The organism is Pannonibacter anstelovis, assembly GCF_036881715.1.
Taxonomy (GTDB): domain Bacteria; phylum Pseudomonadota; class Alphaproteobacteria; order Rhizobiales; family Stappiaceae; genus Pannonibacter; species Pannonibacter anstelovis.
The window spans coordinates 112265-163046 of record NZ_JBAKBF010000008.1 but is presented as its reverse complement, the minus strand read 5'-3'; the positions used below and the strand labels follow the sequence as shown (position 1 = coordinate 163046).

At 62.4% G+C, this 50782-nt stretch carries 46 protein-coding genes and 1 tRNA gene (1 of these 47 only partly in view); 19 read left to right on the top strand and 28 right to left on the bottom strand.

What is annotated here, in order from left to right:
• Positions 1 to 139: 139 nt before the first annotated feature.
• Positions 140 to 214: transfer RNA gene (locus V6L75_RS13915), tRNA-Gly, on the top strand.
• 174 nt (positions 215 to 388) lie between these two features.
• Positions 389 to 1192, top strand: coding sequence for a MipA/OmpV family protein (locus V6L75_RS13910; RefSeq protein ID WP_334252093.1), 804 nt, complete (start codon positions 389 to 391; stop codon positions 1190 to 1192).
• Between the two features lie 72 nt (positions 1193 to 1264).
• On the opposite strand, the gene V6L75_RS13905 is transcribed toward V6L75_RS13910, so the two are convergent.
• The 4 genes from V6L75_RS13905 to V6L75_RS13890 form a co-directional block, all read right to left on the bottom strand.
• Positions 1265 to 2104 (bottom strand): pentapeptide repeat-containing protein, encoded by an 840-nt coding sequence (locus tag V6L75_RS13905; protein ID WP_334252092.1) that lies wholly within the window; start codon positions 2102 to 2104, stop codon positions 1265 to 1267.
• A 352-nt stretch (positions 2105 to 2456) separates the two neighbouring features.
• Complete coding sequence (locus V6L75_RS13900) at positions 2457 to 3512, bottom strand: patatin-like phospholipase family protein (protein ID WP_334252091.1); 1056 nt, start codon at positions 3510 to 3512, stop codon at positions 2457 to 2459.
• Positions 3512 to 4294, bottom strand: a complete 783-nt coding sequence (locus V6L75_RS13895; RefSeq protein ID WP_334252090.1) for a 3-hydroxybutyrate dehydrogenase — start codon at positions 4292 to 4294, stop codon at positions 3512 to 3514. The genes V6L75_RS13900 and V6L75_RS13895 overlap by 1 nt, the downstream gene beginning before the upstream one ends.
• A 155-nt stretch (positions 4295 to 4449) precedes the next feature.
• On the bottom strand, positions 4450 to 5220 hold the full coding sequence (locus V6L75_RS13890; RefSeq protein ID WP_334252089.1) for a hypothetical protein: 771 nt from the start codon (positions 5218 to 5220) through the stop codon (positions 4450 to 4452).
• Positions 5221 to 5457: 237 nt separating this feature from the next.
• On the opposite strand from V6L75_RS13890, the gene ispG reads away from it, so the two are divergent.
• Genes ispG through V6L75_RS13875 form a run of 3 tightly spaced genes read left to right on the top strand, consistent with a single transcriptional unit; the run spans position 5458 to position 8399 of the window.
• Positions 5458 to 6726 (top strand): flavodoxin-dependent (E)-4-hydroxy-3-methylbut-2-enyl-diphosphate synthase, encoded by a 1269-nt coding sequence (gene ispG / locus V6L75_RS13885; RefSeq protein ID WP_334252088.1) that lies wholly within the window; start codon positions 5458 to 5460, stop codon positions 6724 to 6726.
• Between the two features lie 42 nt (positions 6727 to 6768).
• Positions 6769 to 7653, top strand: a complete 885-nt coding sequence (gene pdxY, locus V6L75_RS13880; protein ID WP_334252087.1) for a pyridoxal kinase — start codon at positions 6769 to 6771, stop codon at positions 7651 to 7653.
• Positions 7650 to 8399, top strand: coding sequence for a DUF429 domain-containing protein (locus V6L75_RS13875; protein WP_334252086.1), 750 nt, complete (start codon positions 7650 to 7652; stop codon positions 8397 to 8399). Before pdxY ends, V6L75_RS13875 begins: the two co-directional genes overlap by 4 nt.
• A gap of 12 nt (positions 8400 to 8411) precedes the next feature.
• On the opposite strand, the gene V6L75_RS13870 is transcribed toward V6L75_RS13875, so the two are convergent.
• The 3 genes from V6L75_RS13870 to V6L75_RS13860 all read right to left on the bottom strand — a co-directional run bounded on the left by V6L75_RS13870 (position 8412) and on the right by V6L75_RS13860 (position 12035).
• Positions 8412 to 9770 carry a L,D-transpeptidase family protein gene (locus V6L75_RS13870; protein ID WP_334252085.1) on the bottom strand — a complete coding sequence of 453 codons (1359 nt, stop codon included), beginning with the start codon at positions 9768 to 9770 and terminating at the stop codon, positions 8412 to 8414.
• A gap of 235 nt (positions 9771 to 10005) precedes the next feature.
• Positions 10006 to 10959: an acetyl-CoA carboxylase carboxyltransferase subunit alpha gene (locus V6L75_RS13865; protein WP_334252084.1), complete on the bottom strand. Its 954-nt coding sequence runs from the start codon at positions 10957 to 10959 to the stop codon at positions 10006 to 10008.
• A gap of 209 nt (positions 10960 to 11168) precedes the next feature.
• Positions 11169 to 12035, bottom strand: a complete 867-nt coding sequence (locus V6L75_RS13860; RefSeq protein WP_334252083.1) for a DUF3108 domain-containing protein — start codon at positions 12033 to 12035, stop codon at positions 11169 to 11171.
• A 377-nt stretch (positions 12036 to 12412) separates the two neighbouring features.
• On the opposite strand from V6L75_RS13860, the gene rpmB reads away from it, so the two are divergent.
• Positions 12413 to 12706 (top strand): 50S ribosomal protein L28, encoded by a 294-nt coding sequence (rpmB, locus tag V6L75_RS13855; protein ID WP_334252082.1) that lies wholly within the window; start codon positions 12413 to 12415, stop codon positions 12704 to 12706.
• Positions 12707 to 12722: 16 nt separating this feature from the next.
• Positions 12723 to 13400, top strand: a complete 678-nt coding sequence (locus tag V6L75_RS13850) for a queuosine precursor transporter (RefSeq protein ID WP_334252081.1) — start codon at positions 12723 to 12725, stop codon at positions 13398 to 13400.
• Positions 13401 to 13409: 9 nt separating this feature from the next.
• Here V6L75_RS13850 and V6L75_RS13845 read toward each other — a convergent pair whose 3' ends face one another.
• The 4 genes from V6L75_RS13845 to V6L75_RS13830 form a co-directional block, all read right to left on the bottom strand.
• On the bottom strand, positions 13410 to 14450 hold the full coding sequence (locus V6L75_RS13845; RefSeq protein ID WP_334252080.1) for an esterase-like activity of phytase family protein: 1041 nt from the start codon (positions 14448 to 14450) through the stop codon (positions 13410 to 13412).
• Positions 14447 to 16348: a cobaltochelatase subunit CobT gene (gene cobT, locus V6L75_RS13840; RefSeq protein ID WP_334252079.1), complete on the bottom strand. Its 1902-nt coding sequence runs from the start codon at positions 16346 to 16348 to the stop codon at positions 14447 to 14449. The genes V6L75_RS13845 and cobT overlap by 4 nt, the downstream gene beginning before the upstream one ends.
• Positions 16349 to 16352: 4 nt before the next feature.
• Positions 16353 to 17339 carry a cobaltochelatase subunit CobS gene (cobS, locus tag V6L75_RS13835; RefSeq protein WP_019965378.1) on the bottom strand — a complete coding sequence of 329 codons (987 nt, stop codon included), beginning with the start codon at positions 17337 to 17339 and terminating at the stop codon, positions 16353 to 16355.
• A gap of 66 nt (positions 17340 to 17405) precedes the next feature.
• On the bottom strand, positions 17406 to 17996 hold the full coding sequence (locus V6L75_RS13830; protein WP_334252078.1) for a J domain-containing protein: 591 nt from the start codon (positions 17994 to 17996) through the stop codon (positions 17406 to 17408).
• A 144-nt stretch (positions 17997 to 18140) separates the two neighbouring features.
• Between V6L75_RS13830 and V6L75_RS13825 the strand changes: the two genes are divergently transcribed.
• On the top strand, positions 18141 to 18446 hold the full coding sequence (locus V6L75_RS13825; RefSeq protein ID WP_334252077.1) for a BolA family protein: 306 nt from the start codon (positions 18141 to 18143) through the stop codon (positions 18444 to 18446).
• A gap of 3 nt (positions 18447 to 18449) precedes the next feature.
• Here V6L75_RS13825 and V6L75_RS13820 read toward each other — a convergent pair whose 3' ends face one another.
• The 3 genes from V6L75_RS13820 to V6L75_RS13810 are packed head-to-tail and all read right to left on the bottom strand — an operon-like array spanning position 18450 to position 21533.
• Positions 18450 to 19784: an HlyC/CorC family transporter gene (locus tag V6L75_RS13820; RefSeq protein WP_334252076.1), complete on the bottom strand. Its 1335-nt coding sequence runs from the start codon at positions 19782 to 19784 to the stop codon at positions 18450 to 18452.
• Positions 19781 to 20917 carry a 3-dehydroquinate synthase gene (aroB, locus tag V6L75_RS13815; protein WP_334252075.1) on the bottom strand — a complete coding sequence of 379 codons (1137 nt, stop codon included), beginning with the start codon at positions 20915 to 20917 and terminating at the stop codon, positions 19781 to 19783. The genes V6L75_RS13820 and aroB overlap by 4 nt, the downstream gene beginning before the upstream one ends.
• A complete protein-coding gene (locus tag V6L75_RS13810; protein WP_334252074.1) occupies positions 20910 to 21533 on the bottom strand; it encodes a shikimate kinase in 624 nt (207 codons plus the stop codon). Before V6L75_RS13810 ends, aroB begins: the two co-directional genes overlap by 8 nt.
• Before the next feature lie 105 nt (positions 21534 to 21638).
• Between V6L75_RS13810 and V6L75_RS13805 the strand changes: the two genes are divergently transcribed.
• Together V6L75_RS13805 and V6L75_RS13800 are read left to right on the top strand one after the other, a co-directional pair.
• Positions 21639 to 21821 carry a hypothetical protein gene (locus V6L75_RS13805; RefSeq protein ID WP_334252073.1) on the top strand — a complete coding sequence of 61 codons (183 nt, stop codon included), beginning with the start codon at positions 21639 to 21641 and terminating at the stop codon, positions 21819 to 21821.
• Positions 21822 to 21847: 26 nt separating this feature from the next.
• The gene (locus V6L75_RS13800) at positions 21848 to 22789 is read left to right on the top strand and encodes a site-specific tyrosine recombinase XerD (RefSeq protein WP_334252072.1); all 942 of its coding nucleotides are present in this window, start codon (positions 21848 to 21850) and stop codon (positions 22787 to 22789) included.
• Between the two features lie 12 nt (positions 22790 to 22801).
• Here V6L75_RS13800 and V6L75_RS13795 read toward each other — a convergent pair whose 3' ends face one another.
• Entirely contained in the window at positions 22802 to 23854 is a 1053-nt protein-coding gene (locus V6L75_RS13795; protein ID WP_334252071.1) for a MaoC family dehydratase, read from the bottom strand.
• A 194-nt stretch (positions 23855 to 24048) separates the two neighbouring features.
• On the opposite strand from V6L75_RS13795, the gene V6L75_RS13790 reads away from it, so the two are divergent.
• Positions 24049 to 24729: a carbonic anhydrase gene (locus tag V6L75_RS13790; protein ID WP_334252070.1), complete on the top strand. Its 681-nt coding sequence runs from the start codon at positions 24049 to 24051 to the stop codon at positions 24727 to 24729.
• Positions 24730 to 24808: 79 nt separating this feature from the next.
• On the opposite strand, the gene V6L75_RS13785 is transcribed toward V6L75_RS13790, so the two are convergent.
• Positions 24809 to 25354 (bottom strand): CAP domain-containing protein, encoded by a 546-nt coding sequence (locus V6L75_RS13785; protein WP_334252069.1) that lies wholly within the window; start codon positions 25352 to 25354, stop codon positions 24809 to 24811.
• A gap of 285 nt (positions 25355 to 25639) precedes the next feature.
• Between V6L75_RS13785 and V6L75_RS13780 the strand changes: the two genes are divergently transcribed.
• Positions 25640 to 26440, top strand: coding sequence for a response regulator (locus tag V6L75_RS13780; protein WP_334252068.1), 801 nt, complete (start codon positions 25640 to 25642; stop codon positions 26438 to 26440).
• 42 nt (positions 26441 to 26482) lie between these two features.
• Here the strand turns inward: V6L75_RS13780 and ccrA are convergent, their stop codons facing one another.
• Positions 26483 to 27802: a crotonyl-CoA carboxylase/reductase gene (gene ccrA, locus V6L75_RS13775; protein ID WP_019965390.1), complete on the bottom strand. Its 1320-nt coding sequence runs from the start codon at positions 27800 to 27802 to the stop codon at positions 26483 to 26485.
• 293 nt (positions 27803 to 28095) lie between these two features.
• Complete coding sequence (locus V6L75_RS13770; protein WP_334252067.1) at positions 28096 to 30048, bottom strand: methyl-accepting chemotaxis protein; 1953 nt, start codon at positions 30046 to 30048, stop codon at positions 28096 to 28098.
• A gap of 373 nt (positions 30049 to 30421) precedes the next feature.
• Here V6L75_RS13770 and V6L75_RS13765 point away from each other — a divergent pair, with 373 nt between their 5' ends.
• Complete coding sequence (locus V6L75_RS13765) at positions 30422 to 32428, top strand: protein meaA (RefSeq protein ID WP_334252066.1); 2007 nt, start codon at positions 30422 to 30424, stop codon at positions 32426 to 32428.
• 5 nt (positions 32429 to 32433) lie between these two features.
• On the opposite strand, the gene V6L75_RS13760 is transcribed toward V6L75_RS13765, so the two are convergent.
• From V6L75_RS13760 to V6L75_RS13750, 3 genes are all read right to left on the bottom strand, one after another.
• Complete coding sequence (locus V6L75_RS13760) at positions 32434 to 33327, bottom strand: DMT family transporter (protein WP_334252065.1); 894 nt, start codon at positions 33325 to 33327, stop codon at positions 32434 to 32436.
• 11 nt (positions 33328 to 33338) lie between these two features.
• The gene (locus tag V6L75_RS13755) at positions 33339 to 34052 is read right to left on the bottom strand and encodes a TenA family protein (RefSeq protein WP_334252064.1); all 714 of its coding nucleotides are present in this window, start codon (positions 34050 to 34052) and stop codon (positions 33339 to 33341) included.
• Positions 34053 to 34188: 136 nt separating this feature from the next.
• Entirely contained in the window at positions 34189 to 35223 is a 1035-nt protein-coding gene (locus tag V6L75_RS13750; protein ID WP_334252063.1) for an aspartate-semialdehyde dehydrogenase, read from the bottom strand.
• 637 nt (positions 35224 to 35860) lie between these two features.
• Between V6L75_RS13750 and V6L75_RS13745 the strand changes: the two genes are divergently transcribed.
• On the top strand, positions 35861 to 37840 hold the full coding sequence (locus V6L75_RS13745; RefSeq protein ID WP_334252062.1) for a methyl-accepting chemotaxis protein: 1980 nt from the start codon (positions 35861 to 35863) through the stop codon (positions 37838 to 37840).
• A 56-nt stretch (positions 37841 to 37896) separates the two neighbouring features.
• Here V6L75_RS13745 and V6L75_RS13740 read toward each other — a convergent pair whose 3' ends face one another.
• Complete coding sequence (locus tag V6L75_RS13740; RefSeq protein WP_334252061.1) at positions 37897 to 39096, bottom strand: multidrug effflux MFS transporter; 1200 nt, start codon at positions 39094 to 39096, stop codon at positions 37897 to 37899.
• A gap of 285 nt (positions 39097 to 39381) precedes the next feature.
• Here V6L75_RS13740 and V6L75_RS13735 point away from each other — a divergent pair, with 285 nt between their 5' ends.
• Positions 39382 to 41595 (top strand): esterase-like activity of phytase family protein, encoded by a 2214-nt coding sequence (locus V6L75_RS13735; RefSeq protein WP_334252060.1) that lies wholly within the window; start codon positions 39382 to 39384, stop codon positions 41593 to 41595.
• A 92-nt stretch (positions 41596 to 41687) separates the two neighbouring features.
• Here V6L75_RS13735 and V6L75_RS13730 read toward each other — a convergent pair whose 3' ends face one another.
• Complete coding sequence (locus V6L75_RS13730) at positions 41688 to 42662, bottom strand: NADPH:quinone oxidoreductase family protein (protein WP_334252059.1); 975 nt, start codon at positions 42660 to 42662, stop codon at positions 41688 to 41690.
• A gap of 195 nt (positions 42663 to 42857) precedes the next feature.
• On the opposite strand from V6L75_RS13730, the gene V6L75_RS13725 reads away from it, so the two are divergent.
• Positions 42858 to 43409 (top strand): RNA methyltransferase, encoded by a 552-nt coding sequence (locus V6L75_RS13725; protein WP_334252161.1) that lies wholly within the window; start codon positions 42858 to 42860, stop codon positions 43407 to 43409.
• Positions 43410 to 43507: 98 nt separating this feature from the next.
• Here V6L75_RS13725 and V6L75_RS13720 read toward each other — a convergent pair whose 3' ends face one another.
• Positions 43508 to 44116, bottom strand: coding sequence for a sigma-70 family RNA polymerase sigma factor (locus V6L75_RS13720; RefSeq protein ID WP_334252058.1), 609 nt, complete (start codon positions 44114 to 44116; stop codon positions 43508 to 43510).
• Positions 44117 to 44342: 226 nt separating this feature from the next.
• Between V6L75_RS13720 and V6L75_RS13715 the strand changes: the two genes are divergently transcribed.
• Together V6L75_RS13715 and rlmN are read left to right on the top strand one after the other, a co-directional pair.
• Complete coding sequence (locus tag V6L75_RS13715; RefSeq protein WP_425498783.1) at positions 44343 to 44852, top strand: invasion associated locus B family protein; 510 nt, start codon at positions 44343 to 44345, stop codon at positions 44850 to 44852.
• 282 nt (positions 44853 to 45134) lie between these two features.
• Positions 45135 to 46373 (top strand): dual-specificity RNA methyltransferase RlmN, encoded by a 1239-nt coding sequence (gene rlmN / locus V6L75_RS13710; RefSeq protein ID WP_334252056.1) that lies wholly within the window; start codon positions 45135 to 45137, stop codon positions 46371 to 46373.
• A 52-nt stretch (positions 46374 to 46425) separates the two neighbouring features.
• Here the strand turns inward: rlmN and V6L75_RS13705 are convergent, their stop codons facing one another.
• From V6L75_RS13705 to V6L75_RS13690, 4 genes are all read right to left on the bottom strand, one after another.
• Entirely contained in the window at positions 46426 to 46803 is a 378-nt protein-coding gene (locus V6L75_RS13705) for a VOC family protein (protein WP_334252055.1), read from the bottom strand.
• A gap of 68 nt (positions 46804 to 46871) precedes the next feature.
• The gene (locus V6L75_RS13700) at positions 46872 to 47576 is read right to left on the bottom strand and encodes a helix-turn-helix transcriptional regulator (protein WP_334252054.1); all 705 of its coding nucleotides are present in this window, start codon (positions 47574 to 47576) and stop codon (positions 46872 to 46874) included.
• 198 nt (positions 47577 to 47774) lie between these two features.
• Complete coding sequence (locus V6L75_RS13695) at positions 47775 to 49970, bottom strand: xanthine dehydrogenase family protein molybdopterin-binding subunit (RefSeq protein WP_334252053.1); 2196 nt, start codon at positions 49968 to 49970, stop codon at positions 47775 to 47777.
• 4 nt (positions 49971 to 49974) lie between these two features.
• Positions 49975 to 50436, bottom strand: coding sequence for a (2Fe-2S)-binding protein (locus V6L75_RS13690; protein WP_334252052.1), 462 nt, complete (start codon positions 50434 to 50436; stop codon positions 49975 to 49977).
• A 124-nt stretch (positions 50437 to 50560) separates the two neighbouring features.
• Between V6L75_RS13690 and V6L75_RS13685 the strand changes: the two genes are divergently transcribed.
• Positions 50561 to 50782, top strand: partial view of a TetR/AcrR family transcriptional regulator gene (locus tag V6L75_RS13685; protein ID WP_334252051.1) — the 5' portion only. The gene runs 405 nt beyond the window's last position; only the first 222 of its 627 coding nucleotides appear in the window; the start codon lies at positions 50561 to 50563; its stop codon lies beyond the right edge, outside the window.

Below are 50782 nucleotides of genomic sequence, written 5' to 3'. Positions count from 1 at the left end.
CGGGCGTAGCTCAGGGGTAGAGCACAACCTTGCCAAGGTTGGGGTCGTGGGTTCGAATCCCATCGCCCGCTCCAGTTTCCGGTCACCGGCATTCTGGTCAAGCGTCTTCGAGGATACCCATCCGGTTTGCCGGATTTATGCGGGCGTAGCTCAGGGGTAGAGCACAACCTTGCCAAGGTTGGGGTCGTGGGTTCGAATCCCATCGCCCGCTCCAGTTTCGAAAAGGCTGCCGCGAGGCGGCCTTTTTTATTATCCGCGCAGAGGTCCGCAGGACCGCGCGGTGCGCATTGGCAACAGCTCGTTAAAATTACCTTTTTGGTAATCTCTTTATCGCAATTTGCCCTATAATCCGTCCCAATCAGTAATTCGTTCAGGACAGACCCCGCTCATGATGCGCAAGCTCGCTCTTCTCGCCCTGACTTCCGCCCTGGCCGGCGCCGCTCTTCCAGCTGCAGCCCAGGACTATTCCTACGGTTCTTCCGGCGGCACCTCCGGCCATCAGTATGTGCTGGATCTTGGCGTCGGCGCCCTGGTCAAGCCGCGTTACGACGGTGCGGACAGCTATCTGGTGTCGCCGGTGCCGCTGATTTACGTCAGCCGTTTCTATCTGCCTATTCTGGGGCAGGTGGCAGACGGACAGGCGCGCACGGGTATTTATTTCTATCCGTCCTTCAACTTCATCGGACAGCGCCGCCCGTCCGACACGTCCAGGCTGAGCGGCACCCGCAAGGTCGACTGGGCACTGGAAGCAGGCCTGGGTGCCGGTTTCCAGGGTGAAGGGTTCCGGGTGTTCGGCGAGCTCCGTCAGGGCTTCAACGGCCACAAGGGGCAGACCGGCCAGATCGGCGCTGACCTGATCATGAAGCCGATGCCGCGGCTCGAGCTCAGTGCAGGCCCCCGCCTTGGCTTCGCATCGTCCGACTATATGGACACCTATTTCAGCGTATCGCAGTCAGAGGCCCGCGCCAGTGGCCTGAACGAGTTCCGCGCCAGCGGCGGGTTCAAGAGCATCGGCGTGTCCTCCCGCGCCAGCTACGATCTGACCGATCAGGTGAAGCTGCATGTGGAAGGCGGTTATGACCGGCTGATCGGCGATGCGGCCCGCAGCCCGATTGTCCGCAACCGCGGCAGCCGCAACCAGTACACCATCGGCACCGGCGTCACCTACCGGTTCTCGTTCGACGCATTCTGAGCAGGCCCATGTGCCGGCAGAAATGAAAAAGGGCCGTCCTGTGGGCGGCCCTTTTGTTTGTTTTCCGGCGGTTCACGAACAGGGTTTGAGCGGGGGCATTCCGTCAGGCAACTCGGTGCGGGCGTCTCCGCACAGGTTGATCATGCGCTTGGGGTCAAGCCCGCGCACATTCTGCAGCTTTGCACCCGGAAGCCTTGTGTTGCGCAGCAGGGCGCCCGTCAGATTGGCGTTCGAGAGATCTGCACCGGTCAGGTCGCCGCTGGTGATGCGGGTGCCGCTCAGATCTGCATTGCGGAAACTGGCATCCACCGCGATGATCCGGTCAAGATCGGCATAGGGCAGGCGGGCATTGTCCAGCATGGCGCCGCTGAGATCAGCGCGCTCGAGGTCTGCGCCATCCATCTTGCTGCCGGTGAAGTTGGCGCCGATCGCTATGCTGCGGGTCAGTGTGGCGCTGCGCAGATCCGTGTTGTCCAGCTTGGCGCTGGTCAGCACCGCGTCATTCAGATCCGCGTCCCGCATGTCTGAGCCGGACAGCCTTGCCTTGATCAGGGATGCCTTCTCCAGATCCACGCCGCGCATGGAACTGCGGGTCATGTCGGCCCCATCGAGATTGGCGCGCTCCAGCTCCGCCCGGCGCAGGTCAGCGCCAGCGAGCCTGGCTCCGGTGAGAATGGCCTCCTTCAGATCCGCTTCGCGCAGGTTGACGCCGGTGAAATCCGGCATGTCCAGCTTCAATGCGCGCAGGCTTTCCAGCTTGAGGTCGCAGCCGGGGCAGCCATTTTGTGCGGTAATCTGATCGAACTGCGGGGCTGCTGCCTGTGCAAAGGCGCTGTCAGAGCCCTGAGGCAGCAGGGCGAGGGCCGGCAGGATGAGCGCTCCTGCAAGTTTCGATGTCAATCGCAGTGCCATGTCCAACCTCCTGCACCCCCGGGCCTCTTTTAGCCCTCACCGGGCCGGGCGCAAAGCACAGAGTTGCACACCAAGACATCTTGTCCCGGTCTGCATTTCAAACATGGAGGGGGAGAGTGCTGCGGGCCGGAAGGAAGTAGCGGGTCGCAGTGCCACTTCCTTCCGTCCGCAATCGCTGACGACGCACAACCTGACAATCAGCTTCCCGACATTAGGATTGGAGTGGTTTCCAAAAGGTTTTCTTTGTCGATAAAACTGATCTTCGTGCGTTTTATTTGGTTTAATGATGTTTATCTTTGTTATTGATTTTATTATGCATGGCAAAATGCAAATTCCAGTTAATTTCTATTAATCACTGGAACTCCGAGCGCAGATCGACAGTCGAGCGTTCGCCTACGGCATCGTAATTGCGCTCCACCCAGTCTGCTGCAGTCTTGCGGCCGATGGAGAACAGCTCCTCGATAAACGCCCATTCCGCATTGGACTTGGAGGAGGCCTGCAGCGGCTTCAGGGCTTCTCCGTCGATGCGGTGGAAATTGACCTTCTTGTAGTCCTCTTCATTCAGCTTGCCTTCGTTCAGAAGGCGCAGCACGAATTCAATGGACCGCATTTCGCGCAAGAGCGTGGAATTGAAGGTGATCTCGTTCATCCGGTTCTGGATTTCGCGGGCCGTCTTCGGGGTTTCCTTGCGCTCGATCGGGTTGATCTGCACCAGCAGCAGGTCCTGCGTGCCGGTCTCGTAGAACAGCGGATAGAGCGGCGGGTTGCCCATGTAGCCGCCGTCCCAGTAGGGCACGCCGTCAATCTCCACCGCCTGGAACACCTGAGGCAGGCAGGCCGAGGCCATCACGGCATCGGCCGTCAGCTCGTCACCGCTGAAAACCTTGATCTTGCCGGTGTGCACATTGGTGGCTGACACGAACACCCGCACACGCCCGCAGGCGCGGACGGAGTCAAAGTCGATGATCTCCTTCAGCACCTCGTGCAGCGGATTGATGTTGAGCGGATTGAACTCGTAGGGCGAGGCAAAGCGGGAGATGAGATCCATGGCAATGTAGCTCGGCGAGAAGTCGAGGCTCCACTGGCCAAGGGCCATGTCCAGCGGCGAGCGGCGGATCGGGCTCAGGTAGGCGTGCTGGCTGACCTTCTTCCAGAATGTCCGCAAACGCTCCCGCGCGCCTTCAGCTCCGCCTTCGTGCAGGCCGCAGGCCAATGCCACTGCATTCATGGCACCGGCCGACGTGCCGCTGATACCGTCGATCTCGAAGCGGTCATCTTCCAGAAGGTAGTCCAGTACGCCCCAGGTGAAGGCGCCATGGGCGCCGCCCCCCTGAAGCGCCAGATTGATGACCTTGCGCCCCGGCGCTGACTTGCGCGGCGGGGCTTTCCGCTTTCTGCTCCCTGTCATTACTGGGCTGTCCAGCCGCCATCGACGGGCAGCAGGGTGCCTGTGATGGACTTTGCCGCATCCGAGCACAGGAAGACGGCAACTGCCGCGACCTCTTCCACGGTGACGAATTCCTTGGTCGGTTGGGCCTTGAGCAGCACCTCGCGCTTAACCTCGTCCTCGGTCATGTTGCGTGCCTTCATGGTGTCGGGGATCTGGGCCTCGACCAGTGGCGTCCAGACATAGCCCGGGCAGATGGCGTTGACGGTGACACCCTTTTCCGCCGCTTCCAGCGCAACGGTCTTGGTCAGGCCTGCGATGCCGTGCTTGGCAGACACATAGGCAGACTTGAAGGGGGAAGCGACCAGCGCATGGGCGGAGGCGGTGTTGATGATGCGTCCCCAGCCACGAGCCTTCATGCCCGGCAGGGCCGCGCGGATGGTGTGGAAGGCGGAAGACAGGTTGATGGCAATGATCGCGTTCCATTTGTCGACGGGGAATTCGTCGATGGGTGATACGTGCTGGATACCGGCATTGTTGATCAGGATATCGACGCTGCCGAGTTCCTTCTCTGCCGTTGCGATCATGGCGGCGATTTCGTCGCCCTTGGTCATGTCGGCGGGCGAGTAGATGCAGCGGACGCCGAAGTCCTTTTCGATGCCGGAGCGCTCGGCCTCGATCTTGTCCTTGTCGCCAAAGCCGTTGATCATCACATTGGCGCCTTCGGCTGCCAGCGCACGTGCATAGGCGAGGCCGATGCCGGAGGTTGATCCGGTGATGACGGCGTTTCTGTTCTTCAGCATGTCTTTCAGGCTCCCTGACCGAATTCCGGCGGCAGCTTCACATGAAGCTGCCTTGCACTGCAACAACGCAGTTGCGCTGATGCGGTTGCGTGACAAATCGGTAATGAAAGCCTGAGCTTTTGCAGGACGCTGCCCTGCCTGAGCCGGCCAGCCTGTCAGTGCTGGGCGAACATCGGATTGCCGGGGTTTTCAGCCCATAGCCGCTCGGCCACGTCCTTGTAGGCCACGGTCACGACAGCAAGGCCGATGGTGGTGGTGATGATCTGCAGCAGCGTGCCGAAGACGGCCAGAACGACGAAGCCGAGAATGACCGAGCCGCCCATGAGGATCTGATATCCTCCGGCGATTGCAAGGCCCATCACCAGAATGGCCGGGATGCTGAGCAGGAACGTGGCCACGAACATAGGTCCCGCATAGCCCTTGCTGATGCGGAAGGCGTCTGCGACCGGCAGGCGGTGGCCAACGGCAGAGGCCGGTACAATGAAGCTGATGCGGTACATCAGTGCAATGGTCAGCACTGTGAGCCCGGCGATCACCGCGATCATGATGATGTGCGGCACCACCCCGTTCAGCACCGTGGCTGCGAGAATGATGCAAATGACCGGTCCCATCAGGATCAGGGCAGTCTGCACCATGCGCCACAGCACCCGTTGTTCGTAGATGCCAAAACGCAGGTGGATCAGCTGAGGCTGTTCCTGCAGCAGGCCGAACCGGTGCCAGCCGCTCGCAATGGACGCACCACTGATCAGCGATAGCACGAAACCGGCCAGCGCAAGGATGATGTTCAGGCCTGCAATATCTTCGGTTGCATCGGTCAGGAAATTGATGACCAGCATGATCACCATCCATGCGCCGGCGAGACGAAAGGCGGTGTTGATGTTCTGGCGGATCAGGGTTGCTGACTGATGCAGGATGTCCGAATACATGTGGGCTCCAGGCTGGCATTGTCACTTGCAGGAAATGCCAAGTGCAATCATCAGGTCTATAGGCTGGCCCGGCAGGGCAGCGCAAGTGCTCCGGATCACAGTTTGCTGCGCCGGTGCGCTGCATCGCGCCTTGCGTGCGGTTCTTGATTGCCCTTATGTGAGAGCCAATTTAATCAGGCCATGACAAGCGCCCGGCCGCAGAGCGGGCGGAGGGTGAATACGAGGTTGGCTGATCCGATGAGCGAGTATGTCCCGATGCGCCTGCCCCGGCGCCGGTCGGTTGCCGTGCAGGTGGGTTCTGTGATGGTGGGCGGCGATGCGCCTGTCGTCGTGCAATCCATGACAAATACGGATACGGCGGATGCCGATGCCACCGTGGCGCAGGTCGCTGCGCTGGCACGGGCCGGATCCGAGCTCGTGCGCATAACGGTCGACAGGGACGAGTCCGCTGCGGCCGTACCGCGCATCCGCGAGCGGCTGGACCGTATCGGTGTCAATGTGCCGCTGATCGGCGATTTCCATTACATCGGCCACAAGCTGCTGGCCGACCACCCGGCCTGTGCCGAAGCACTGGCCAAATACCGCATCAATCCGGGCAACGTGGGCTTCAAGGCAAAGCGCGACACCCAGTTCTCGCAGATCATCGACATCGCCCAGAAATATGACAAGCCGGTGCGCATCGGCGTCAACTGGGGCTCGCTCGATCAGGAGCTTCTGACGAAGCTGATGGACGAGAATGCGGCAAGCCCAAATCCGATTGCCGCTTCCGCTGTCATGCGTGAAGCGATCATTCAGTCCGGGCTTCTTTCGGCCGAGCGGGCCGAAAGTCTGGGCATGGCGCGAAACAAGATCATCCTGTCCGCCAAGGTCAGCAACGTGCAGGATCTTATCGCCGTTTATGCGGACCTGGCCGCACGCTGCGACTATGCGCTGCATTTGGGTCTCACAGAAGCTGGGATGGGTACCAAAGGCATCGTTGCCTCGGCGGCCTCCATGGGCATTCTGCTGCAGCAGGGCATTGGCGACACGATCCGTGTGTCGCTGACGCCGGAGCCTGGCGGTGACCGGAGCAAGGAAGTCCAGGTTGCGCAGGAGCTGCTGCAGGTGATGGGCTTCCGCGCCTTCGTGCCGGTGGTGGCAGCTTGCCCCGGCTGCGGGCGCACCACCTCCACCGTCTTCCAGGAGCTGGCGAGCGACATTCAGGAGCATATCCGCGTGTCGATGCCGGTCTGGCGCGAGCAGTATCCGGGGGTGGAGAACCTCAACGTCGCGGTGATGGGCTGCATCGTCAACGGTCCGGGTGAATCGAAGTTCGCCGACATCGGCATCTCGCTGCCGGGTACGGGCGAATCGCCCTCGGCGCCGGTCTTCATTGATGGCGAGAAGGTCATGACCCTGCGCGGGCCCTCCATCGCGGAAGACTTCAAGGCCATGGTTCTCGGCTATATCGAGCAGAAATACGGCTCGGGCAAGCCGCTGGAGTTGCCCTCCGCGGCGCAGGAGTGAGTTCGCCCTCCCGGCCGCAGTGCTGAAACAGGAGTTGCCGGAATGCTGAATGCGGTGAAGGACGGCGGCGCAAAGCCGGCCATTCTGGTGATCACGTCGCAGGTGGTGCGCGGCAGTGTTGGCGGGCGTGGCGCGGTCTTCGCGCTGGAGCGTCTGGGCTTTCCGGTCTGGTATCTGCCGACCATCCTTCTGCCCTGGCAGCCGCTCGTCGGGCGCGGTCAGCGCATCGTTGCGCCGATGACGGATTTCGACGCCATCACGGCGGATCTGGCCGCGTCCCCCTTCCTGCCGGAAATCGGGGCGGTCATCACCGGCTATCTCGGCTCGCCCGAACAGGCCTCTGCCGTCGCCCGTCTCGTCAAGGCGCTGCGCAAGGTGCGTCCCGAAGTGACCTATCTGTGTGATCCGGTGATCGGCGATCTCGAAGGGCTTTATGTGCCTGAGGCGACCGCTGCAGCTATCCGCGACGATCTCGTGCCGCTGGCTGATATCTCGACGCCCAACCGCTTTGAACTGGCATGGCTGACCGGACGGCCCACTGACACCGAGCTGCAGGCCCTGTCTGCTGCGCGCCATCTTGGGCCCGAGCGGGTGGTTGTCACGTCTGCCCCGGCGTTGCGGCGCAATTCCATCTCCAACCTGCTCGTAGGCAAGCGCGGCGCCGTTGCGGCGGAGCATGCGGCCATCGACAATCCGCCCCATGGTACCGGGGATTTCTTCTCCGCCCTGTTCATGGCGCGTCTGCTGGAGGGCATGGATGAAGACGAGGCGCTGGTGCGTGCTGCCGCTTCCGTGTTCGAGCTGGTCGCCCGTACGGTGAAGCAGGAGGCCAACGAGCTGCTTTATGCCGCCGAGCAGCAGGCTCTGTGCCGCCCCATGGCGCTTGTCAGCACCCGCCGGGTGATGGAGAGCGCCGGCGCGCGATGAGCGGGCAGGACGCTCCTTTGCAGGGCAGGCTGGTTGCCGGGGTGGATGGCTGCCCTGCAGGGTGGATTGCGGTGCTTCTTGAGGAGGGCCTGACTGCGCCGCCCCAGGTTCTGGTGACGTCCCGCTTTGCAGATCTTCTGGCGCGAGAGCCACGGCTTGAGGTTCTTGCGGTGGATATGCCCATTGGCCTGCCGGACCGGATTGGCCCGGAAGGCCGGGGGCCTGAAAAGCATGTGCGCCCGCTGCTGGGCATGCGCCAGTCTTCCGTCTTTTCCGTTCCTTCCCGTGCGGCGGTCTATTGCGAGGACTACCGGGAAGCCTGCCGCATCGCGCAGGAAACGTCCGAACCGCCGCGCAAGGTGTCGAAACAGGCCTTCCATCTCTTCCCGAAGATCCGGGAACTGGACAAGGCGCTGGCTGATGAGCGGCAAGAGCGCGTGTTCGAGGTGCACCCTGAAGTGGCCTTCTGGCGGCTCAATGGCGGCGCGCCCATGAGCCTGCCGAAGAAGATCAAGAGCCGCATCAACCCGGACGGCATGGAGGAGCGCCGCGCCTGTCTGGCCGCTCACGGGCTTGAGCCTGCGTTCCTGTCACAAAAGCCGCCACGCGGGGCAGGGGCGGATGATTTTCTTGATGCCTGTGTCAATGCCATCATGGCCCTGCGCATTCTGGCAGGGCTTACCGAACCCTTCCCGAAGGATTTCGCCCGCGACAGCCGCGGCCACCGCATTGCCATCTGGGCGTGAGATGCTGCGGGCCTAAGGCTTGACCTTCGGTGCCGTTGCAACGGTGGTCAGGTCCACCAGGGGAGGCGTGTTGTCTTCGTCTTCGGAGCTGCCAAAACTCAGCCAGCGCTTGAAGAAGCCTGGCTTCTGTTCACCAGCCTGAGCATCCGATGCAAAGGCCGTTGCCGTGACATCCGCTGCGGGCTGAGATTCTGCCGGGGTTCCGGCTGCGGCTGGCGGGGTGGTGCCGTCTGCCGCCTGCCCGGCTGGCTGTGCGGCCTTTGAGGCAAACAGCCGGGCGAAGACGCCACCGGCGGGCTCCGGTGCAGCAGACGGTTCAGACGGGGCTTCTGCAACAGCGGCATCTGCCGGAGCACTCTCGGCCGGAACACTCTCGGCCTGAGCGTCTTGCGCAGCGTCCTCCGGCTTGTCGCCGCTGCCGAATTTCGGATTGACGATGGATGCGATCAGCGCGGCACGTTCCTTGGCACGCTTTTCGCGTTCAGCTTCTTCCCGGATGTTGGCCATCGCCACTTCAAAGGCCTCTGCGTCCTTCTTCTGCTTGGCTTCCACGGCAACACGGATGGCCTGCGGCACTTCATAGGCCGGGCATTTCGCCGTGGCGCGGAAGGGCACATTGGCCATCAGCGGCGTGGCGTTGAACACATACTGCTTTTCGCAGACATCGATCTTCGGCGCCAGCTTCGTCACCTCGAAGTGGTCATAGCCCACCTTCAGCATGCGCCAGAAGTCCATGTGCGGGCTGTCGTTGTGGCGCGCCATGTTCTCCGCCGTCATGCGGAAGGGGAAGGCCTGCACCTGGAAGGACCGCTGCCCGCCCTTGAAGCTGTCGCGTGCCAGCGCATAGATGTCCTCGATCTGCGGATCGGTCATGGCGTAGCAGCCGCGCGAGGAGCAGGCGCCATGCACCATCAGGTGCGTTCCGGTGCGGTTGTGCGAGCGGTCATAGGCGTTTGGAAAGCCCATGTTGAAGGCAAGGTGGTAATTGGAATTCGGGTTCATCAGCCCCGGCGTGATTTCGTAGAAACCCTCCGGTGCCTGCCGGTCGCCTTCCTTGACCTTCGGACCGAGCTCACCGGACCACTTGCAGATCTCGAAGGTCTCGAGCAGGGCAAAGCGGCCTTCCCGGGTCTGCTTCCAGACCTCAAGTGTGCTTTCTTCCTTGAAAATGCGGATCAGGATGGGGGACCGGGCGTCCATCTTCAGCTCGGTGAACTTCGCCTTGATGGCTGGGCGCACCTCGCGCAGATGCTTGGGGCCGAAGGCAACGTATTCCTCGCTGGCCTGGCATCCGGCCAGCAGCGCCGTAACGGCCACAGCGGCAAACAGGCGCATCATCTTGCGGCGGGGAGTTATCGGAAAGGCAACCATGCCCATCTGCAGTCACACCTGAAAGGAAATCCGCCTCCCTTGAGGTACCGGAGGCGTGAAGAACAACGGCGTAAGGGTAAGATGCCCCCTCATCTTCTGCAAGATGCCAGCAGGGCGCCTGATCATAAATCACCGTAGAGAAAACGGAAGGAGAGGTGCGCGGAACCCGCAAGGCAAAACAAAACCGGCGCAGGCATCCCTGCGCCGGTCTCAGAAGGCTACTTGTGCGCAGTTCTCAGAGGCTGCGGCCGATGGCGAGGAACTTGTCGCGGCGCAGCTTGCGAACCTCATCGGCGGACAGTCCCTGGAAGGACATCAGTGCCTCGTCGATGGCCTTGCCAGCCCGGTCGATGGCCGTCTCGCGGGCGCGGTGGGCACCACCTGCGGGCTCCTCGATGATGCCGTCGATGATGCCGAGTTTCAGAAGATCCTGTGCGGTGATCTTCATGTTCGTTGCCGCTTCCTGCGCCCTGGCGCTGTCGCGCCAGAGGATCGAGGCTGCGCCCTCCGGCGAGATCACGCTGTAGATGGCGTGTTCCAGCATCAGCACCTTGCTGGTGGCGGCAATGGCGATGGCGCCGCCCGAACCGCCTTCACCGATGACGGTGGCAATGTTTGGTACGCCAAGGCTGAGGCAGCGGTCGGTGGAGCGTGCAATCGCTTCCGCCTGGCCGCGCTCTTCCGCGCCAAGGCCCGGATAAGCGCCAGCCGTGTCGACGAAGGACAGCACCGGAATGCCGAACTGGTCGGCCAGATCCATGATGCGCACCGACTTGCGGTAGCCCTCGGGGCGGGCCATGCCGAAATTGTGCTTGAGGCGGGTTTCCGTATCCGAGCCCTTCTCCTGCGCCAGAATGGCGACGGACTGGCCCCGGAAGCGGCCGAAACCGGCAATGATCGCCTGATCCTCGGAGAACTTGCGGTCACCGGCCAGCGGCGTGAAATCCTCGATCAGGCCCTGGATGTAATGGGCCGCATGCGGACGGTCCGGGTGGCGGGCGACCAGCGTCTTCTGCCAGGGGGTCAGCTTGGAATAGAGGTCATTGAGGGTCTGGCTGGCCTTGGCCTCAAGGCGGCCGACTTCCTCGTCCACGTTCACCGCTTCGCCGGTCGCTGCCAGCGCACGCAGTTCCTGGGCCTTGCCGATGATGTCGGCGACGGGTTTTTCAAATTCCAGATAGCTGTGCATGAACCGTTTACCTGATGGCCGCTTCAGTCCTGCCCGGAGGAGGCTGGACCCTTCGCGCGCCGTGTGTCCCGGGTCTAATGTTGTGGCGCGACACTGGAGAGCAAGACCCCATGAGTCAAGCGCGGCTGTATCAGGAGGTTAAGGATGGTGCAAGCAATCCCCGGCAAAACCGCCGGGGCCTATCCTGAAAAGGGCAGACTTTAGCCCTTTCAACGGGCAGCTTGATCCTGCCCCGGGCCGTTGATGTTCAGCTTCGTGGCTTCGACGATCATCTGGCCGCTCGCGGTGGGCATGACGATCCGGTAGGGAATGAGCACGTCATTGCGGCCCATCGGTGCCAGCCATGCTTCCATTTGGGCCTCTTCCATCAGCTTGACGGATTCCTTACCTGGACGGTGACCGGCAATCGCCTTCCAGCGCGCGCCGCAAACGACCACAGGCCCGTCATAGCCGCGCCCGGAGACCTGCTTGATCTCCTTGTATTCCATCTGGATGTCAAAGCGGGTCCAGCCATCAAACACGGGCAGCTTGCGCTTGCAGGCTGCAGGCCCCAGCGCATCCTTGCCTGCGGCAACCGGCATCACGGCGGCGCTCAGCGGGTCCATGGCGTTTTGCTGGTGCTTCCGGGTGATTTCGATGCGGTCCGGCACCGGCTTGAAGGGAGGTGCGGCCTCCGCCTCGCGGATGTTGCCTGAGCCTTGCTTCATCAGCACGTAGAAATCGCGGTTCGCGGCCTGTGAGGCCATGGAATATTTGGATGGTACCACCTTGCCGCCCACCAGCCAGCCGGTGGCTTCCGCCCCGCCGCGTCCGGTGGAGAACAGGCTGCCGATGCCAGCCGGCTCAAGTCCGACCTTTGCCGAGTAGGCGTTGCCCTGCAGCACGATGGACATGCTGCCCTTGCCGATGACAAGACCGGCGACCGTGATGTCGTAGAGCCCGCCGATGTGGGCGGTCTTGGCGCCCGCGTCAGCGGAGGCCATGGAAACGGGCAGGGCGGCGGCGCAGGCAAGGGCGAGCGCGCGAAGGGTGGCGGGCAAGGTTCCGGCCTTTCTGCTCAATACGTATCTCGACACGTCGAACCTCCTCGGCACCTCGTACGGTGCCCGGTGATATCTTTTCCGGGCAGGAGCCGCCGCCCCATTGCTGCCTGCCTGGCGAATTCTTTCATGCGATCCCGGCGCGCCTGGTGCGCGGCAAACGGCATCATGGTGCCAATTGTTCGGCGGTATGGTAACTGCTTGGTTAATTTCCGGCATCCTGCATCGGATTTTGCAGCTTTCGCTTTCCTGAGGCGGTGAAGCCTTGACGCTGACCGCCAAGGCCAGTATAGGGAGCCAGATTTTTCCGAAATGAGCCGGTTTTGATGTTGCCGGACCTCGCGGTCCGCTCCATACCGGCTGTAACCGTACCGGGTCCCAGCGGCCCCGGCCAGTAGAAAAAGGGTGATCCAATGGCACGCCGTTGCGAGCTTTCCGGCAAGGACGTCATGTCCGGGAACAATGTTTCCCACGCCAACAACAAGACCCGTCGCCGGTTCCTGCCGAACCTGTGCAACGTTTCCCTCATCAGCGACACGCTGGGTGAGTCGTTCAAGCTGCGCATCAGCGCCCACGCTCTGCGCTCGGTCGAGCACCGCGGCGGCCTGGATGCCTTCCTTCTGAAGGCTGCCGACTGCGAGCTGTCCAACAAGGCACGCCTGATCAAGGCCGAAGTCAAGCGCCGTCAGGCTGCTGCTGCGGCCTGATACGGCCCGCTGCCGGATGAGCAAGACAAACGCCATTTCCAATGGTGATATCGCCATCGCAGTCCTTGCGATGGCGATTGTCGTTGTGGCCTCCAATTTCTTGGTCCAGTTCCCGGTTGAGGGGACGGTGGGCGGCCTGCAGCTGGCCGACCTGCTGACCTGGGGTGCCTTCACTTATCCGGCTGCCTTCCTTGTCACCGATCTCACCAACCGGCGCTTCGGCCCTGCCGCTGCGCGCCGTGTGGTCTATGCCGGTTTCGTTCTGGCTGTTGGACTTTCGGTGGTTCTGGCCACACCGCGCCTTGCGGTGGCTTCTGGCTCTGCTTTCCTGGTGGCCCAGCTTCTGGACGTGATGCTGTTCAACCGCCTGCGCCGTGCTGTCTGGTGGAAGGCGCCGATCGTTTCGTCGGTGATCGGCTCGCTGGTCGATACGCTGATCTTCTTCTCAATCGCCTTTTCGCCGCTGTTTTCCGGACTTCTCGGCTACCACGATGACTTTGCGGTCGAGAACGCGCCGCTCTTCGGTATCTTTGCCGCAGAATTGCCGCGCTGGATTTCCTGGGCTCTGGGTGATCTGACGGTGAAGCTGGCCGTGGCGCTGTTCCTGCTGGCGCCTTACCGCATTCTCTTTGCGTTCATTCGGCCAATGCAGGACGCTGCACCGGAAGCCGGTTCCGCGCCGGTCTCCCGCTGATCGTCCATCTCAATCGTCAAGCCTGAACCGCAGCAGCAGCGTGCGCTGCATCAGTGAGCGGTTGTTGTCCGACATGAGTGTCAAGACGGTGTGACCGCCCGCATCCTGGTGGACGGCCAGCGCTTCCATGTTGTCGATGTCATGCGATGGCCCGGCCTCCAGCAGGATTTCACCCTTCAGCTTCGCACCGGGGCGGATTTCGCTGGCCTTGAAGCGCCGCAGGCGCATGCCGATCCAGTCCTGCATGTTGAAGCGCCGCTCCAGCAGCAGAAGGTCGCCGCCCGGCAGAAACTCTGCATCGGTTGCATCATAATCGCCGGAGCGCTCGATCTCGAAACTGCCCGCCAAGGGCCCGCCGATGATGAAGCCGGGCAGGGTGTTCTTCGCCGCATCCGGATTGCGCTCGCCAATGGCAACGAGACCGCCCTTCAGCGGGCTGGAGAGGGCCGAGCCCGCCAGTGCCTCTGGCCCTTTGTTGCCGCGCAGCTTGCGGAAGCCTGCCGGTGTCTCCACCTGCGACAGAGCCTTGGCCTTGCCTGTGGTCAGCGGCCAGGCAAAGCGGTAGATGCGGTTGACCCGCTCGACGCTGACGAAAAGTTCGGTGCGCTTGCCATTGATGCCGAGGGTCATACCCTCGGTGTCCCAGGCCTTGCTCTTCTGCAGGATCGCGCCCTTGGGATCGAGCGCCTGAGCCGAGCGGGCGGACGTAATGGCCAGCGGGGTGCCATTTCCGTCCTGCTGCAGCTCGAAGGCGATCCAGCGCGCATCGTCGGTGACCGCCAGATAGGAGCCGCCGCCTTCCAGCGCGATCAGGGCCGAGATGCCGCCGTATTTCTTGGCCGGGAGCGTCAGGTCCAGCCCGCCCAGAAAGCTAAGCTTGCCGAACTGGCTGACATCGCTGCCGCGCTGAAACTGCGTGATGGGCCTTGTGCGGATGGACAGGCTTTCCCCGTCCTGCAGCAGCGGTGCTGCGTGGGCCTCAGAAAGGCCTGAGGCTGGCGCGAGGGCCAAAAGGATGGCGGCTGACGCCGCCAGCCAGGTCTTCTTCATGCGCGTTTGCGCCGTCCACGCTGGGGCACCGCGCCCACATTGGTGTCCTGGAACAGGTCGGCAAGCTGGTTGGTCATGGCGCCGGCCAGTTCCTCCGCATCAACGATGGTCACCGCGCGCGAGTAGTAGCGGGTCACGTCATGGCCGATGCCGATGGCAATCAGTTCCACGGGAGAGCGGTTCTCGATCTCATCAATGACGAAACGCAGATGGCGCTCCAGATAGTTGCCCGGATTGACCGACAGGGTGCAGTCATCCACCGGCGCGCCATCGGAGATCATCATCAGGATGCGGCGGTTTTCTGGCCGTGCCAGCAGGCGCTTGTGTGCCCAGTCCAGTGCCTCACCGTCGATGTTTTCCTTGAGCAAGCCTTCGCGCATCATCAGGCCAAGGTTGCGTCGCGCACGCCGCCAGGGCGCATCGGCGGCCTTGTAGATGATGTGGCGCAGATCGTTGAGGCGTCCGGGTTGTGCGGGCTTTCCGGCGGCAAGCCAGGCCTCGCGGGACTGGCCGCCCTTCCAGGCCTTGGTGGTGAAGCCAAGGATCTCCACCTTCACGCCGCAGCGCTCCAGCGTACGGGCCAGAATATCGGCGCAGGCCGCAGCCACCGTGATCGGACGGCCGCGCATGGAGCCGGAATTGTCCAGAAGCAGCGTCACCACCGTGTCGCGGAAATTCGTGTCACGCTCCTGCTTGAAGGCAAGCGGCTGCATCGGATCGGTCACCGCGCGCGTCAGGCGGGCGGTGTCGAGGATGCCTTCCTCAAGATCGAAATCCCAGGAGCGGTTCTGCTGGGCCATCAGCTTGCGCTGCAGGCGGTTGGCAAGACGGGCCACGGCGCTCTGCAGGTTGACGAGCTGCTTGTCGAGGAAGGCACGCAGACGGTCCAGCTCGGCTGCATCGCACAGGTCCTCTGCCGTCACCACTTCGTCGAAACGGGGTGTGTAGACCCGGTAGTCCGAAACGGGACGGTTGCTCAGCGGGGCTTCGCGGCGCTGGTTCTCGCCGGGCTCTTCCGCATCCGCGTCGAGGTCTTCCTGATCCATTTCCATGGAATCGGATTCGGAGGCTTCGGTATCGCCCGCCTCCATTTCCTCGCCGGTCATCTCCGTTTCCTGCGGCATGCTTTCGTCGCCGCCGGTGTCCTCTTCCGCCTCGCCGCCGGTTTCCGCGTCCTCGTTGCGGCCCTGCTCGTCGCTCTCCTCCGGATCGTCGTGCTCGTCGTTCTCGTTTCCGGCCTCATCGGCCATGTCGAGCGCCTTCAGCACGTTGCGCATCTGGCCTGCAAAAGCAGCCTGATCCTCAAACCGGGTGACGAGCCGGTCGAGATCGTTTCCGGCCTTCTGCTCGATCCAGCTGCGCCACATGTCGACAAGCTTGCCGGCGCTTGGCGGTGGCGGGGCGCCGGTCAGGCGCTCGCGGATCATCAGCGAGAGAGCGTCGACCAGCGGCGCTTCCTCGCGGCTGGCGACATCGGCAGAGCCGAGGCGGACATATTTGTCGTCCAGCATGGCGGCAAGGTTGCTGGCAACGCCGGGCATGCGGGCCGCGCCCACCGCCTCGCAGCGGGCTTGCTCGACCGCATCATAGATCTGCCGCGCATCGGGGGCCTTCGGCGCGTGGCGCTGGTGCACCTTCGCGTCGTGGCAGGCCATGCGCAGGGCCATGGAATCCCCCAGGCCGCGGGTGATCGTCAGCTCCCGCAGACCCGGCTTGCGTGCCGGCTCGGGCAGGCGCGCTGCATTAGGGGCAAGGCCCGGGCGGTCGCCGGAGAAGATGACCTCCAGTTCCGCATTGCCTGCAATGGCACGCATGGTGCCTGTGAGAGCCTGCTTGAAGGGCTCTGTGGGCGACTGCCCCTTGCCCCCGGCTCCGCTGTTGCTGCCCGGACCTGCCATTGGCTCAGCTCATGACCATGTTGATGGATGATTCCGGCAGCTCTTCACCGAAGCAGCGCTGATAGAACTCGCTCACCAGCGTGCGCTCGGTCTCGTCGCACTTGTTGAGGAAGGTCAGGCGGAAGGAGAATCCGACGTCGCCAAAGATCTCGCAGTTCTCGGCCCAGGTGATGACCGTACGCGGGCTCATCACGGTGGACAGATCGCCGTTGACGAAGGCGCTGCGGGTCATGTCGGCAAGGCGGACCATACGCGACACGGTGTTGCGGCCTTCGGCGCCCTGGAAGTGCTTGGCCTTGGCCAGCACGATCTCCACCTCGTTGTCATGCGGCAGATAGTTCAGGGTCGTCACGATCGACCAGCGGTCCATCTGCGCCTGATTGAGCTGCTGCGTGCCGTGGTAGAGGCCGGAGGTGTCGCCAAGGCCGATGGTGTTGGCGGTGGCGAACAGGCGGAAATAGGGGTGCGGGCGCAGGACGCGGTTCTGGTCGAGCAGCGTCAGGCGGCCGGAGGATTCCAGCACGCGCTGGATCACGAACATCACGTCCGGGCGGCCGGCGTCATATTCGTCGAACACGAGGGCGACGTTGTTCTGGTAGGCCCAGGGAAGGATGCCATCGCGGAATTCGGTCACCTGCTTGCCGTCACGCAGCACGATGGCGTCCTTGCCGATCAGATCGATACGGCTGATGTGGCTGTCGAGGTTGACACGCACGCAGGGCCAGTTGAGGCGGGCGGCGACCTGCTCGATATGGGTCGACTTGCCGGTGCCGTGGTAACCGGTCACCATCACGCGGCGGTTGCGGGCAAAGCCTGCGAGAATGGCCAGTGTCGTCACGCGGTCGAACAGGTAGTCCGGATCAGCTTCCGGCACATATTCGTTGGCCGTCTTGTAGGCCGGCACGCGCAGGCTGCTCTGGAAGCCGAAGACTTCCTCGACGGAGATTTCGGTGTCAGGCTTGTTGTCAGCCACAGTCTTCGTATCAGTCATCGGTCCTCCGCTGCCACGGCCGGGCCGGGGTCAGGGTCGTTGGGGGGATGCCCGCGGAACGGCGGGCTAACAGAAACCGGCTTTCTTCAGGACGTTGTAGGCCTGAATGATTTCCCGCAGGCGGTCCTCGGAAGACCGGTCACCGCCATTGGCATCCGGGTGATGCAACTTTACCAATTCCTTGTAGCGCGCCTTGATTTCGTCTCCGCGTGCCTCTCCGGGAAGATTGAGCACATCAAAGGACCGCTTTTCAAGGGCAAGTAGCTTTCTTGCGCGCGACACATGTTCGGCATTTTGCCGCGCATGGGCGCGCTGGCGGCCCGTGGCCCTCGGATCGAACCCGTCCGGCCCGTCCGCCGCCTGCCGGTTGACGCCCATTTTCCAGGTCGGGCGGTGCCCCGTGAGCGAATCCTTCTGATAGGCGCGCACCGCGTCATCGCTCATGCCGGAGAAATAGTTGTAGGACTTGTTGTACTCGCGCACATGATCGACGCAGAAATTGAAGAACATGCCCTCCCTGTCCCTGCCCTGCGGTGCGCGGTGGGTGCCGGGGCGGTCGCACCCCGGAAACTGGCAGGTCGGATAGATGTCCTCTTCGAGCCGGTCCTTGTCCGGCTTGACGCGAATGCGGTCGAAGATTTTGGAATCCAGTTTCATGCTGTGATTATGGACAGGGCTCGTGCCCGGAACAAGGTTGACCCGGGCATTAAAGGGGAGGAATGAGTATCTGAGCAGGCCTTGCGGTCCGGTGCGTGGTGCCGGTGCCACAGGGCGTGAAGCTCATAACTCACACGGGATGCCATGAGTATCAAGACCCGCATGGCCGAAAGGCTGACTTCGATCTTTTCCCCTGCTGCGCTGGACGTTCTGGACGAATCAGACCGGCACAAGGGGCACGGCGGATGGCGGGAGGGTGGCGAGACCCATTTCCGCGTCCGTATCGTGGCCGAGGCTTTCTCCGGGATGAGCCGCGTGGCCCGCCACCGTGCCATCAATGAGGCGGTTGCCGGGTTCTTTGCCGAAGGCCTGCATGCGCTGGCCATAGAGGCCCGCGCACCGGATGAACCGGACCCGCGCGCCCGTCAGGGCAGCCAGCCGGCCGGTTGACGTCTAGCGTGTTCCGCTGCCGGAGGAGGTCTGCGCCTCCCGCTTCTGCGGAGCGGGGCGCTGGTCCTTGGCCGAAAGCGGCATGACGCGCAGACGGGTGATGCGGTTCTTTTCCCGCCGCAGCACCGTGAAACGGAAGCCGTGGAAGGTGAAGATCTGGCGCTCTTCCGGGATCATCCGGGCTTCATGGATGACCAGCCCCGCGATGGTGGTCGCCTCGTCATCCGGGAGGGCCCAGTCATTGGCACGGTTGAGGTCGCGGATCGGCACCGAGCCGTCGACGATGACAGAGCCGTCCGCCTGCGGGCGCACGCCGCTTAGCTCCACATCGTGTTCATCGGCAATTTCGCCGACGATTTCCTCGATGATGTCTTCCAGCGTGACGATACCCATCACCTCGCCATACTCGTCGATGACGAAGGCGAAGTGGGACTTGCGTTTGAGGAAGGCGTTGAGCTGGTCCTGCAAGCTTGTTGTGTCCGGCACGAACCAGGGGGGCGTGGCGATCTTCATCACGTCCAGCTTGGCGAAGTCGCCGTCGGCGGCCTTCAGGGCGCGCAGCAGATCCTTTGCATGCAGTACGCCGACGAAATTGTCGCTCTCCCCGCGCCACAGCGGCATGCGGGTGTAAGGGGCAGCCAGTGCCGCATCGACGATCTTGGATACATCCTCGTCGACATTCAGGGCCATCATGCTCGTGCGGTGGACCATGACGTCGGAGACTTCCAGCTCGGCAAGGTCGAGGAGACCGCCCAGCCGGTCGCGGTCGGCCTTGACCAGCCCGCCTTCCAGGTGCTGCAGGTCCACAGCCCCGCGCAGCTCTTCGTGAGCTGAAAGGATCGAGGCATTGTCATCGACCCGGATGCCGATGGCCCGCATCAGAAGGCGCACAATCGCTTCGATGCCGATCACGATGGGACCGAAGACTGCAACGATGATCCGCACCGGGGGAGCGACAGCAAGGGCAAACCGGTCCGGGTTGGAAATGGCCCAGGTCTTGGGCATCACCTCCGAAAGGACCACAACAAGCACTGTCATGACCAGCGTCGCCAGAGCCACGCCCGCCTCGCCGAAAAGGTTGAGGAACAGGCTGGTGGCCAGCGACGAGGCCAGAATGTTGACAATGTTGTTGCCCAGCAGCAGTGCGCCAATGAGGCGCTCACGGGCCGCGATGAGCTTTGCGACGACGCTTGCGCGGCTGTCGCCCGCCTTCTCCAGCTGGTGCATGCGCGCGCGTGACGCGGCCGTCAGCGCTGTTTCGGAACCGGAAAAGAAGCCGGACATGACGAGCAGGCACAGGATTGCGCCGCCGGTGAACCAGAGGGTGGTGTCGTTCATCGCTGAAGTTTCTCCTTCAGGAATTCAAGCACGGCGGCCGGGTCCACGCCCTTTTCCACGAAGGCCTGTCCGATGCCCCGGGTCAGGATGAAGGTCAGCGCGCCGCGGCTGACCTTTTTGTCCTGAGCGATGCTGTCGAGAAGGGTCTCGGCCGGCGGCAGCTGGCCGGGGATCTGATGCATGCAGACAGGCAGGCCGACCTTGACGAGATGGGCTTCGACCCGCTCCACATCCGTCTGCGGCAGCAGGCCGAGGCGGGCGGAGAATTCATGTGCCAGCATCATGCCGATGGACACGCCCTCGCCGTGGACAAGCCGGGTGCCGTCATATTCGACCGCTGATTCCAGCGCATGGCCGAAGGTATGGCCAAGGTTCAGCAGCGCCCGCTGTCCGCTTTCCCGCTCATCGGCGCCAACAACGGCTGCCTTGGCGGCGCAGGAGCGCGCCACGGCCTCTTCACGGGCGGAGGTTCCGTCAAAGATCCCCTGCCAGTTGAGGTCGAGCCATTCGAAGAAGTCTGCATCGCCCAGAAGGCCGTATTTCACCACTTCGGCATAGCCGGCACGGAACTCGCGGTCCGAAAGCGTGTCGAGAATGGCCGTATCCGCCAGCACAAGGGCCGGCTGATGGAAGGCGCCGATCAGGTTCTTGCCATGGCGGGAATTGATGCCCGTCTTGCCGCCGACGGAGGAATCCACCTGCGACAGCAAGGTGGTCGGCATCTGGATGAAAGTCATGCCCCGGCGCACGGAAGCTGAAACGAAGCCGGCGAGATCCCCCACGACGCCGCCGCCAAAGGCAAGAACCGCGTCGCCGCGCTCCAGCCGTGCGGCCAGAACCTCGTCGCACAGGCGCTCGAACTGGGCATAGCATTTGGTCTGTTCGCCCGGCGGCACGGTGATGACCGTGTGCTCTAGCCCAGCGGCCTTCAGGCTGGCCGACAGCGCGGGCAGATGGGTGCGGGCGACGGTCTCATCAGTGATGACGGCGAGCCGGGCTCCCGGCATAAGCGCCGCGATGCGTGCACCTGCGCTGGCCAGCACATCCCGGCCAATGACGATATCATAGGAGCGTTCGCCCAGATCAACGGGCACAGTCACCGGCTCTGCGGCAGCCTCAAGTCTGTCAGCCATTTTGGCCCTCTTTGCTGTTCGTTCCGTCTGTGCGCAGGTTCAGATGGCTTTCGACAGCCGAAATCACGTCTTCCATCACCACTTCATGCGGTACTTCCCGGGACCAGACCGTGGTGTCAGCCAGGGCATAGACCGGCTCGCGCTTTTCCAGCAGCTGGCGCATGGTGCCTTCCGGATCGGCATTTTGCAGCAGCGGGCGCGTCGGGCGCTTGCGGACCCTCACCATCACGGTGGCAAGATCAGCTCTGAGCCAGACAGACACGCCGTTGGCCTTGATCGCGTTGCGTGTCGCCTCGCTCATGAAGGCGCCGCCGCCGGTGGCCAAGACCTGCGGACCCTGCTGCAGAAGGCGGGCGATCACTTTTTCCTCGCCGCGGCGGAACTCCGGCTCGCCGTGCAGGGCGAAAATCTCGGAGATCGTCATGTTGGCTGCCGTCTCGATTTCGGTATCGGCATCGACGAAATCAAGGCCCAGGCGCTGGGCGAGGCGGCGCCCGACGCTGGATTTGCCGCAGCCCATGATGCCGACAAGCACGATGGAGCGGTTTCCAAGGGCGGCGACGATCCGGGCCGCACGTGCGTCCTTCACCTGTATGCCCGATGCGGCTGCGTTCACCTTGGCCCTCCTTGAACGGTTCATGAAGCGCCTTTTAACATATTCCGGCAAAAAACAAGCGGCTTGCTAGGGAAGCTTGCCTGCCGCAAAAAGAAAGGCGAGCCGTTGCCGATTCTCCTTGCCGGTTCTCTGGGGTTCTTTGCCGTGCCGACCTTGACCCGTCTGATCCTGGTTCTGGCCCTTCTGGGCGCAGCTGGCTATGGCATCGTCTATTCGCTGGCGAACTTCGTTCATCCGAGCGAGCGGGAAATCACCGTGCGGGTGCAGAAGGACGGCTTCGCCCGCTGACGGGCGGCTAAAAGGGTGCAGCCCGCATGGACAGCAGCATCGAAGCCTTTCTGGAAATGATCGCAGCCGAGCGGGGGGCCGCGCTCAATACGCTGGAAAGCTACCGGCGCGATCTGGAAGATTTCGCCAGCTTTCTGGGCTCCACCGCGCCGCAGTCCGCTGCTCAGGAGGATATCTCCGCTTATCTCGGGGATCTGGCAGGCCGCGGTTTCGCGCCGTCCTCGCAGGCGCGGCGGCTTTCGGCCCTGCGCCAGTATTTCAAGTTTCTCTATGCCGAGGGCATGCGTGCGGATGATCCGACCCGCACGCAAGGGGCGCCGAAGCGGCGCCAGTCCCTGCCCAAGGTTCTCTCCGAAGACGAGGTGGACCGGCTGATCGAAGCCGCGCGCAGCTCCACTGATGCGGTGCAGGCAGGGGACGGCGAGGATGCGCAGACTGCCGCCAGCCGCCGCCTCAGGGCAGCGCGGCTCTATACGCTGCTCGAAGTGCTCTATGCCACGGGCCTGCGTGTGTCCGAACTGGTGGCCCTGCCGGTCAAGGCGGCTCAGCGCGATGCGCGGCTCATCGAAATCAAGGGCAAGGGCGGCAAGGAACGGCTCGTGCCGCTGAGCCCAAGGGCGCAGGCGGCGATGAAGGATTATGTGGCCCTGCGCACTGCGGCCGGCGCCTTCACGGCCAGCCCCTGGCTGTTTCCATCCTACGGCGAAAGCGGCCACTTCACCCGTCAGGCCTTTGCCCGCGACCTGAAGGCGCTCGCCGCTTCCATCGGCCTGGATGTGCAGAAGGTCTCGCCGCACGTGCTGCGCCATGCCTTTGCTTCGCATCTCCTGCAAAACGGCGCGGACCTGCGCGTTGTACAACAGCTGCTGGGCCATGCGGACATTTCCACAACGCAGATCTATACCCATGTCCTCGACGAGCGCCTGCAGGCGCTCGTCGAAGCCCATCATCCGCTGGCGAAACGGTAAAGGGGTGAGGGTTCACCTCGGCATCAAGGCCCAATAGTCGAAGTCCAGCACCACGTTGTCCGCATAGACGCCATCTTCCGTGGCATAGGGGAAGTCTGCGCAAGGTGTGTTTCTGGTGGCGACGAGCCGCAGGCGCAGTGCACCTACATCCTCCCGTCCCTCGATCGCCGCCGCATCGATCACTTCCGACCATGCATAGACCGTATCGCCTGCAAACAGCGGAGCTACGTGGCGCCCGGCATTGATGGCGGCGATATGGAAGGCGGCCCCCAGCCCGTTGAAGGAAAGGGCACGCGCCAGCGAAATCACGTGGCCGCCATAGATCAGCCGCTTGCCGAAGCGGCCCTTGCCTTCCGTGTGCTGGTTGAAATGTACCTTCGCGGTGTTCTGGTAAAGCCGTGTGGCGAGCTGGTGCTCGGCCTCTTCCACCGTCATGCCGTCCACATGGTCGATCCGCTCTCCGGGCACATAGTCGCCAAAGCGGAAGCGGCTGCCAGCCAGATCATTGTCCCAATTGGCCGTGTCGAGCAGCGGCACCGCATCGCCAAGAGCATCCGGCGCGATACTCTCCGGCAGGGTCGGGACGACAGGCGCCGGTGCCGGATTGCCCGGATCCCGCTTGTTGACCATGACCCAGCGCACATAATCAAGGACTTCGGTGCCATCAGATTTGTAGCCGGTGGAGCGCACATAGACGACGCCGGTCTTGCCGTTGGAGTTTTCCTTGAGGCCGATCACTTCCGACACGGCCGACAGCGTATCGCCGGGGTAGACGGGGGCCAGGAAGCGCCCCCCTGCATAGCCGAGGTTTGCCACGGCATTGAGGGAAATGTCCGGCACCGTCTTGCCGAAGACGATGTGGAAGGTCAGCAGGTCGTCGATGGGTGCGGCGGGGTAGCCCAGTTCCTGCGCAAAGGCGCCGGAGCTTTGCACCGCAAAACGCGGGCCGTAGATGGCTGTATAGAGAGCCACGTCACCCGTGGTCACCGTGCGCGGAGTCGCGTGGCGGATCACCTGCCCGATCCGGAAATCCTCGAAGAAATTGCCCGCGCTGGTCTTGCTCACGTCCTGCCTCCCAAATCATTGGATCTGCGGATGATTAAGACCGCTGCCCGGCTTCGGGGCAAGGACAACCTTGGTTGAAGGCCCGGGGAAAGTGCTGGCGCACCGGAGGGCAGGCATGGGCTTGGCGGCAGCACACCCTGCCTTTATAACCGCCTTCCGCGCCGCACATTGGAGCCTGCCGGATGGCAAGGAGCATGACTGACATGGCACACGAGTTTCCGCAGGACCTGATTGACGGGTATGGCCGCTATCTCCAGAAGGGCTATGTCCGCTTCCGCGAGCAGCAGGAGCAGCTGGCGATCTATGGCCAGAAGCCCGAGGTGCTGGTCATTTCCTGCTGCGACAGCCGGGTCGCGCCGGAAGGTGTATTCCATGCAGGTCCCGGTGAGCTTTTCGTGGTGCGGAACGTTGCCAATCTGGTGCCGCCCTTTGAGCAGACCGAAGGCCAGCACGGCACCAGCGCCGCGCTGGAATATGCCGTGCGCGTTCTTAAAGTGAAGCATATTGTTGTCATGGGACATGCCAAATGCGGCGGCGTGCAGGCGTTCCGGCAGAATGCCAATGCACCGCTGGCCACGGGCGAGTTCATCGGCCGCTGGATCAAGCTGCTGGAGCCGGCAGCCATCGCCATGGCCTGCATGCCTGTGGACCGTCTGGATGATCCGCAGCTGGCGATGGAATATGCGGGGGTCCGCCAGTCCCTGAAGAACCTGCGCACATTTCCCTTTGTCGATCAGGCCTGCAATGAAGGCAACCTCAAGGTTCACGGCGCCTGGTTCGATATCGGCAGCGGTGAGCTGCGGCTGATGGACCCTGAAACCGAACGGTTCGAGACCTGTGCCGGCTACGAGATCATTGAACCCGCGCAAGGCTGATGCTGCCGGAAAAAAGAATAGGAAAGGGCAGGGGCGGAAAACCGCCACCTGCCCTTCTGTCTTTAGCGCTGTCCTGATTTCAGCCCTTGGGTGATACCAGCACGAGGCTCCAGAATACCTTGTATTTGGATGAGGGGCTGTAGGCGGTGGCAATGCCCATGCGTGTCACCCGCTCGTCCAGCATCACCTTGTTGTGGGTGGGGGATTCACGCCAGCCGGAGAAGGCCTCTGCCAGCGTGCGGTACCCGGCGCTGACATTCTCCACACCATAGGACTTGCTCTCGCCGATGGCATTCAGCCGGTTCTTCAGCTGGTTCTGCGGGTAGAGTGAGGCACGGATGTCATCCGCCGCAGCGATGACCCTTGCCTGCTGCTGGGCAAGGGTAATCAGAACCGGGTCCGCCACGACGCGGCCGCGTCCGTTGTTCTCCCGGTACTGGGAAATCATCTGCTGGGCCGTCGCCTGATCGACGATAGCGTTCACCCGTGCCAGATCCCGGTAATAAGGCGGGACGTCAGCCGGTGTTCTGCTCTGGCATCCAGCCAGTAGCAGAGCGCCGCCCAGCATCATCGAGCCTGTCAGGATCTCACGCCTGGAAGCGATTGCTTCCTCATCAAAGTGCATGTCTTCGCCGCCTCTTGTCCGGTCGCCCCGCAACCCGCCGAATCGTATGTGCACATTAGGCCTGAAATCCAGCGCCGGGCGATAGACGGCGCGTGGAATGCTCAACACTTAATATATTTCAGGTTGCACACCTGTAATTTTTTCCGATCGGCCTCGCCAAAGAGCGGGTTTTCCGCTGGATGCTTCTGGAAAATTAAGCAAATCATGTTTCATATTGCCGCCAAGACCGCCACCCGGAATGAGCGGCCGGAAAAAGACAACTCAAGGCAATTGCGGGGCAGCTACTTGGGATCGCCAACTGAAGAACCAATCAAGGTACTTGTTGCCGATGACAGCGCAACGGTGCGCAAATTCATCGAGCGTGCGCTGCAGTATTCGGGGTATGACGTTTCGATCACTGCAGCGGCAGACGGGAAGGAAGCCGTTGAGCTTCTGAGCAAAAACGCATTCCAGATTGCCTTCCTTGACATCAACATGCCGCAGCTCAACGGCGTTGAAGTCATGGCGGCCATTCAGGTGATGGGCTCCAAGACTTTCGCCGTCTCCATGTCCGACGGACTGGATGAGGCGGCAGAGTCCAAGCTCAAGAATTTCGGTGCCTACGACTTTCTCGCCAAGCCCTTCACTGCGGCTCAGGTCAAGCATATCCTGGATGTCTTCCAGGCGATCAGCACGCCCTTCGATGTCCTGATCGTGGATGACTCGGCGACCGTCCGCAAGATCGTGCGCAAGGTGCTCGAGCGCTCGATCTTCAAGCTGAACATCGTGGAAGCAGGAGATGGTGCTGCCGCCATCAAGCTGGTCAGCGAGAAATCCTACCGGGTGATCTTCACCGACTTCAACATGCCGAACATGACAGGTCTGGAGCTTGCAGAGCGGCTTTCGACGGTGGCGCGCGGCTCGGACGTAATTCTGATGTCCACCGAATACAACGACACGCTGGATTCTGCTGCCGAGAAGGTGCGGGCCCGCGCCTTCCTGCGCAAACCCTTCTATCCGGCCGATGTGGACAGCATCCTGCACCACCTCTTCGGCCTGCGCCACTCGCGCTTCTCCAAACAGGTGCGCATGTTTGCCATGACGTGATGCGGGCCGCCGGAGGGCAGCCCGCTCACTGATTGACCGGCTTCAGCGCTTGCCCGCCTCCAGCACATCCTCAAAGGTGCGCAGGCCCGGAACAGGCGAATTGACCAGAACAGCCATGTTGCCCGGCGCATGCTGGTTCTTCCACATCTTGGTGTGGGCCTTGGGGATCTGGTCCCAGCCGAACACTTCCGACATGCACGGGTCGATACGCCGGTCGATGACGAACTTGTTCGCCTCCGAGGCCTGCTTCAGATGGGCGAAGTGTGAGCCCTGAATGCGTTTCTGCCGCATCCAGACATAGCGGGCATCGAAGGTGATGTTGAAACCCGTCGTGCCCGCGCAGAAAACCACCATCCCGCCGCGCTTGACGACGAGGGCCGAGACCGGGAAGGTCTGCTCGCCCGGATGCTCGAACACCATGTCCACGTCATTGCCTTTGCCGGTGATGTCCCAGATGGCCTTGCCGAACTTGCGCGCTTCCTGCGTCCAGGTGTTGAATTCCGGCGAGTTGACCTTTGGCAGCTGGCCCCAGCAGTTGAAATCCTTGCGGTTGATCACGCCCTTGGCGCCCAGCGACATGACGTAATCCCGCTTGTCCTCATCCGAGATGACGCCGATGGCATTGGCCCCGGCGGCTGCCGCCAGCTGCACGCCGAAGACGCCAAGGCCGCCCGAGGCGCCCCAGACCAGCACGTTCTGGCCGGGCCGCAGCTGGTGCGGCGCATGGCCGAACAGCATGCGGTAGGCGGTGGCCAGCGTCAGCGTGTAGCAGGCGGCCTCTTCCCAGGTCAGGTGCCTGGGGCGGGGCATCAGCTGCTGGGACTGAACGCGGGCGAACTGGGCGAAGGAGCCGTCCGGCGTCTCGTAGCCCCAGATGCGCTGGGTGGGCGAGAACATCGGGTCGCCGCCGTTGCATTCTTCGTCGTCGCCGTCATCCTGATTGCAATGGATCACGACCTCATCACCGACCTTCCAGCGCTTCACCTTGGAGCCGACGGCCCAGACAATGCCCGAGGCATCGGAACCGGCAATGTGATAGGCGCTCTTGTGGCTGCCGAAGACGGAGATGGGTTCGCCGAGTGCAGCCCAGATGCCGTTGTAGTTGACGCCTGCCGCCATGACGAGAACCAGAACCTCGTGGCTGTCGAGCGTCCAGGTCGGCACCACTTCCAGCTTCATGGCCTCTTCCGGCGGGCCGTGGCGGTCCTGCCGGATGGCCCAGGCATACATCTTCTCCGGCACATGGCCGAGCGGGGGTATTTCGCCGATTTCGTAAAGATCCTTCAAGGGTGTGTCCCCCTTCGTCAGATTGTCATTTGCCTCAGATGCGGCCTGCGATGCTGCCTGTGCCACGGTCGCCATGGGTGTCCTCCTCCACTCCGGCATGAAACTGCCAGCCCCGGCTCTTGCACTCCTCCCTGCGGCGCGAGACTATTGCAGCGCAGCAGCGGCAGGGTGCGAAAGACCCGCTATTGCGCAACTATCCGTCTAAAATGACGTTTGATCTATACGACTATTGCTTAACTTGCGCTGCGTCAGCTGTCCCTGTTTTGCGGCGCACACGGGTGCAGGCAAAAAAACAGCCAGGCTGCAAAGCCTGGCTGATCGTCTGGCAGATCATGCCGGCAGAACTTCCTGCCGTGATCCTTCTGGGTTCAGCCCGCGCGGACGCGGCGGACGAAGCCTTCCACCTTGTCCTTCAGCTCTTCGGCCTGGCTGGAAATGCCGTTGGAGGCGCTGACAACATTGCGGGCGATCTGGCCGGTCAGTTCTGCGGCTTCGTTCACATCGGTGATGTTGCGGGATACTTCGACGGTCCCGGTCGCAGCTTCCTCGACGTTGTGCAGGATTTCGGTGGTGGCCTTGTACTGCTCGTCGATGGAGCCGGAGATCATGCCGGCAATGTCGGAGATTTCGCCCACGACCGAGCGGATGCCCTGAATGGCGCCCACCACATTCGAGGTGCCCGACTGCACGTCGGAAACCAGCGAGGCGATTTCTTCCGTAGCCTTGGCCGTCTGGGCTGCAAGGTCCTTCACTTCCGTCGCCACAACGGCAAAGCCGCGTCCGGCTTCACCGGCACGGGCTGCCTCGATTGTGGCATTGAGGGCGAGAAGGTTGGTCTGGGAGGCGATCTGGTTGATGAGGTTCACGATCTCGCCAATTTTCTGGGCGGCCTGAGCCAGACCCTCGGCCATGGAACCGGCCCGCGCTGCCTCGGTGTTGGCCTTCACGGTGATTTCGGCCGATACCTGCACCTGACGGCTGATCTCACGGGTCGAGTTCGACATTTCTTCAGTCGCAGCCGCCACGGTGCGCACATTGGCCGAAGCCTGTTCGGAGGCAGCAGCCACTGCGCCGGCACGGCTGGAGGTGCGCTCGGCCTGAGTGCCCATCTGCCCTGCATTGCGCTCCAGATTGAGAGCAGCTTCTGCAAGGGCGCGGGCCACATCCATGACATCGGCCTCGAAGCCTGAGGCAAGCGCGTCGAGTTCCTGCCGCCGCATCGCTTCCGCCCGGGCTTTCATTTCTTCCTTCTCCTGCTCCGCGCTGCGGATCTGGATGGCGTTGTCACGGAAGACGGTCACAGCCTTGGCCATTTCGCCAATCTCGTCCTCACGCCCGGCACTGGGGATCGGAATGTCGAGGTTGCCGTGCGCAATCTGGCTCATGGCGCCGGTCATGGCATTCATTGGGCGGATGACCTTGGCCGCAATGATCCAGAAGGCAGCAGCTGCGGTCAGCAGCACGAAGGCCATCAGGGCCAGCGTCGAATAAAGGCTGCTGGCAGCTTCGGCCCGCAGGGTGTCGATTCGCTGCAGGGCCGCTTCGAAGGCTGCATCACGCACTGCCAGAACAGCAGGCCACAGCGCAACACCGCGCTGACGGTAGGCGTTGCCATCGATCTTGAACTCACCCGTCGCAAAGCCAGGCTGCACATCCGCCTTCAGGGAGGCAAAGGCATCCACATAGTTTGCCTTGGCGCCTGCGATGGCTGCCGCCACGGCCGGGTTGGCGCCCGGCTTCGCAGCTTCCCTGGCGATCTCACCCCAGATCTGGCGGACTTCGCCATCAAGGCGGGTAAAGGTCTCAAGCTGTTCCGGAGCGAGCGCTTTTCCGCTGACCACGAAGCCCTGCATCATGCCCGCCTGACGGCCGCCGGTGTCCCGCAGCTGCCAGACGGTCCGTGCCAGCCTGCTGTAGTTGAGCGCCACTCCATCGACTTCGGCAAGGACTTCCATCTCGCGGTCAATGGTGTCGAGGATCGCCTTGTTCATGCTTGCAGAGGCCGAGAACGTCTCCTGCGAAGCCTTGCGGCGCTGCTCAAGCGAAGCGGAGAACACCAGCCGGTCATTGGCTGCGCGCATCTTCAGCCAGTCTGCCTGGCTCTTCTTCACGATGTCTGCGGCGGCGGCACTTGCGGGCTCAAGTGCGGCAAGCTCGGCTGCTGCGTCCAGAGCCTTGGCGAAGGCTGCATCCGTCGGCTGGCGGCTCTTGGCAATGTCAGCCTCACGCGAGCGTTCGGACGCATTCTCTGAATCGAGAAGCAGGGTGATCAGTCCCCGCTCTGCGTTCGCATTTGCGGGAATGTCTGACAGGGCTTGCATTGTCTTAACGCGGGCGTTGGCAAGGCTATATTTCTGAAGCCTTGAGTTCGATTCAATGCTTATCCATCCTGTGATCAAACATGCTGTCGCGGCAAGTGTTCCGACAACGATCCTTAGGATTAATGACAATTTCATGTGACCGAATTCCTGATTTTTGACCTAACTATACTAAAGGTAAGTGCGTGTTAATTTTTCATTATTTGACGTAACGGCAAATTTGACGGATTCGGTATTTTTCTTATGCAAATTATTTCATTTGCTGAAATTATATTGCGCCGCAACAGGGCGACTTTTGGCGAATTTATCCGCTGCTGTTCAGGCCTTATCGTGCTGGAATGGATGAGGGCCCGCAGGCCGGGTGGAGGGTGTCCGCATGAGTAATGACAAGACGATGGGCGAGGGTGGCCGGAGGCGGGACGAGCCCTGGATCTTCCGCACCTATGCGGGCCATTCCACGGCGGCCGATTCCAACAAGCTCTACCGGGCCAATCTTGCCAAGGGCCAGACCGGCCTTTCCATCGCCTTCGATCTGCCGACACAGACCGGCTATGATCCCGATGATCTGCTGTCACGCGGCGAGGTCGGCAAGGTGGGCGTGCCGGTGGCGCATCTTGGCGACATGCGCACCCTGTTTCAGGACATACCACTGGAGCGGATGAACACGTCCATGACGATCAATGCCACCGCGCCCTGGCTGCTGGCGCTGTATGTAGCGGCAGCCGATGAACAGGGCGCGGACCGCAAGCGGCTCGCCGGCACCACGCAGAATGACATCATCAAGGAGTATCTTTCGCGCGGCACCTATGTCTTTCCGCCTGCACCCTCGCTGCGGCTGACCACAGATGTGATCTCCTGGACCTACAGCGAAATGCCGAAGTGGAACCCGATGAATGTCTGCTCCTACCACCTGCAGGAGGCCGGGGCGACGCCGGTGCAGGAGCTGTCCTTTGCGCTGGCGACGGCGATTGCCATTCTGGATGGCATGAAGGCGAGCGGGGCCATTCCGGAGGCTGAGTTTCCGCAGGCGGTGGGCCGCATTTCCTTCTTCGTCAATGCCGGCATGCGCTTCATCACCGAGATGTGCAAGATGCGCGCCTTCACCGGGCTTTGGGACGAAATCTGCCGCGACCGCTATGGCATCGCCGACCCGCGCTACCGCCGGTTCCGCTATGGTGTACAGGTCAACTCGCTGGGCCTGACCGAGCCGCAGCCGGAGAACAACGTCTACCGCATTCTGATCGAGATGCTGGCGGTGGTTCTGTCGAAGAATGCCCGCGCCCGTGCCGTGCAGCTTCCGGCCTGGAACGAGGCGCTGGGCCTGCCCCGGCCTTTCGATCAGCAATGGTCCCTGCGCATGCAGCAGATCCTCGCCTATGAGACGGACCTGCTCGACTATGACGATATTTTCGACGGCTCCTCCGTCATCACCGCAAGGGTGGAAGAGCTGAAGGCAGAGGCACGGGCGGAACTGGCCCGCATCGATGCCATGGGCGGGGCCGTCGCTGCCGTCGAGACCAGCTACATGAAGCAGCAATTGGTGGAGGCGAACAGCCGCCGCCTTGCAGGCATCGAAAGCGGCGAGCAGATCGTTGTCGGCGTCAACCGCTGGACCGAGAGCGAGCCCTCGCCTCTGGCTGCCGGTGAGGATGGCGGCATCCTGACCGTTTCAGCGCATGTGGAAGATGAGGCCATCGAGCGTATCAAGGCCTGGCGTTCCGCCCGTGACGGGGCCGCTGCGGAGGCGGCGATTGCGGATTTGAAGGCAGCAGCGCGGGAAGGGCGCAACATCATGGAACCTTCGATCGCTGCGGCGAAGGCGGGCGTCACCACCGGTGAGTGGGGAGCAGCGCTGCGCGAGGTCTTTGGTGAATACCGCGCTCCCACCGGCGTTGGCCGCGCCGCACGGGATGATGCGGGTGATGTGGCAGCGGTGCGTGAGAGTGTTGAAGCTGTCTCGCGCAAGCTGGGCCGCAGGCTGAAGTTCCTTGTCGGTAAGCCGGGGCTCGACGGCCATTCCAATGGCGCGGAGCAGATTGCCGTTCGCGCCCGCGATTGCGGCATGGAAGTGGTCTATGAGGGCATCCGCCTTACTCCGGCGCAGATCGTCAATGCAGCGCTGGAAGAGAGCGTGCATGTGATCGGCCTGTCAATTCTCTCCGGTTCCCATCTGGCGCTGGTGCGCGATGTGATGGACCGGCTCCGGGCGGCAGGCATTGCTGACGTTCCCGTCGTCGTCGGCGGGATCATTCCGGACGAGGACGCCCGGACGCTGAAGGCCATGGGCGTCGCTGCCGTCTATACGCCGAAGGATTTCCAGCTCACCGGCATCATGGCGGATGTGGTGCGCATTGCGGGGGAACAGGGAGAGCAGGCGGCCTGAGACGGCTAGACCCCGAACATCAGTCCGCAGCCGAAGACGACAAGGGCGGCGCCAATCCAGGCGCCGGGGGCGGGCATTTCCCCGGTGCGCCACCACAGGAGCGGCAGCTGCAGCGCAGGAGTGGTGGCGGACAGTGTGGAGATGATGCCCACCTTGCCGCCGGACAGCGCGAACAGCACCAGAGTCATGCCCACGCCCATGCCAATGAAGCCGGACAATGCCGTCCAGCCCGCAATCTTCAGATTGAGTGGATTTGCCGGCTTCAGATAGGAAAAGGGCAGGGCGCCGAGACAGACAAGGCCAAGCGCGGCGGTGCCGATGCGCACCGCAGAGGCCACAACCGGATCAACTCCCGTTTCCATCACTGGACGGGCAATGAGCGAGCCGATGGACTGGGAGAGTGCGGCGGCCAGCCCGAGCAGAAGGCCGATCCATAACGGCCCCTTGATGCTTTCCCATGTGTGCAGCTGCGACCGGCGCTTGCCGAAGGCGATGGACAGCATCACCCCGGCAAAACAGATGATGACACCGGCCAGCACCTGCCCGCTCAGCGCCTCGCCCAGCACCAGCCACCCCAGCACGGCTGACATGGGGGCGTTGAGCGAAAACAGCATGGCAGTCCGGCGCGGACCCATGCGGTTCAGCGTCAGGAACAGGGCCGTATCGCCAACGAAGATGCCGATGAGGCCGGAGAGCAACAGCGCGCCCAGATGCTCCTGGCCAAGTGAGCCCCAGCCGGGGCCAACAGTAACCGCAGTGGCCAGCATGGCAAAGACCATCAGCATGCGCAGCCGGTTGAAGGCAATTGCACCCAGATGGGAGGACGGGGTGGCGGAGATGATGCCGCCATAGGCCCAGAGGGCCGCCGCCGACAGGGCGGCGATTTCGTGGATGGGCATGATGGTGCGGGTCAGGCCGGAAGGGCCACTCCAGTTGGGCCGTTCCAGGCCGCGTCGAAGAAGGATTTTTCCAGCGCGCACATGTGCACAAACCGCTCCATGGCCCGGTTTCTCTGAGTTTCCGTGAGGCGGGAAGCGGTCCGGTCCATCTCGTCGCGCAGGAACGAGACAAAGCCCTCGAAGCCGGGGCCGGCGTGCAGATCGATCCACTCGGCCAGCCAGAATTCGGCCGGGCGCGGCTTTCCGGCCTCGCGTTCGCCCCAGGTCAGGTAGACCCATTCGGCGCAGAGCAGGCACGCAAGCCCTTCCTCGTAGCTCGCCTCGGCTGCCTCCAGCAGCAGGCTTGCGAAGGCACGGGTGACGGGTCCCTGTGCGGCCTCAAGATAGATCTCAGGTGCCACATCAAGCGCTGCAAAGGAGCGGATGAAATAGTCGTTCTCGTTGGAGGTCAGAAGCGCCAGAAATGCCGCCAGCGGGCGTTTGGCCTCCATGTCCGGGGCCTTGGCCACCAGATAGCCGATCACGGACGCCAGATCGGTGATGAACGTATAGTCCTCGATGAGATATCGGACATAGGCTTCCCGGGGCATGGCCCCGCTGCCGATGGCATGGGTGAAGGGATGCTCAGTTGCCGCGGTCCAGTTCGCTCCGGCGGCTTGCACCAGCTCATCCGAAAAGCGCGTGGCGGCATGGCCTGCGGCGGCAGTGCCTGGGGTGCCCGTCATCTGTTTCCTCCATGAACCGCTGTGGCTGCCTGCGCGGCGCCTGCGGCGTTCTGTTCTGGCGGGCATCTTAAAGCTGAAAAGCCCCGGAGGTTCAATCCGGGGCTTTTGCTGACGGGTTCTGTTCAGTGCTGAAGAATCAGGCGGCCTGCTTCTTCGGCTTGATCAGGCCGCGGTTCACCAGAACCTCGGCGATCTGGATGGCATTGAGGGCTGCACCCTTGCGCAGGTTGTCGGCTACGACCCAGATGTTGAGGCCGTTCTCCACCGTGGCATCCTCGCGGATGCGCGAGATGTAGGTGGCGTCTTCACCGGCGGTCTCGTAAGGCGTGATGTAGCCGCCGTCCTCGCGCTTGTCGATGACGAGGCAGCCCGGCGCCTCGCGCAGGATGTCGCGTGCTTCATCGGCCGTGATCGGCTTCTCGAACTCGATGTTGACGCTCTCCGAGTGGCTGATGAACACCGGAACGCGCACGGCGGTGCAGGTGACCTTGATCTTCGGGTCGAGGATCTTCTTGGTCTCGGCCAGCACCTTCCACTCTTCCTTCGTGTAGCCGTCTTCCATGAACACGTCGATGTGCGGGATGACGTTGAAGGCGATGCGCTTGGTGAACTTCTGGTTCTCGACCGGATCATTCACGAAGATGGCGCGGGTCTGGTTGAACAGCTCTTCCATCGCCTCCTTGCCGGCGCCCGAAACGGACTGGTAGGTGGAGATGACGACGCGCTTGATGGTGGCCGCATCATGCAGCGGCTTCAGCGCCACGACGAGCTGCGCGGTGGAGCAGTTCGGGTTGGCAATAATGTTCTTCTTGGAGAAGCCGGCAACTGCGTCCGCATTCACTTCCGGCACGATCAGCGGCACTTCTGCGTCATAGCGCCAGGCGGAGGAGTTGTCGATGACGACACAGCCCTGCGCGCCGATCTTGGGAGCCCATTCCTTCGCAACGTTGCCGCCGGCGGACATCAGGCAGATGTCGGTATCGGAGAAATCATAGTTTTCCAGCGCCTGCACCTTCAGCGTCTTGTCGCCGAAGGAGACTTCGGTGCCCTGCGACCGGCGCGAGGCCAGCGGCACGACTTCAGCTGCCGGGAAGCCGCGCTCGGCCAGAATGTCCAGCATTTCGCGGCCCACATTGCCCGTGGCACCAACAATGGCGATCTTGTAGCCCATGAATTCCTCTCTCGTCCGTCTCCCCGCTTGCCCGGCGGGCCCGCACACGCGGCACCTGCCGGCTCTTCGGCGCCCGCCCATCCCGGGGGAGCGCGGGACGAGAGGCACCGTCAAACGGTGGTTTTAGCGGTGGTTTTAGTGAGTTTGGTCGCGGAGGCGAGCGTGCGAGCGCGGGCGGCGACAGCGGCTGCCATCGTCATCATGCCCATCATGCGGCTAGCGTGCCGAATGCTCATAACTCGTCTTTCCTATCCAAGACGGGCAAGGTTGTGACCGGGAACACCCGTCTTGTCAATATTTCATTGCGCGCTGCGGGGCGCGGCATTGCGTTCGGCCGGGCTTGTGCAGTGCCTTCAGGCAGTCAGGCGCTCATCATGTTAGATCATCGATAAATAAAGTAATTTAATATATGAAACGTGATAAATAAAATTCATATCACGCTAATGATCTAGTCTGATTTCAATGTTTATGAATTAATCACCAATATTTACAGTTTAAAATCTAGTGATATACGTATTTGTATATGTTTGATCGATGTTTTTTGCTCTTGCAACCCTTGATTATAAATAAGAATTAACAATTTATAAGACAAGTCGAATACATATACTCCAAAAATTCATTCCTGTGAGAGTCAGTGATGCAACGCGACGTTCGTATAAAAACAAATTCGATTTCGGTCAGGCTCCGGGTGCTGGGCCTTGCCGCCTTGTCCGTTGCAGTCGCCTTGGTGCTTGGTGGTGTCTATGTACTCGGTGACCGGGAGTCTTCCGCCTCTCTGGCCCGCCGGGATGCATTTGAAGTGATCGCCGGTAAGGCGGATGCCCTGAAGGTCGGTACGCTGGAGATGCGGCGCCGCGAAAAGGACTTCCTGCTGCGCAAGGATCTGTCTTACGCAAAGGCATATCAGGCCGAGGCCGAACGGGTCAGCGCCGCGCTGGCCGATCTCCGGTCGCTGCCGAGTGCGGCGCCGATTGGACAGGCGCTCAACAAATTGGCACAAGATCTTGGCGAGACCCGGAAGCAATTTGATCGCGTCGTCGAAATGAACACGGCACTTGGCCTGACGGAAACCGAAGGGCTCGAGGGGCAGCTCCGCAAGGCGGTGCATGCGGTCGAAAAGGAAATCAACGCCGCCGGTCTGGACGCCCTTACCGTCAAGATGCTTATGATGCGCCGCCATGAAAAGGACTTCATGATGCGCGGCGGCGACAAGTACATCAAAAGCGTCGATGAAAGGCGCGCCGAGTTTGACGCATTGCTGGCGCAGGCGCCGCTCGACGCGGCAACAAAGGCCAAGCTCTCGTCGGAAATGGACGCCTACCAGTCCAGCTTCCGCGACTATGCCAAGACCGCAGAGGTCCTGGGCAGTGAAGCAGGCCGGTTGAGCGAGTTGTTCTCCGGCATGGAGCCGGTACTCGAGGCCGTGTTCCAGTTTGCGGCTGAAGGAATGGTGGCTGCCGAAAAGCAGTTCGCCGAAAGCCGGTCCGCTGTCTGGAGCTTCTTCATGGTGGCGCTGGGTGTCAGCCTTGCTTTGGCTCTGTTGCTTGGCTTCCTGATCTCGCGCAGCATCACCGGCCCGCTTGGACGCCTGACCGGGACCATGTCTGGCCTGGCTGAGGGCGATACGTCAGCGGAGGTGCCTTACATCAGCGCCGGCAACGAACTGGGCCGCATGGCGCGGGCGATTGAGATTTTCCGGGTTAACGCAATCCGCAACCGGGAGCTGGAAGCCGAGCAGGCGCGCCGCGGCGAGCTGGCTGCGGCCGAGCGCCGGCAGCTCATGCAAAGCATCGCGGACGAGTTTGATGCCAATGTCGGCGAAATCGTTGAAACCGTATCGGCCGCATCCACGGAACTGTCGGCAACCGCAGGAGCGATGGCCGATATTTCGGCGGCAACGAACGAGCGTGCCATGACCGTTTCCGCTGCCGCAGAACAGGCCAGCGCGAACGTCCAGATGGTTGCCTCGGCGACCGAGGAAATGTCGGCTTCGGTGAATGAGATCAATTCCCAGGTCGAGCGGGCTTCGATTGTTGCCAAGCGCGCATCCGGGGATGTGGCGCGGACCGCGGAGCAGATGGAGGCCCTGGCCCGTATGGCAGACCGCATCGGTGAGGTGATCTCACTGATCTCCGATATCGCGGCCCAGACCAACCTGCTTGCGCTGAACGCGACCATCGAATCTGCGCGCGCCGGTGAGGCTGGCAAGGGCTTTGCCGTTGTTGCCTCCGAAGTGAAGCAGCTCGCCAATCAGACGGCCAGCGCTACGGATGACATCTCCAAGCTGATTGCCGAGATCCAGGGCCAGACCCGAACTTCGGTGCAGGCGATCGGCGGCGTCGGCCAGGTCATCCGCGATCTGGACGAGATGGCTGCGGCCATCGCTGCGGCCGTCAACGAGCAGGGCGCAACCACGCGGGAAGTCGCGCGGAACGTGAGCGAAGCTGCTGGCGGGACGCAGCACGTTTCGGAAAACATCAATGCCGTTTCCGATGCGGCCCAGGAGACAATGGCCGCCTCGACACAGATGCGCAGTTCGGCGCAGTCTCTGTCTGATCAGGCGTCTCGCATGAAAGTCGAAGTCAGCCGCTTCCTGGCGAACATCCGCGCGGCCTGACCACGCGGACTGAACTTGAGCAAGTCTGGTGCCCCGGTTGCGCAGGTCAGAAGACCTCAGGCCGGGGCGCTGTTCTTGAGGTCGGGCCCGAGCGTCAGCGCCGCAAAGGCCAGCGACAGGACCGAGCACAGCGCGATGGCCCCAACCATTGGGAGCACACTTCCGTCGAAGAACGGGCTGGCCAGCACCAGCATCAGGGCGCCAGCCAGCATCTGCAGCGTGCCGCCGAGAGATGAGGCAAGGCCCGCGTTCTCGCCGTGATCGTCCAGCGCCATCACCATGGTGGGCGCAATGACGAGACCAAGGCAGGCATTGCCGAGGAAGAGAAACGCCATCACCACGCCAAGGGCATCAAAGCCGAAGGCCACGAGCGCCACCAGCACACCGTTGCACAGGGCAAAGCCGGTGACCGCCAGAAACGCGACGCGTGCCATGCCATGCTTGCGTCCGAGCCCGGCTGCAAGCTGTGATGTGCCGAAGAAACCGATGGCATTGAGGGCGAAGGCAAGGCTGAAGCCAACAGGGCTCATGCCATAGTGGCCGGTGTAGACAAACGAGGCTGCACCGATGAAGACGAAGAAGCTCGCCATGCCGAAGCCGCCCGTCATCGTCAGGCCAAGGAACCGGGCATCGCGCATCAGGTCGAGACAGCCTCCGAGAATGGCTTTCGGCCGCAACGGCACCCGCCGCTCGGGCGGCAGGGTTTCGGGCAGCTGCCAGGCGGTGAGGGCCATGGCCAGCGCTGCTGCGAGGCCAAGGGCCACGAACAGGAAGCGCCAGCTGCCTGCCGCAATGATGGCCGAGCCGGTGAGCGGAGCCAGCATCGGCGAGATGCTGATCACCAGCATCACCAGAGCCATCAGCTGCGTGGCTTGTGTGCCAGTGTGCATGTCGCGCACGATCGCGCGTGGAATAACCATCGCAGCCGCTGCGCCCAGGGCCTGCACGAAACGGCCGAAGACCAGCCAGTGGATATCCGGAGCCAGCGCACAGATGGCGGATCCGGCGATGAATACGGCAAGGCCTGCATAAACCGGCCGTTTGCGTCCAAGCCAGTCAGCCATCGGCCCATAGATCAGCTGGGCAAGGCCAAAGGCAAGGAAATAGGCGGTGAAGGTCATCTGTGCAGCGCTGGCCGTTGTGCCAAGGCCAGCCGTGATCTGCGGCAGGGCCGGCAGATAAAGATCGACCGCAAAGGGGCCAATGCAGGAAAGCAGGCCAAGCACAAGGGCAAGGCGCGAAAAGCCGCGTGTCATCTTGGGTGTCCGCAAAAGGAGAGCGTGGGGTTGGCTGGCGGCACTCAAGTGGCCAGCCGGCGGACGTGGGGTCATCCGCATCAGGTGCCCAAGTAAAACCCCGGCGGGGTCATCTGTCCAGAATTTATGTGCAGCTTGGCGCCCCGGGCCTTGTGTGCTGTTGCGCAACTGCCGCAGTTCAGGGCCTGCCGTCACAAAAGCTTCATGACTTTGTCACCGCAACTTCGTCTGCGCTGCCTAGCGTGCGCCGTCTTTCAACCAAACATCTCGCTTCGGGGAGGCATCATGATTTCTCTGCGCAGCCAGCTTCTGGCTGGTTTTTCCATTCTGGCGGCCGTTTCACATGCGTCTGCAGCCGAAACCTATTTCACCCGCATCGCCACAATGCCGGTCTACAAGACCCTGGCTGCAGGCACTGATGCTGCGACAGAGACCTCTGCCGAAATCATCACTGCAACGAAGGACGGCCAGACGCTGGTCTTTTCCGACAGCCCCGGTGAAGCCGTGGTGTTCGTTGACATTGCAAATCCCGCTGAGCCGAAGCCGGCTGGCCGAATTGCCATGGGCGGTGAACCCACGTCCGTGACCGCCGCTCAGAAATTCATTCTTGCCGGTGTGAACACCAGCCCGAATTACACCGAGCCGTCCGGCCATCTGGCTGTCATCAGCCTGGCGGACAAGTCGATTGCCGCCACCTGTGACGTGAAGGGGCAGCCGGACTCGGTCGCCATCTCGCCGGATGGCAAGTTCCTGGCCGTCGCAGTTGAAAACGAGCGCGATGAAGAGCTGAATGAAGGCAAGCTGCCTCAGATGCCGGCTGGCCATGTTGCCATCTTCGATCTGGATGCGGATGGAAAGCCCGTGAACTGCGATGCGGCCCGCATCGTTGATGTCACCGGCATCGCCGAGACCGCGCCGGAAGATCCGGAACCTGAGTTCGTTTCGATCAATGGTGCCAATGTGGCGGTGCTGACGCTGCAGGAAAACAATCATCTGGCACTCATCGACCTTGCTTCCGGCAAAGTGACCGCACATTTCCCGGCCGGAGCTTCCAGCGCCGAAGCCATTCCGGTTGCCAAGGATCGCAGCTCGGACGCCTCTGGTGGTATCGAGAACGTCAAGCGCGAGCCTGACGCCGTGGCCTGGCTCGACAATGACCGCTTCGTCACCGCCAACGAAGGCGACTATGAAGGCGGTTCGCGTGGCTTCACCATCTGGAACACCAAGGGTGAAGCGCTGTATGACAGCGGCAACAAGCTCGAGCACATCGCCATGATGACCGGCCACTATCCGGCCAAGCGCGCCTCCAAGAAGGGCACGGAGCCGGAAGGCGTGACCGTTGGCGAATTCGGCGGGCAGAAGTTCATCTTCGTGAACTCCGAGCGTGCCAACATGGTGTCGGTGTTCAAGGACACGGGCGGTGAGCCGCAGCTCCTGCAGATGCTGCCCACCCATGTGGCCCCTGAAGGCGTCCTGGCCATTCCGGCCCGTAATCTGTTCGTTGTCGCTAACGAGGCGGACAGCGCCGAAGATGGCCTGCGTTCGCAGGTCAGCATCTATGAATTCGGCGCGGACAAGCCGGCCTATCCGGTGCTGACCTCCGCCATCGATCCGGAAACCGGTGCTCCGATCGGCTGGGGTGCGCTCTCGGGTCTGGCAGCAGACAAGACCGACCCGAACAAGCTCTATGCTGTTTCGGACAGCTTCTACGACAAGGCCCGTATCTACACGATCAATCTGTCAATGAGCCCGGTGGAGATCGCCTCCTATGTGAATATCACCGGCGGCTCGCCGAAGAAGTTCGACATCGAAGGTATTTCGCTGGCTAAGGATGGCGGTTTCTGGCTTGTCAGCGAAGGCAATCCGGACAAGGAAGGCGTGCCGCATCTCCTGGTCAAGGCTGATGCCGATGGCAAGGTCACGGAAGAAATCAGCCTGCCTGAAGCTCTCGTTGCCCAGTCCAAGCGGTTCAGCTTCGAAGGCGTGGCGGAATTCGAGCGCGGCGGCAAGACGCTGGTCGTGACCGCGATCCAGCGCGAATGGGGCGATGATGCCAAGGGCCTCGTCAAGCTGGGCATCTACAATCCGGCGGACAAGTCCTGGGGCTTCGTCCACTATCCGCTCGACAAGCCGAAGAGCTCTGCCGGCGGCTGGATGGGCCTGTCCGAAATCACCCATCTGGGCGGCGAGCGGTTTGCCGTGCTGGAGCGTGATAACCAGGGCGGCGAATTTGCTGCCATCAAGCAGGTCACCGTGATCGATCTGGCCGGTATCGAGCCTGTTGCCCTCGGCGGTACTCTGCCGGTGGTCGAGAAGACCGTGAAGCTGGATCTGATCCCGGCGCTGGCCTCGACCAAGGGCTGGCTGCTCGACAAGCCGGAAGGTTTCGCTGTTACTGCCGATGGCCGGATGATCCTCGTCACCGACAACGACGGCGTCGACGATGCGCCGGGCGAGACGCAGATCTTCAACCTGGGTTCGGCAGATAAGCTGAACTGACCTGCACTGCAGATCTCATGAATGGAGCCCGGGCCTCACGCCCGGGCTCTTTGTTTCAAACGGCAAGCACGCGAAGAACCCAGGCAGCCCTGTCAGGGCGTCAGGATCACCTTGCCCATAACCTTGCGGTCTGCGATTTCCTGGATGGCCTTTGCGGCGTCCTCCAGCGGGTAGACCGCGTGGATCTGCGGCTTCAGCCTGCCCTGGCGTACCCAGTCGAGAATCTGGCTCATGTTGGCCCAGTGGCCCTCGGGGTCGCGGATGATCGATTCGCCCCAGAAGACGCCGAGGACATCGCAGCCCTTCAGCATCACCAGATTGAGCGGGATCTTCGGAATTTCACCAGCGGCAAAGCCGATGACGAGATAACGCCCTTCCCAGCCCGTGGCCCGCAGCGCCTGCTCGGCCAGATCGCCGCCCACCGGGTCATAGACCACATCGGCTCCGGCGCCGTCCGTCAGCTCCTTGATCCGCTCTTTCAGATTCTCTTTCTCATAGTTGATGGTCAGCACCGCGCCATGCTGGCGGGCGCGGCTGAGTTTTTCTTCCGAAGAGGCGCAGGCGATGACGCGCGCGCCCATCAGGGAGGCGATCTCGACCGCTGCCTGACCCACACCGCCGGATGCCCCCAGCACCACCACGGTTTCACCGTCCTGAAGTCTTGCCCGGTCGCGGAAAGCGTGCAGCGTGGTGCCATAGGTGACGGAAACGCCGGCAGCTTCCTCGAAGGAAATCCCTTCGGGCATGGGGATGAGGTCATCCTCGCTGGCCACCACCAGTTCCCGCGCCGCGCCAAAACGGATGTAGCCGATCACCTTGTCGCCGGGCCGCAGGCGTTCCACGCCCTCACCGGTGCGCTCTACCACGCCGGCAAATTCGGCGCTGGGCGAAAAGGGCATCTCCGGCCGCAGCTGGTATTTGCCCTGAATGATCAACGTGTCGAAGAAATTCAGCGCGCAGGCCTTGACGCGGACCAGCACTTCTCCCGGCCCAACCGGCGGAACAGGCAGATCTTCAACGGTCAGCGACGCGGCCGGACCGTAGGAATGACAAAGGATGGCTTTCACGCAGGGCCCCCGCTCCACACATGTTGCGAACCATGGTTAATCTGCTGTCCACGCTGCTGCACTGCAAGGAAAATCTCGTTACGGAAGGTGTGGCGCGGGTGAGGGTGCCGGACACCAGAAGGTCTTGACGGGTTGAGGCGGGCAGCCTCAGCGTCTATGAGCCCCTGCAGGAATGATGGAAGAAGGAACTTGATGATGCGCGGCTATTTCGGGGTGGGGGCTGAGGGTCTGTCCAAGCGGATGAACCTCGGCAACCTGATGCGGTCTGCACATGCCTTCGGGGCGAGCTTCTTCTTCACCGTGGATGCAGGGCCTGCCATCCGCCGGGCGCCGCGCTCCGACACCTCCAAGAGCCCGGATCATCTGCCGCTGTTCGAATGGGATACAGTGGACACGATGGATCTGCCCGCAGGCTGCCAGCTTGTCGGCATCGAGCTGACGGATGAGGCCATCGACCTGCCAAGCTTCATGCATCCTCTGCGCGCTGCTTACGTGCTGGGGCCGGAGCGCGGTTCGCTGTCGTCCGCCATGCTGGCGCGCTGTGACCATGTGGTGAAGATCCCGGCGAAATTCTGCATCAATGTCGCCACCGCCGGAGCCATCGTGCTCTATGACCGGCACCGGGCGCTGGGCCGTTATGCCGACCGGCCGGTCACGGCGGGCGGGCCGAAGCAGGACAAGACCCCGCACCGCCATGGCGGGCCCATCATGCGGCAGGGGCGGCAGATTCCGGGCTGGGAAGGCTGATATCAACTTCGGGTGAGCCTGGTTCACCGGAAGTTGACCAAACCCGTGCGGCGCTTGAGAAATGTCCAGGCGTGGTGCGCCGGCATCATCAGCCGTATTCAGTCGATGTCTACCGCTGCATCGGCCTCCAGCACCTGCCGCAGACGGGCGAAGGCGAGGCGGATGCGTGACTTGACGGTGCCGAGCGGCAGGCCGGTGCTCTCGGCGATCTCGTTGTGTGACAGTCCGAGGAAGAAAGCCTGGCGCACCACTTCGCGCTGCGCTTCGGGAAGCTCCTCCAGAGCTGCCCGGATGCGCTCTTCCCGCAGCCCGGTGTCGAGAATGACGTCGGGATCTTCCGGCGCGGAGGGCTGCAGGGCAGGATCTTCTGCATCCAGATCGCCGTTCTTCTGGCGGCGCAGAGAGTCGATCCGCCTGTTGCGGGCAATGCGGAACAGCCAGGTGCTGGCAGACGCCTTGCTCTTGTCGAACAGGGCGGCCTTGCGCCACAGGATGACCATGACCTCCTGAGCCAGCTCCTCGGCGCTGGCGCTGTCGGCGCCCTGCTGCATCAGGTAGCCTTTGATGCGCGGCGCGAAATGATCGAATAACTCGATGAACGCAGCTTTATCCTGCGTTGCGGCGACCCTCTCGATCAGTTCTGAAAAATACTGCGCCTGACTCACCCCAGACTTCGCTCCCAATGCGCCGGGTTTTAACCCGGTCATAATCCGGTAAACCCGGAACGTATGTCACACTCTCGCCCGATTTATCCAGCCAGCGTGCGCATGACGCGAGCCGATAATAGCGGGAATGGCGGCGAGCGCCACGCGATTGATTGGCTTTCAACCCTTTCGTAACCGGCTTTAAGGTAGCCTTAATCCAAGGTTTATATGCCGGATGACACTTGAGTAAAATCTGAAGCGTTTGACGCGCAAGCAAAACGGTGTGGAGATGATGCAAGCACGAACCCTGGTAACCGCCGGTCTGTTCCTCGCTCTGTCCGGAGCTGCCGCCGTCGCCCAGGCTCCGACGCTGCTGAAGCAGCAGAGGGATTGGGCGGCCTATACCCACGCGAGCGGTGGCGGCAAGGTCTGCTTCGCCCTGACCAAGCCCACGCAGATGCTGCCGACGGACCGTAATCACGGAGATGTGTTCTTCTTCGTGTCGACCCGTCCTTCGGAAGGCGTGAACAGCGAACCGAGCTTCCAGGTCGGCTATCCGATGAAGGATGGGTCGCAGGTCACGGTTGATATTGATGGCAAGCCCTTCACCATGTTCACCAAGAACGATGGTGCCTGGGTGGAAAATGCTGCAGCCGAACAGCAGCTCGTCGCAGCCATGAAGGCTGGCAGCAAGATGAGCGTAAAGGCTGTTTCGGCACGTGGCACAGAAACGTCCTATGCCTTCTCGCTGGCAGGCGTGACGGCAGCCATCGACACGGCAAACCAGGCCTGCAAGTAAGCAGAGCCGCCGGGCAGGCGAATGCATGTGGCCTGCCGGATCGGCAAGATGAGTGGGTGCAGCCTTTGGGCTGTGCCTTTCTCTGCGGCCTTTCCACGCATCGGCAGTTGATTTTCCGGCGCTCCTGTGGTTTTTCTGGCGCCAATGGACGCGGCTCCTGAGGGAGACTGCGCCTTTTCTGTTTTCAAGGCGCTGAAGCAGCGGACTGGTCCGTTCCGGCGCGTGGCCTTTGCGGCCTCTCAACCTTCGGGTTTTGACCCTCGGATCTGGATACTGGACGCCATGGCGATCTCGCTTGACCTTGCGCATCGTTCCGCCGCGCTGACACCTGCAGCTGCACAGCCTGCCGCCGCGGCTCCGGCGCTTGTTGCTGCCGCCGAAAAGCCTACGCTGATCGGGCTCGACAGGGCGGGCCTCGCCGAAGCCATGGCTTCGATCGACATCCCCGAGCGCCAGCGCAAGATGCGCGCCCAGCAGCTGTGGCACTGGCTCTATGTGCGCGGCGTGTCTGACTTTGGCCAGATGAGCAACATCGCCAAGGATCTGCGCTACACGCTGCAGGATCACTTCTCCATAGCCCGCCCGGAAATCGTATCGGAACAGATTTCCGTCGATGGCACGCGCAAGTGGCTGTTCCGGTTTCCGCCGCGTGGCGCGGGGCGTCCGGTGGAGATCGAGACCGTCTACATCCCCGAAGAAGGGCGCGGCACGCTTTGCGTTTCCTCGCAGGTAGGCTGCACGCTGACCTGCACCTTCTGTCACACGGGCACCCAGAAGATGGTGCGCAACCTCACCTCGGAAGAGATTCTCTCCCAGATCCTGATTGCGCGCGACCGTCTGGGCGATTTCCCTGATGCTGCAACGCCGCAGGGTGCGATTGTGCCGTCCGAAGGCCGCCTCGTCACCAATGTGGTGATGATGGGCATGGGCGAGCCGCTCTACAATTTCGACAATGTGAAGCAGGCTCTGCTGATTGCCTCTGATGGCGACGGCCTGTCTCTCTCCAAGCGCCGCATCACCTTGTCCACCTCCGGCGTGGTGCCGGAAATCGCCCGCACGGGCGACGAGATCGGCTGCATGCTGGCAATTTCGCTGCATGCGGTGCGCGATGACCTGCGTGACGTGCTGGTGCCGATCAACAAGAAGTGGCCGATTGCGGAGCTTCTGGAGGCTTGCCGCCGCTATCCGGGCCTGTCCAACGCCAAGCGCATCACTTTCGAATATGTGATGCTGAAGGGCGTGAACGACAGTGATGCGGATGCGCGCGAACTGGTGCGCCTGCTCTCCGGCATTCCGGCAAAGATCAACCTCATCCCGTTCAACCCCTGGCCGGGTTCCGAGTATGAGTGCTCCGACTGGGAGCGGATCGAGGAATTCGCCGACATCGTCAACCGCGCCGGCTATGCCTCGCCGATCCGCACCCCGCGCGGCCGCGACATTTTCGCTGCCTGCGGCCAGCTCAAGTCCGCCTCCGAGCGCATGCGCAAGAAGGACCGGGACGCGCTGGAAGGCGCTGCCTGAGATCTGCCGGATTGTCCGCACAGGCATGGCTGCCTGCGCGGATCTCGCCTCCTCACACCGGATTTTCGCTCCGGCGGTAAACGCGCAGCCGGTGCCCGTCTGGGTCTGCTGCCGTGAAGGTGTAACCGAAGTCCATCCGTTCCGGTGTCTGGAGGATGATGGCGCCGGTTGCTGCCCAGGTCCGGTGGATGGCATCAAGTTCGTCATCGCTTGCGCATTCGAACATGACTTCGGTGCCGCCGGTCTGACCGCCGGACGGTGGGGCCACATCCTCTTTCCGCCACAGGCCGAGCTTGAATCCCTCGGGCGTTACGAACATGGCAAAGCCCGGCGACTGCTCCACTGGATCCATGCCCAGAAGCTTGCTGTAGAAAGCAGCGCTCGCGGCAGTCTCCTGTACATAAAGGATCACGAAATTGGACGGCTTCATTTGTCTCTCTCCTTCCGGTGTTGGACGGAGGGGAGAGTAGACAAGACTGCTGCCAGAAAATGGCAGTATCAATCTGCATTCGTGCGGTTTTCCAGCAGCGCCCACCATTCCTTCATCATCACCTGTCTGCGGCGGGGATAACGCTTGCCTGTTTGCTCAAGGCTGAGGATCCGGTCGGTCCGGAAGTGGCGGTAGTCCTGCCGCAGCTCGCACCAGGCGGAGATGACGCGGGCCTTGTCGAAGAACCCTAGCGCAAAGGGCCAGATGCTGCGCGCGGTGGCGCGCCCGGCAGCATCTTCATATGCAATTTGCAGGACGTGCTCGCGGCGAATGGCAAGCCGGATGACGGTCAGGTCCGCTTCCGGCCGCTGTTGCTGCTGCGGCGGTTCGCCCGGCCCGGCCAGCAGATTGGTCGCATCCAGCTGTTCCCGCAGATCCTTCGGAAGCACCGCAGCGATCTTCGCAAGGGCGTTCTCCGCCGCCTGTCCCAAGGAGCCTCCCGCGCGGCGGGAGACCCAGCGCGAACCGAGCACAAGGGCCTCCAGTTCGTCTTCGGTGAACATCAGCGGAGGCAGCATGAAGCCCGGCTGCAGCACATAGCCAACACCTGGCTCTCCCACGATTCCGGCCCCTTGCGCCTGCAGCGTGGCAATGTCCCGGTAAAGGGTGCGGATGGAGATACCAAGCTCCCGCGCAAGGCTTTCGCCGCTGACGGGCCTGCGGTGGCGCCGCAGGATCTGGATGAGATCAAGCAATCGGGCAGAACGGGACATGCCCCATCCTGCCATAGTCTGCTGCCGGAATCTGTCACCATGTCGCATGGAGGATGGTTCTTTGAACCTTTTCCGGAAGGGGCGGGCCCGCCTGCCGGGTCGGAAAAAGGCCCGGACGGGATTTCCATCCGGGCCTCTGATGCGGCCGTTTGTCTGTCAGGCAAGCCTGGTGACGGGCCGCAGCGCTGGCCCTGGGGGTCAGGCCAGTCCGTGTTTGCTGAAGGGCAGCACTGTCACATAGTCGCCACGTGCGGCTGCGATCGCATTGGCCACGGCTGGTCCGATCGGCGGCGTACCGGGCTCGCCAATGCCGGTCGGCGCTTCTTCAGACGGGATGATATGGACCTCGATGACCGGCATGTCGGACATGCGCAGCGGCAGGTAGGTGTCGAAATTCGACTGATCCACCTCGCCGTTCGTGAGCGTGATTTCATTGCGCAGCACGGCGCCAAGCCCATAGCCGACGGCACCCTCAACCTGAGCCCGGATATTGTCGGGATTGATGGGGATGCCGCAGTCGACGGCGCAGACAACCTTTTCCACCTTCACCGTGCCGTCCTCGCGGAAGGAGATTTCCGCGACTTCCGCCACATGGCTGTTGAACGATGTGTGGACTGCAACGCCGCGGTAGCGGCCCTCTGGAAGCGGAGTACCCCAGCCCGCCTTCTCTGCGGCCAGCCGCAGGACTGCGAGTTTGCGCGGATCATCCTTGATCAGGCTTTCGCGGAAGGCCACCGGATCGGCGCCAGTCTCCCGGGCGATGCGGTCAATCATGGTCTCCATAACATAGGCCGTGTGAGTGTGCCCGACCGACCGCCACCACAGCACCGGCACCGGCGTCGAGGTCATATGCGCTTCGAGCTGGAAACCGGGAATGCCATAGGTCGTGCCATGCACGCCTTCCACCATGGTATCATCGATGCCGTTCTTGACCGCAAAGGCCTCGAACCCCGTGCCCTTCATGATGGACTTGCCCGCGATTCGATGCTGCCAGCCGGTGATCCGGCCTGCCTCGTCCAGCCCAACCTTTACCTTGTGAGCAACCATGGGCCGATAATAGCCGCCGCGAATGTCGTCCTCTCGCGTCCAGACAATCTTGAGCGGCTGGGGCGCATGGCCTGCCTCATGGCGTGCCTTGGCAATTAATGCTGCTTCGGCAAAATAGTGGCTGTCCGGCTGGGCGCGCCGGCCGAAGGAGCCGCCGGCCCAGAGCGTATTGATCGCCACCTTGTCCGGGGTCAGGCCCAGGATGCCTGCGCTGATGACCTGATCGGTCGTCTGAAACTGCGAGCCGGTCCAGAAAGTGGCGCTGCTGCCGTCGTAAAGCACCGTGATATCCAGCGGCTCCATCGGTGCATGCGCCAGGAAGGGGAACATGTAATCCGCTTCAATGACGCGTGCCGCTCCGGCCAGCAGTGGCTCTGCATCGGCGCTGCCTTCCGCGGCAGTTCCGGGCTTGCCGGTCAGTTCGGCCAGTTCGGCTTCCATTTCAGCAGTCGAGCGTATCTCGGCGGCGCTGTCGTCCCATGTGACGGAGAGGGCATCACGCCCCTGCATGGCCTGCCATGTGCCGTTAGCCAGGACGGCGACACCGCTTGGCACGGTGATCACATCCACCACGCCTGCAATGGCCCGCGCCGCACTGTCATCGACGCTGGCAACCTTGCTCCCGAAGCGCGGAGGGCGGGCGAGAACGGCAGTCAGCATGTTGCCGAAACGCTGGTCCATGCCATAGACGCCGGCGGCTCCGGTGGACTTGCTCGCAGTGTCGACCCGCTTGAAGGACTTGCCGATATAGACCCATTCCTCCGGGGTCTTCAGCCGTGGTTCGGCCGGAACGGCCTCTGCCGCAGCAAGTCCTGCCATCTCGCCGAAAGTGGCCGACTTGCCGGAAGGATGAGAGATCCGGCCTGCGCTGACGGCGATCTCAGAGGCGGGGACCGACCAGGCCTTTGCTGCCGCCTGAACCAGCATGCTGCGTGCGGCAGCACCGGCCGTGCGGTACTGCATGAATGAATTGGCAATGGCCGTGGAGCCACCCGTGCCTTGTGCGCCGAAGAACAGGTTCTTGTAGAGCGCGGCGTCGGCCGGGGCGAATTCCGCCCGCACCTGGGCCCAGCCGGCGTCCATCTCGTCCGCAACCAGTGTTGCGAGACCCGTGGCCACACCCTGTCCCTTGTCCAGATGCTTGGACAGGACAACGACAGTGTTGTCCGGCAGCACATGCACAAAAGGCTGGATCATGCCTTCAGGCGCGGCAGCTTCCGCAGTGCTTGCGCTGCCGGGCAGATGCAGGCCTATCAGCAGCCCGCCTGCCGTCCCGGCGGAAAGCTTGAGGAAGCCGCGCCGGCTGGGCGCCGCTGTTGTGAGGGGAGAGAAAATCCTGTTCAGCATTCTTTCAGCCCTCCAGCTTGACTGCAGCCGCATGAATGGCTGTCTTGATTCGGGCATAGGTGGCACACCGGCAGACGTTGCCATCCATGGTCGCCTCGATATCGGCGTCGGTGGGTTTCGGCGTCTCTGTCAGCAGGGCTGTCGCAGCCATGATCTGTCCGGACTGGCAATAGCCGCACTGCGGCACGTCAAGCTCCGCCCAGGCGGCCTGAATGGCCTTTGCCGCCGGGCTTTCAAGCCCTTCGATCGTGGTGATGCTGGTTCCTTCCGCATCACTCAGATAGGTCTGGCAGGAGCGGACCGGCGTGCCGTCCAGATGCACCGTGCAGGCGCCGCACTGGGCGATGCCGCAGCCGAACTTGGTGCCGGTGAGGCCGAGGGTGTCACGAAGGACCCAGAGCAGGGGCGTATCCGGGTCGGCGTCGATCACCTGTTCCTTGCCGTTGAGTGTCAGGGTAACTGGCATGAAGGGCTCCCGTGGCTAGCTTGTGTTGGCTAGGGGTAAACTACACGGTGCAGTTTACGTCAGGAGTCGGTGTTATGTAAACTCCCGAGTTTACATGGGCGCGGGTTTCTGGAAAGAAAGAGGCATGACCGAGGAAAAAGAGCTTTCGCTCAGCGAGCAGAAGCGCAAGCAGATCATCGAAGCCGCCGTGGCGGAGTTTCAGGAGCGCGGATTTGCCGGGGCCAGCATGGACCGCATCTCCGGCCGCGCAGGTGTTTCCAAGCGCACGGTCTACAATCACTTCGACAGCAAGGAAGCGCTGTTCCGCGCCATCACGGATTGCCTCGTTTCCTGGATGACAGCTGCC

What these genes read in the sequence shown, in the direction of transcription:
- V6L75_RS13910 (WP_334252093.1), top strand. Translation starts at nt 389, where the DNA reads ATGATGCGCAAGCTCGCTCTTCTCGCCCTGACTTCCGCCCTGGCCGGC.
- V6L75_RS13905 (WP_334252092.1), bottom strand. Translation starts at nt 2,104, where the DNA reads ATGGCACTGCGATTGACATCGAAACTTGCAGGAGCGCTCATCCTGCCG.
- V6L75_RS13900 (WP_334252091.1), bottom strand. Translation starts at nt 3,512, where the DNA reads ATGACAGGGAGCAGAAAGCGGAAAGCCCCGCCGCGCAAGTCAGCGCCG.
- V6L75_RS13895 (WP_334252090.1), bottom strand. Translation starts at nt 4,294, where the DNA reads ATGCTGAAGAACAGAAACGCCGTCATCACCGGATCAACCTCCGGCATC.
- V6L75_RS13890 (WP_334252089.1), bottom strand. Translation starts at nt 5,220, where the DNA reads ATGTATTCGGACATCCTGCATCAGTCAGCAACCCTGATCCGCCAGAAC.
- ispG (WP_334252088.1), top strand. Translation starts at nt 5,458, where the DNA reads ATGAGCGAGTATGTCCCGATGCGCCTGCCCCGGCGCCGGTCGGTTGCC.
- pdxY (WP_334252087.1), top strand. Translation starts at nt 6,769, where the DNA reads ATGCTGAATGCGGTGAAGGACGGCGGCGCAAAGCCGGCCATTCTGGTG.
- V6L75_RS13875 (WP_334252086.1), top strand. Translation starts at nt 7,650, where the DNA reads ATGAGCGGGCAGGACGCTCCTTTGCAGGGCAGGCTGGTTGCCGGGGTG.
- V6L75_RS13870 (WP_334252085.1), bottom strand. Translation starts at nt 9,770, where the DNA reads ATGGTTGCCTTTCCGATAACTCCCCGCCGCAAGATGATGCGCCTGTTT.
- V6L75_RS13865 (WP_334252084.1), bottom strand. Translation starts at nt 10,959, where the DNA reads ATGCACAGCTATCTGGAATTTGAAAAACCCGTCGCCGACATCATCGGC.
- rpmB (WP_334252082.1), top strand. Translation starts at nt 12,413, where the DNA reads ATGGCACGCCGTTGCGAGCTTTCCGGCAAGGACGTCATGTCCGGGAAC.
- V6L75_RS13850 (WP_334252081.1), top strand. Translation starts at nt 12,723, where the DNA reads ATGAGCAAGACAAACGCCATTTCCAATGGTGATATCGCCATCGCAGTC.
- V6L75_RS13845 (WP_334252080.1), bottom strand. Translation starts at nt 14,450, where the DNA reads ATGAAGAAGACCTGGCTGGCGGCGTCAGCCGCCATCCTTTTGGCCCTC.
- cobT (WP_334252079.1), bottom strand. Translation starts at nt 16,348, where the DNA reads ATGGCAGGTCCGGGCAGCAACAGCGGAGCCGGGGGCAAGGGGCAGTCG.
- cobS (WP_019965378.1), bottom strand. Translation starts at nt 17,339, where the DNA reads ATGACTGATACGAAGACTGTGGCTGACAACAAGCCTGACACCGAAATC.
- V6L75_RS13830 (WP_334252078.1), bottom strand. Translation starts at nt 17,996, where the DNA reads ATGAAACTGGATTCCAAAATCTTCGACCGCATTCGCGTCAAGCCGGAC.
- V6L75_RS13825 (WP_334252077.1), top strand. Translation starts at nt 18,141, where the DNA reads ATGAGTATCAAGACCCGCATGGCCGAAAGGCTGACTTCGATCTTTTCC.
- V6L75_RS13820 (WP_334252076.1), bottom strand. Translation starts at nt 19,784, where the DNA reads ATGAACGACACCACCCTCTGGTTCACCGGCGGCGCAATCCTGTGCCTG.
- aroB (WP_334252075.1), bottom strand. Translation starts at nt 20,917, where the DNA reads ATGGCTGACAGACTTGAGGCTGCCGCAGAGCCGGTGACTGTGCCCGTT.
- V6L75_RS13800 (WP_334252072.1), top strand. Translation starts at nt 21,848, where the DNA reads ATGGACAGCAGCATCGAAGCCTTTCTGGAAATGATCGCAGCCGAGCGG.
- V6L75_RS13790 (WP_334252070.1), top strand. Translation starts at nt 24,049, where the DNA reads ATGACTGACATGGCACACGAGTTTCCGCAGGACCTGATTGACGGGTAT.
- V6L75_RS13785 (WP_334252069.1), bottom strand. Translation starts at nt 25,354, where the DNA reads ATGCACTTTGATGAGGAAGCAATCGCTTCCAGGCGTGAGATCCTGACA.
- ccrA (WP_019965390.1), bottom strand. Translation starts at nt 27,802, where the DNA reads ATGGCGACCGTGGCACAGGCAGCATCGCAGGCCGCATCTGAGGCAAAT.
- V6L75_RS13770 (WP_334252067.1), bottom strand. Translation starts at nt 30,048, where the DNA reads ATGCAAGCCCTGTCAGACATTCCCGCAAATGCGAACGCAGAGCGGGGA.
- V6L75_RS13765 (WP_334252066.1), top strand. Translation starts at nt 30,422, where the DNA reads ATGAGTAATGACAAGACGATGGGCGAGGGTGGCCGGAGGCGGGACGAG.
- V6L75_RS13760 (WP_334252065.1), bottom strand. Translation starts at nt 33,327, where the DNA reads ATGCCCATCCACGAAATCGCCGCCCTGTCGGCGGCGGCCCTCTGGGCC.
- V6L75_RS13755 (WP_334252064.1), bottom strand. Translation starts at nt 34,052, where the DNA reads ATGACGGGCACCCCAGGCACTGCCGCCGCAGGCCATGCCGCCACGCGC.
- V6L75_RS13750 (WP_334252063.1), bottom strand. Translation starts at nt 35,223, where the DNA reads ATGGGCTACAAGATCGCCATTGTTGGTGCCACGGGCAATGTGGGCCGC.
- V6L75_RS13745 (WP_334252062.1), top strand. Translation starts at nt 35,861, where the DNA reads ATGCAACGCGACGTTCGTATAAAAACAAATTCGATTTCGGTCAGGCTC.
- V6L75_RS13740 (WP_334252061.1), bottom strand. Translation starts at nt 39,096, where the DNA reads ATGACACGCGGCTTTTCGCGCCTTGCCCTTGTGCTTGGCCTGCTTTCC.
- V6L75_RS13735 (WP_334252060.1), top strand. Translation starts at nt 39,382, where the DNA reads ATGATTTCTCTGCGCAGCCAGCTTCTGGCTGGTTTTTCCATTCTGGCG.
- V6L75_RS13725 (WP_334252161.1), top strand. Translation starts at nt 42,858, where the DNA reads ATGCGCGGCTATTTCGGGGTGGGGGCTGAGGGTCTGTCCAAGCGGATG.
- V6L75_RS13720 (WP_334252058.1), bottom strand. Translation starts at nt 44,116, where the DNA reads ATGACCGGGTTAAAACCCGGCGCATTGGGAGCGAAGTCTGGGGTGAGT.
- V6L75_RS13715 (WP_425498783.1), top strand. Translation starts at nt 44,343, where the DNA reads ATGATGCAAGCACGAACCCTGGTAACCGCCGGTCTGTTCCTCGCTCTG.
- rlmN (WP_334252056.1), top strand. Translation starts at nt 45,135, where the DNA reads ATGGCGATCTCGCTTGACCTTGCGCATCGTTCCGCCGCGCTGACACCT.
- V6L75_RS13705 (WP_334252055.1), bottom strand. Translation starts at nt 46,803, where the DNA reads ATGAAGCCGTCCAATTTCGTGATCCTTTATGTACAGGAGACTGCCGCG.
- V6L75_RS13700 (WP_334252054.1), bottom strand. Translation starts at nt 47,576, where the DNA reads ATGTCCCGTTCTGCCCGATTGCTTGATCTCATCCAGATCCTGCGGCGC.
- V6L75_RS13695 (WP_334252053.1), bottom strand. Translation starts at nt 49,970, where the DNA reads ATGCTGAACAGGATTTTCTCTCCCCTCACAACAGCGGCGCCCAGCCGG.
- V6L75_RS13690 (WP_334252052.1), bottom strand. Translation starts at nt 50,436, where the DNA reads ATGCCAGTTACCCTGACACTCAACGGCAAGGAACAGGTGATCGACGCC.